The 56,179-nt window shown below is 74.5% G+C and carries 56 protein-coding genes and 1 pseudogene (1 of these 57 cut by a window edge); 24 read left to right on the plus strand and 33 right to left on the minus strand.

What is annotated here, in order from left to right; all coding sequences use genetic code 11:
* Positions 1–666 carry the 3' portion of a class I SAM-dependent methyltransferase gene (locus tag PH190_RS01125; RefSeq protein WP_274229664.1) on the plus strand. It extends 21 nt beyond the left edge of the window, so the window shows 666 of its 687 coding nt (coding positions 22–687); the start codon falls outside the window, past its left edge; it ends in the stop codon at positions 664–666.
* A gap of 10 nt (positions 667–676) precedes the next feature.
* Here the strand turns inward: PH190_RS01125 and PH190_RS01130 are convergent, their stop codons facing one another.
* Together PH190_RS01130 and PH190_RS01135 are read right to left on the minus strand one after the other, a co-directional pair.
* A complete protein-coding gene (locus PH190_RS01130; RefSeq protein ID WP_274229665.1) occupies positions 677–1,480 on the minus strand; it encodes a metallophosphoesterase family protein in 804 nt (267 codons plus the stop codon).
* A 3-nt stretch (positions 1,481–1,483) separates the two neighbouring features.
* Positions 1,484–2,734, minus strand: a complete 1,251-nt coding sequence (locus PH190_RS01135) for a carboxylate--amine ligase (protein ID WP_274229666.1) — start codon at positions 2,732–2,734, stop codon at positions 1,484–1,486.
* A 447-nt stretch (positions 2,735–3,181) separates the two neighbouring features.
* Here PH190_RS01135 and PH190_RS01140 point away from each other — a divergent pair, with 447 nt between their 5' ends.
* From PH190_RS01140 to PH190_RS01165, 6 genes are all read left to right on the plus strand, one after another.
* Positions 3,182–4,234 (plus strand): Gfo/Idh/MocA family protein, encoded by a 1,053-nt coding sequence (locus PH190_RS01140; protein ID WP_274229667.1) that lies wholly within the window; start codon positions 3,182–3,184, stop codon positions 4,232–4,234.
* Positions 4,231–5,328: a DegT/DnrJ/EryC1/StrS family aminotransferase gene (locus PH190_RS01145; RefSeq protein WP_274229668.1), complete on the plus strand. Its 1,098-nt coding sequence runs from the start codon at positions 4,231–4,233 to the stop codon at positions 5,326–5,328. Before PH190_RS01140 ends, PH190_RS01145 begins: the two co-directional genes overlap by 4 nt.
* A gap of 131 nt (positions 5,329–5,459) precedes the next feature.
* Positions 5,460–6,344, plus strand: a complete 885-nt coding sequence (locus PH190_RS01150) for a GumC domain-containing protein (RefSeq protein WP_274229669.1) — start codon at positions 5,460–5,462, stop codon at positions 6,342–6,344.
* Between the two features lie 107 nt (positions 6,345–6,451).
* Positions 6,452–7,945, plus strand: a complete 1,494-nt coding sequence (locus tag PH190_RS01155) for a lipid II flippase MurJ (RefSeq protein ID WP_274229670.1) — start codon at positions 6,452–6,454, stop codon at positions 7,943–7,945.
* A 1,437-nt stretch (positions 7,946–9,382) separates the two neighbouring features.
* Positions 9,383–9,991, plus strand: coding sequence for a sugar transferase (locus tag PH190_RS01160; RefSeq protein WP_274229671.1), 609 nt, complete (start codon positions 9,383–9,385; stop codon positions 9,989–9,991).
* Positions 9,988–11,046 carry a GNAT family N-acetyltransferase gene (locus PH190_RS01165; RefSeq protein ID WP_274229672.1) on the plus strand — a complete coding sequence of 353 codons (1,059 nt, stop codon included), beginning with the start codon at positions 9,988–9,990 and terminating at the stop codon, positions 11,044–11,046. Before PH190_RS01160 ends, PH190_RS01165 begins: the two co-directional genes overlap by 4 nt.
* A 136-nt stretch (positions 11,047–11,182) precedes the next feature.
* On the opposite strand, the gene PH190_RS01170 is transcribed toward PH190_RS01165, so the two are convergent.
* Positions 11,183–11,965: an FkbM family methyltransferase gene (locus PH190_RS01170; RefSeq protein WP_274229673.1), complete on the minus strand. Its 783-nt coding sequence runs from the start codon at positions 11,963–11,965 to the stop codon at positions 11,183–11,185.
* 26 nt (positions 11,966–11,991) lie between these two features.
* Complete coding sequence (locus PH190_RS01175; protein WP_274229674.1) at positions 11,992–12,726, minus strand: hypothetical protein; 735 nt, start codon at positions 12,724–12,726, stop codon at positions 11,992–11,994.
* Positions 12,727–12,921: 195 nt separating this feature from the next.
* Between PH190_RS01175 and PH190_RS01180 the strand changes: the two genes are divergently transcribed.
* Positions 12,922–14,067 carry a glycosyltransferase family 4 protein gene (locus PH190_RS01180; RefSeq protein ID WP_274229675.1) on the plus strand — a complete coding sequence of 382 codons (1,146 nt, stop codon included), beginning with the start codon at positions 12,922–12,924 and terminating at the stop codon, positions 14,065–14,067.
* Positions 14,064–15,578 carry a M28 family peptidase gene (locus tag PH190_RS01185; RefSeq protein WP_274229676.1) on the plus strand — a complete coding sequence of 505 codons (1,515 nt, stop codon included), beginning with the start codon at positions 14,064–14,066 and terminating at the stop codon, positions 15,576–15,578. Before PH190_RS01180 ends, PH190_RS01185 begins: the two co-directional genes overlap by 4 nt.
* Positions 15,579–15,679: 101 nt before the next feature.
* Here the strand turns inward: PH190_RS01185 and PH190_RS01190 are convergent, their stop codons facing one another.
* The 3 genes and pseudogenes from PH190_RS01190 to PH190_RS01200 form a co-directional block, all read right to left on the minus strand.
* Positions 15,680–15,940, minus strand: a complete 261-nt coding sequence (locus tag PH190_RS01190) for a sugar transferase (RefSeq protein ID WP_274229677.1) — start codon at positions 15,938–15,940, stop codon at positions 15,680–15,682.
* Between the two features lie 100 nt (positions 15,941–16,040).
* Positions 16,041–16,817: pseudogene (locus PH190_RS30695) on the minus strand (sugar transferase); the annotation flags it as partial.
* Between the two features lie 287 nt (positions 16,818–17,104).
* Complete coding sequence (locus PH190_RS01200) at positions 17,105–17,482, minus strand: hypothetical protein (RefSeq protein ID WP_274229679.1); 378 nt, start codon at positions 17,480–17,482, stop codon at positions 17,105–17,107.
* Between the two features lie 380 nt (positions 17,483–17,862).
* On the opposite strand from PH190_RS01200, the gene PH190_RS01205 reads away from it, so the two are divergent.
* Together PH190_RS01205 and PH190_RS01210 are read left to right on the plus strand one after the other, a co-directional pair.
* A complete protein-coding gene (locus tag PH190_RS01205) occupies positions 17,863–17,997 on the plus strand; it encodes a hypothetical protein (protein WP_274229680.1) in 135 nt (44 codons plus the stop codon).
* Positions 17,998–18,088: 91 nt separating this feature from the next.
* Positions 18,089–18,250: a hypothetical protein gene (locus PH190_RS01210; protein ID WP_274229681.1), complete on the plus strand. Its 162-nt coding sequence runs from the start codon at positions 18,089–18,091 to the stop codon at positions 18,248–18,250.
* Positions 18,251–18,292: 42 nt separating this feature from the next.
* On the opposite strand, the gene PH190_RS01215 is transcribed toward PH190_RS01210, so the two are convergent.
* Positions 18,293–18,889: a histidine phosphatase family protein gene (locus tag PH190_RS01215; RefSeq protein WP_274229682.1), complete on the minus strand. Its 597-nt coding sequence runs from the start codon at positions 18,887–18,889 to the stop codon at positions 18,293–18,295.
* Positions 18,890–19,090: 201 nt separating this feature from the next.
* Between PH190_RS01215 and PH190_RS01220 the strand changes: the two genes are divergently transcribed.
* Entirely contained in the window at positions 19,091–19,975 is an 885-nt protein-coding gene (locus tag PH190_RS01220) for an alpha/beta fold hydrolase (RefSeq protein WP_274229683.1), read from the plus strand.
* A 40-nt stretch (positions 19,976–20,015) separates the two neighbouring features.
* On the opposite strand, the gene PH190_RS01225 is transcribed toward PH190_RS01220, so the two are convergent.
* From PH190_RS01225 to PH190_RS01235, 3 genes are all read right to left on the minus strand, one after another.
* Positions 20,016–21,170, minus strand: coding sequence for a lysylphosphatidylglycerol synthase transmembrane domain-containing protein (locus PH190_RS01225; protein ID WP_274229684.1), 1,155 nt, complete (start codon positions 21,168–21,170; stop codon positions 20,016–20,018).
* A gap of 131 nt (positions 21,171–21,301) precedes the next feature.
* The gene (locus PH190_RS01230) at positions 21,302–22,129 is read right to left on the minus strand and encodes a methyltransferase domain-containing protein (RefSeq protein ID WP_420791560.1); all 828 of its coding nucleotides are present in this window, start codon (positions 22,127–22,129) and stop codon (positions 21,302–21,304) included.
* Complete coding sequence (locus PH190_RS01235) at positions 22,126–23,124, minus strand: glycosyltransferase family 4 protein (RefSeq protein ID WP_274229686.1); 999 nt, start codon at positions 23,122–23,124, stop codon at positions 22,126–22,128. The genes PH190_RS01230 and PH190_RS01235 overlap by 4 nt, the downstream gene beginning before the upstream one ends.
* 77 nt (positions 23,125–23,201) lie before the next feature.
* Here PH190_RS01235 and PH190_RS01240 point away from each other — a divergent pair, with 77 nt between their 5' ends.
* Positions 23,202–23,729, plus strand: a complete 528-nt coding sequence (locus tag PH190_RS01240; protein ID WP_274229687.1) for a DinB family protein — start codon at positions 23,202–23,204, stop codon at positions 23,727–23,729.
* Here the strand turns inward: PH190_RS01240 and PH190_RS01245 are convergent.
* Positions 23,726–25,987, minus strand: coding sequence for a transglycosylase domain-containing protein (locus PH190_RS01245; protein ID WP_274229688.1), 2,262 nt, complete (start codon positions 25,985–25,987; stop codon positions 23,726–23,728). The two genes, PH190_RS01240 and PH190_RS01245, sit on opposite strands and share 4 nt — an antisense overlap.
* A 176-nt stretch (positions 25,988–26,163) precedes the next feature.
* On the opposite strand from PH190_RS01245, the gene PH190_RS01250 reads away from it, so the two are divergent.
* Positions 26,164–26,706, plus strand: coding sequence for a L,D-transpeptidase (locus PH190_RS01250; protein ID WP_274229689.1), 543 nt, complete (start codon positions 26,164–26,166; stop codon positions 26,704–26,706).
* On the opposite strand, the gene PH190_RS01255 is transcribed toward PH190_RS01250, so the two are convergent.
* The 6 genes from PH190_RS01255 to PH190_RS01280 all read right to left on the minus strand — a co-directional run bounded on the left by PH190_RS01255 (position 26,699) and on the right by PH190_RS01280 (position 31,282).
* Positions 26,699–27,100, minus strand: a complete 402-nt coding sequence (locus PH190_RS01255) for a 6-pyruvoyl trahydropterin synthase family protein (RefSeq protein WP_274229690.1) — start codon at positions 27,098–27,100, stop codon at positions 26,699–26,701. The two genes, PH190_RS01250 and PH190_RS01255, sit on opposite strands and share 8 nt — an antisense overlap.
* Before the next feature lie 20 nt (positions 27,101–27,120).
* Positions 27,121–27,270: a hypothetical protein gene (locus PH190_RS01260; protein WP_274229691.1), complete on the minus strand. Its 150-nt coding sequence runs from the start codon at positions 27,268–27,270 to the stop codon at positions 27,121–27,123.
* A 131-nt stretch (positions 27,271–27,401) separates the two neighbouring features.
* A complete protein-coding gene (locus PH190_RS01265; protein ID WP_274229692.1) occupies positions 27,402–28,595 on the minus strand; it encodes an FAD-dependent monooxygenase in 1,194 nt (397 codons plus the stop codon).
* Entirely contained in the window at positions 28,592–29,854 is a 1,263-nt protein-coding gene (locus PH190_RS01270) for a GNAT family N-acetyltransferase (RefSeq protein WP_274229693.1), read from the minus strand. Before PH190_RS01270 ends, PH190_RS01265 begins: the two co-directional genes overlap by 4 nt.
* A 133-nt stretch (positions 29,855–29,987) precedes the next feature.
* Positions 29,988–30,224: an FmdB family zinc ribbon protein gene (locus PH190_RS01275; protein ID WP_274229694.1), complete on the minus strand. Its 237-nt coding sequence runs from the start codon at positions 30,222–30,224 to the stop codon at positions 29,988–29,990.
* A 92-nt stretch (positions 30,225–30,316) separates the two neighbouring features.
* Positions 30,317–31,282 (minus strand): zinc-dependent alcohol dehydrogenase, encoded by a 966-nt coding sequence (locus PH190_RS01280; protein WP_274229695.1) that lies wholly within the window; start codon positions 31,280–31,282, stop codon positions 30,317–30,319.
* Positions 31,283–31,334: 52 nt separating this feature from the next.
* On the opposite strand from PH190_RS01280, the gene PH190_RS01285 reads away from it, so the two are divergent.
* A complete protein-coding gene (locus tag PH190_RS01285) occupies positions 31,335–33,650 on the plus strand; it encodes a CDP-alcohol phosphatidyltransferase family protein (RefSeq protein WP_274229696.1) in 2,316 nt (771 codons plus the stop codon).
* Between the two features lie 10 nt (positions 33,651–33,660).
* On the opposite strand, the gene PH190_RS01290 is transcribed toward PH190_RS01285, so the two are convergent.
* From PH190_RS01290 to PH190_RS01300, 3 genes are all read right to left on the minus strand, one after another.
* The gene (locus PH190_RS01290; RefSeq protein ID WP_274229697.1) at positions 33,661–33,936 is read right to left on the minus strand and encodes a hypothetical protein; all 276 of its coding nucleotides are present in this window, start codon (positions 33,934–33,936) and stop codon (positions 33,661–33,663) included.
* Between the two features lie 33 nt (positions 33,937–33,969).
* Positions 33,970–34,659: a Clp protease N-terminal domain-containing protein gene (locus tag PH190_RS01295; protein ID WP_274229698.1), complete on the minus strand. Its 690-nt coding sequence runs from the start codon at positions 34,657–34,659 to the stop codon at positions 33,970–33,972.
* Between the two features lie 623 nt (positions 34,660–35,282).
* Entirely contained in the window at positions 35,283–35,948 is a 666-nt protein-coding gene (locus PH190_RS01300) for a hypothetical protein (protein ID WP_274229699.1), read from the minus strand.
* Between the two features lie 157 nt (positions 35,949–36,105).
* On the opposite strand from PH190_RS01300, the gene PH190_RS01305 reads away from it, so the two are divergent.
* Positions 36,106–36,492 (plus strand): hypothetical protein, encoded by a 387-nt coding sequence (locus PH190_RS01305; protein ID WP_274229700.1) that lies wholly within the window; start codon positions 36,106–36,108, stop codon positions 36,490–36,492.
* Between the two features lie 4 nt (positions 36,493–36,496).
* Here PH190_RS01305 and PH190_RS01310 read toward each other — a convergent pair whose 3' ends face one another.
* Complete coding sequence (locus tag PH190_RS01310) at positions 36,497–36,721, minus strand: hypothetical protein (protein WP_274229701.1); 225 nt, start codon at positions 36,719–36,721, stop codon at positions 36,497–36,499.
* A 617-nt stretch (positions 36,722–37,338) separates the two neighbouring features.
* On the opposite strand from PH190_RS01310, the gene PH190_RS01315 reads away from it, so the two are divergent.
* Together PH190_RS01315 and PH190_RS01320 are read left to right on the plus strand one after the other, a co-directional pair.
* Positions 37,339–38,835, plus strand: a complete 1,497-nt coding sequence (locus PH190_RS01315; protein WP_274229702.1) for a class F sortase — start codon at positions 37,339–37,341, stop codon at positions 38,833–38,835.
* A gap of 24 nt (positions 38,836–38,859) precedes the next feature.
* Entirely contained in the window at positions 38,860–39,369 is a 510-nt protein-coding gene (locus PH190_RS01320) for a mycothiol transferase (protein WP_274229703.1), read from the plus strand.
* 15 nt (positions 39,370–39,384) lie between these two features.
* Here PH190_RS01320 and PH190_RS01325 read toward each other — a convergent pair whose 3' ends face one another.
* On the minus strand, positions 39,385–39,747 hold the full coding sequence (locus tag PH190_RS01325; protein WP_274229704.1) for a VOC family protein: 363 nt from the start codon (positions 39,745–39,747) through the stop codon (positions 39,385–39,387).
* A gap of 258 nt (positions 39,748–40,005) precedes the next feature.
* Here PH190_RS01325 and PH190_RS01330 point away from each other — a divergent pair, with 258 nt between their 5' ends.
* Positions 40,006–40,650 carry a hypothetical protein gene (locus tag PH190_RS01330; RefSeq protein ID WP_274229705.1) on the plus strand — a complete coding sequence of 215 codons (645 nt, stop codon included), beginning with the start codon at positions 40,006–40,008 and terminating at the stop codon, positions 40,648–40,650.
* Positions 40,651–40,705: 55 nt separating this feature from the next.
* On the opposite strand, the gene PH190_RS01335 is transcribed toward PH190_RS01330, so the two are convergent.
* Complete coding sequence (locus PH190_RS01335; protein ID WP_274229706.1) at positions 40,706–40,867, minus strand: hypothetical protein; 162 nt, start codon at positions 40,865–40,867, stop codon at positions 40,706–40,708.
* Positions 40,868–41,069: 202 nt separating this feature from the next.
* On the opposite strand from PH190_RS01335, the gene PH190_RS01340 reads away from it, so the two are divergent.
* Positions 41,070–41,261, plus strand: a complete 192-nt coding sequence (locus PH190_RS01340) for a hypothetical protein (protein WP_274229707.1) — start codon at positions 41,070–41,072, stop codon at positions 41,259–41,261.
* Positions 41,262–41,264: 3 nt separating this feature from the next.
* Here PH190_RS01340 and PH190_RS01345 read toward each other — a convergent pair whose 3' ends face one another.
* On the minus strand, positions 41,265–43,286 hold the full coding sequence (locus tag PH190_RS01345; protein ID WP_274229708.1) for an acyltransferase family protein: 2,022 nt from the start codon (positions 43,284–43,286) through the stop codon (positions 41,265–41,267).
* Positions 43,287–43,404: 118 nt separating this feature from the next.
* Here PH190_RS01345 and PH190_RS01350 point away from each other — a divergent pair, with 118 nt between their 5' ends.
* Positions 43,405–44,907, plus strand: coding sequence for a phospholipase effector Tle1 domain-containing protein (locus PH190_RS01350; protein WP_274229709.1), 1,503 nt, complete (start codon positions 43,405–43,407; stop codon positions 44,905–44,907).
* A 120-nt stretch (positions 44,908–45,027) separates the two neighbouring features.
* On the opposite strand, the gene PH190_RS01355 is transcribed toward PH190_RS01350, so the two are convergent.
* On the minus strand, positions 45,028–45,942 hold the full coding sequence (locus PH190_RS01355) for a hypothetical protein (RefSeq protein ID WP_274229710.1): 915 nt from the start codon (positions 45,940–45,942) through the stop codon (positions 45,028–45,030).
* 601 nt (positions 45,943–46,543) lie between these two features.
* Here PH190_RS01355 and PH190_RS01360 point away from each other — a divergent pair.
* Positions 46,544–48,271 carry a heparin lyase I family protein gene (locus PH190_RS01360; protein WP_274229711.1) on the plus strand — a complete coding sequence of 576 codons (1,728 nt, stop codon included), beginning with the start codon at positions 46,544–46,546 and terminating at the stop codon, positions 48,269–48,271.
* Between the two features lie 62 nt (positions 48,272–48,333).
* Positions 48,334–49,263 carry an endonuclease/exonuclease/phosphatase family protein gene (locus tag PH190_RS01365; protein ID WP_274229712.1) on the plus strand — a complete coding sequence of 310 codons (930 nt, stop codon included), beginning with the start codon at positions 48,334–48,336 and terminating at the stop codon, positions 49,261–49,263.
* 60 nt (positions 49,264–49,323) lie between these two features.
* Here the strand turns inward: PH190_RS01365 and PH190_RS01370 are convergent, their stop codons facing one another.
* From PH190_RS01370 to PH190_RS01385, 4 genes are all read right to left on the minus strand, one after another.
* A complete protein-coding gene (locus tag PH190_RS01370) occupies positions 49,324–49,692 on the minus strand; it encodes a hypothetical protein (protein WP_274229713.1) in 369 nt (122 codons plus the stop codon).
* A 198-nt stretch (positions 49,693–49,890) separates the two neighbouring features.
* Positions 49,891–50,694, minus strand: a complete 804-nt coding sequence (locus PH190_RS01375) for a DUF1990 family protein (RefSeq protein WP_274229714.1) — start codon at positions 50,692–50,694, stop codon at positions 49,891–49,893.
* A gap of 46 nt (positions 50,695–50,740) precedes the next feature.
* Positions 50,741–51,214: an SRPBCC family protein gene (locus tag PH190_RS01380; protein WP_274229715.1), complete on the minus strand. Its 474-nt coding sequence runs from the start codon at positions 51,212–51,214 to the stop codon at positions 50,741–50,743.
* 104 nt (positions 51,215–51,318) lie between these two features.
* The gene (locus tag PH190_RS01385; RefSeq protein WP_274229716.1) at positions 51,319–52,686 is read right to left on the minus strand and encodes a UDP-glucose dehydrogenase family protein; all 1,368 of its coding nucleotides are present in this window, start codon (positions 52,684–52,686) and stop codon (positions 51,319–51,321) included.
* A gap of 137 nt (positions 52,687–52,823) precedes the next feature.
* On the opposite strand from PH190_RS01385, the gene PH190_RS01390 reads away from it, so the two are divergent.
* Positions 52,824–53,633 carry a class I SAM-dependent methyltransferase gene (locus PH190_RS01390; RefSeq protein ID WP_274229717.1) on the plus strand — a complete coding sequence of 270 codons (810 nt, stop codon included), beginning with the start codon at positions 52,824–52,826 and terminating at the stop codon, positions 53,631–53,633.
* Here PH190_RS01390 and PH190_RS01395 read toward each other — a convergent pair.
* Genes PH190_RS01395 through PH190_RS01405 form a run of 3 tightly spaced genes read right to left on the minus strand, consistent with a single transcriptional unit; the run spans position 53,621 to position 56,040 of the window.
* Positions 53,621–55,093 carry a PepSY-associated TM helix domain-containing protein gene (locus tag PH190_RS01395; RefSeq protein ID WP_274229718.1) on the minus strand — a complete coding sequence of 491 codons (1,473 nt, stop codon included), beginning with the start codon at positions 55,091–55,093 and terminating at the stop codon, positions 53,621–53,623. The two genes, PH190_RS01390 and PH190_RS01395, sit on opposite strands and share 13 nt — an antisense overlap.
* A gap of 27 nt (positions 55,094–55,120) precedes the next feature.
* On the minus strand, positions 55,121–55,795 hold the full coding sequence (locus PH190_RS01400) for a DUF5134 domain-containing protein (protein ID WP_274229719.1): 675 nt from the start codon (positions 55,793–55,795) through the stop codon (positions 55,121–55,123).
* Positions 55,792–56,040, minus strand: a complete 249-nt coding sequence (locus PH190_RS01405) for a hypothetical protein (RefSeq protein WP_274229720.1) — start codon at positions 56,038–56,040, stop codon at positions 55,792–55,794. The genes PH190_RS01400 and PH190_RS01405 overlap by 4 nt, the downstream gene beginning before the upstream one ends.
* Positions 56,041–56,179 lie beyond the last annotated feature (139 nt).

Below are 56,179 nucleotides of genomic sequence, written 5' to 3' on the forward strand. Positions count from 1 at the left end.
CAGATCGCCGAGACCCGCTGGGGTCGGTACCTGTCCGCGCGGGAGAAGGACGCCATCGTCACCGCGAGCCGCCTGGCCGGCCCTCCGGGTGATGCCCTCGACATCGGGGCTGAGGGCGGACGCTGGGCTCGTCTCCTCCGCGACCTCGGGTGGTCGGTGACGTGTACGGATGTCGACGAGGACGCGGTCGCCCTCTGCGCCGCCCGGCTTCCCGATGTTCGTTGCCTCAAGGTGTCCCCGGATCGCGAGGAGCTCCCGATCGGGGACCGCGCCGTCGGACTCGTCATCTGTATCGAGGTGATCGCGGTCGTGTCGACGGCCTGGTTCGCACCGGAGGTCGCTCGCGTCCTCGCACCAGGAGGCTCGTGCGTCACCGTCGTGTGGAACTGCCGGTCGGTCCGTGGCTGGGCGGCGAACCTGCTGGAGCGGTACCGGCACGGACGGCCGCACCCCTATTACACCGACGACTACGCGTCCTGGCGGCAGCGCCTCGTCGATCACGACTTCGACATCGTCAGCGAGCGGGGTATGGCGTGGTTTCCGTTCCGTCGCAGCAGCGATTCCCCCGCGATCCCGTGGGCGACCAAGCTTGAGGACGTGCTGCGGCTGCCACGCCTCGTGTCCTGGAGTCCTTGGGTCCTGGTGGTCGCCCGTCGCCGCGGATGACGACGAGCGCTCAGGGATTCGAGGCTGCCCGCCGCAGATCGCGCCACGCCGATCGGGAGCGGCGTCTGATCATCGGGATCACACCCGCCCGTTGGTGGACCGCATCGGACCGCAGGCCCCGCTCCCGGAGGGCCGTCCGGCAGGCGGCGTGATCGTACGGCAGCGCCAGAGGAAGGACCTCGCGGCGATCCGAGTCGTAGAGCATGCACCGGGCCCTCGGCGTCGACTCCCGGTCCCGCGACTGCCCCACCGCGCCCGGGTTCAGGAGGACGGGACCCCCATCCGGGAGCCGCAGGGTCCGCCCGGCCGCCAAGGACGAAAGCTCTCCTGTCGCACTACACACCATCTGCTGATGGGTGTGCCCCAGCACGAGCACCTCGGTCCCCGGCTTCTCGTCGGCTACCCGCCGCAGCTGCTCCTTCGCTTGGCCCGCGCTCCGTACATAAGGCAGAGGTCCCTCGAGGGACGCGTGGGTCATGAACAGATCGCCCAGGGTCACCTCGACGGGTAGCCGCCCGAGGTGGGTGCGGGCGTCGGCCCGGATTTCCGCACGGGTCCACCGCGTGCTCTCGCGGGCCATGCGGCCGCACCGCTCCTCGGTGAGCACGTCGAGAGCCATCAGCTCGTGGTTTCCCGTCACCGTGACTGCCTCGAGCTCAGCGACGATCTCGACGCACTCATTCGGGTGCGGGCCCCAGCCGACGATGTCGCCCACGCACAGCCATTGATCGACGCCCTCGGCGCGAAGGGCATCGATCGCCGAACGCAGAGCGAAGCGGTTGGCGTGGATGTCGGAGAGGATCCCGTAGCGCACGAGTCAGCCCTCGGTCGCGGGCGAAGCCCCGACCGGTGTCTTCGTTCGGGTCCGGGGGTGCGTCCGGACGAGGCCTGTCCGTCGGCGGGAAGCGTCCCGCATCCAGGTCAACGCGACGACGAAGAGGGGGAGCGGATCGCGTCGTGACCAGAACGCCGTGGCCTCGCTCCGGTAGGCCCATCGAAGCCAGTCCCCCGGCGGCACCCCCTCCCGCCGAAAGGCGACGAGGTCCTTGGGGTGCCACCAGGTCGCGGGGCTCGGGTGCGCGGCGACCGGTGGACGCTCCTGGCCGGTCAGGTCCGCGTACACGAGAGCGGGGAGGTTCACGCCCGCGCAGGCCCCGGCGTGGTGCCACAGGTTGAACCGGGCGTTGATCTCGAGGAGGAACAGACGCCCGTCGGGTGCTCGCTTGAAATCGAGCTTGGCGACGCCACGCAGGTCGAGGCGCCGGACGACGTCGAGGCCAGCGTGGGCGACGTCCGGTTCGTCGGTGATCTGCAGTGCGGAGGTGTGCCCGAACGGGCGGGGCGTCGTGCGCAGTTTCCGACCGGTGAACTCGCCCGCCACGTGACCGGTCTCGTCGACATAGACGTGGTAGCTCTCGAGCCTGCTCTCAGCGCCCCCGATGTACTGCTGGGCGATGCTCGAGGCCCCGAGCCTGCGCAGACGAGGCCACAGCGACAGCAGTTGGTGCGCCGACTCCACGTGGAACGCCTTCGAGTTGGTCGGGTCCACCGCCACCCACGCCAGGTCACGCTTGCGGGGTTTCACCACGACGGGGAACTCGAGAGCGTCGAGGTCCTCGAGTGCGAGATCCTCCTCGGGGTCGAGGACGCGACTCTTCGGGACCGGCAGCTCGTACCGGTCTGCCAGCGTCACGAATCGGGACTTGTCGACGAGGGCCTCGACCAGTTCCGGGCGCGGGACCACGAACTCGAATGCGCTCGACAGTTGCTCACGGTAGCGGGAGACGAAGAGCAGCGGCTCTTCCGAACAATAGATCAACACCGGGCGTTCGGGCTGCTCGAGACCCCAGCGCACGAAGCGCTCGGCCAGCGCACCGTCGTGCTCGTCCATCGGTCGCGTCCAGTCCCACTCGAAGACCCGCCGCGCCCAGCGCGAGAAGCCGGTGGCGTCCGTGCGCCTACCGACCACACCGCACGGGATGCCGGCGGACGCCAATGGACGGACCAGTTCGGTCCCGGGTTGTCCCATGATCAACGCGAGGGTCCCGGACGATCGATCGACGGCCACGACCGCTCCCCCTCGACTCGCCCTGGTTGGTCCTGGAATGTGCACCCGGTGGTGGCGTCCTTGGTGACGGTCCGCAAGCGTAGGCCATCGCCCGGAAGACGCAAGAACTCTGTTGGTGCGCCATGATCTCGTCACGCACACTGCCCGCAGACATCAATGGTCACCTCTGGTAGCCGTTGTCACGGGTCGCACTCGGTCCATGACGGTGTGCCGACACTGTCGGCATCTCGGGTCAATCCGGAATGGCAACTGGGTGCGAGTATCAACTCTTTCGGAGCAATGGTTTCCGGCGAACTGTCATCCGGGTTCGGACGTGTGGTCACGAACGGCACTTGACGTCACCCGAAAGCGTGTTCAAGCTATGACGTCGTCGCGTGATGTGACTGCCGGAGTCGCCGGCTGCAGCCCGCGCGCGATTCCTCGGCGTGCTCAGGCGAGGGGGGAACCGTGTTTGATCAGAAGAAGATCGCTGTCGTGGGTTACGGCTACTGGGGTGCCAAGCACGCACGAGTGCTCAGCTCGCTTCCCGGAGTCGCGCTGACGGTCATCGATGCCGACGAGACGTGCCTGGCCGAGGCCGAGAAGCAGTTCCCGGCAGCGCGGCTGGTGTCACGTCTCGACGCCGCGCTCGACGACCTCGACGGCGTGGTGGTGGCCACGCCCCCGGGCAGCCACGCCACGCTGGCGTCGCAAGCCCTCGCGGCCGGGATGCACACGCTCGTCGAGAAGCCGCTGACGACGTCGGTCGCCGATGCCGAATCCTTGATCGGGATCGCTCGGGAGAACAACGCCCTGCTGATGGTCGGGCACACGTTCGAGTACAACGCCGCGGTACGCAAGCTTCGAGAGATCGTTCGCTCCGGAGATCTCGGGAGGATTCTCTACATCCACAGTTCCCGTCTCGGGCTCGGCCGCTACCAGAAGGACTGCGACGTCGTGTGGGACCTTGCCCCGCACGACATCTCCATCATCTCGTACCTGCTCGACGAGATGCCGACCTCCGTCTCGGCGTGGGCCGACCGGAACGTGGGTCCACGTCATGCCGACGTCGCCTACGTCCGACTCGACTTCAGCGAGGCCGACACCCACGCCATCGTCCACGTGAGCTGGCTGGATCCCTGCAAGGTGCGGCGAGTGACCGTCGTCGGCGACCAGAAGATGGCGGTCTACGACGACCTCTCGGACAACGAGCGGATCCGCGTCTACGACATCGGTGTCGACATCGCGTTGATGGATGACTACACCTCGTCTCCCTCGATGCCGGTGTCGTACCGCACGGGGGACATCGTGTCCCCGTACCTCGCCTTCGAAGAACCCCTCAAGGTGCAGGACTCGCACTTCCTCGATTGCATTCGTGGCGTCGCGCGCCCGGAGAGTCCGGGCGAACGGGGCCTCGAGGTCGTCCGGGTCCTCAAGGCGGTCGACAGTGCTCATTCCGTCACCGGTCGGGTCTCGGTGGCGTCTCCGCTCCGCCTCGTCCCCGAGCAGGTTGCGCAGTGACCGGTTCGGTCCCCTTCCTCGACCTACCCGCGGTCACGGACCTCCTGCGTCGTGAGCTCGACCTCACCTGGAAGTCGGTGCTGGAGCACGGGATCTTCGTCGGCGGCCCCGAAGTGACGCGGTTCGAGACCGAGTTCGCCCAGTACTGCGACGTCGCACGATGCGTCGGCGTCGGGAACGGCACGGACGCGCTCGAGCTGATCCTTGCCGGGCTCGACATCGGCGCCGGCGACGAGGTCATCGTCCCGGCGAACACCTTCATCGCCAGCGTCGAGGCGGTCCGCGCCCGGGGCGCGCGGCCGCGTTTCGTCGACGTGCTGCCGACCACGCTGCTCATCGACCCCGACGCCGTCCTCGCGGCGATCGGTCCTCGCACGGCCGCGGTGCTGGCCGTCCACCTCTACGGGCAGATGGCCGACATGTCGCGGCTGCTGGCCCTGGCCGACCACCACGGGCTCGCTCTCGTCGAGGACGCCGCGCAGGCCCACGGCGCGCGCTTTGCCGGAGCCAAGCCGGGATCGGGCACGGCCGCGGCCTTCAGCTTTTACCCCGGGAAGAACCTCGGCGCGCTGGGCGACGGCGGCGCGGTGGTCACGAGGGACCCCGGGCTCGCCGACCGGATTCGCCGGCTCGCCAATCACGGCCGGTCGGCGACCGACCGCCACGTCCACACCGAGGCGGGCCGCAACAGCCGGCTCGACTCGCTGCAGGCGGGCTTGCTGTCCGCCAAGCTCGTCCGGCTGGACCGGGACAACGAACGCCGCGCGGCGGCGATGCACCGCTACCGCGCCGGCTTGCCGTCGACCGCCGTCCCCGTCGACGTCGACCCTCGCGCTCACCATGTGCACCACCTCGCGGTGGTCCGCGTGCCCGACCGCGATCGGGTCGTCCGGGAGCTCGACCGCGCCGAGATCGGTTGGGGCGTCCACTACCCCGTTCCATGCCACCGCCAGCCGCCGTTCGCCGACCCCGAGGCCGACGTACCGGTCGTCGAGCGCGCAGCGTCGGAGATCCTTTCTCTGCCGATGTCGCCCACGTTGACCGATGACGACGTCGACCTGGTGTGCGACGTCGTGAAGAGAGCGCAGCGATGAACCGGAAGAAGTCGAGCAACGGAGTCGCGGGTCCCACCGCCGCGATCTCGACCCGGTCCGAGCCCACCACCTCGCCGCCGCACGCGGCCGCATCCGCCCGCGCACCGGCCGGGGCGAGTCCGACGACCGCGATGTCGAGCTCGGTGGAGGCCGAGCCGACCACCGAGCAGGAGGCGCGTTCGGCGCCACCGTCCACGCCGCGGCCGGACCCGTCCCTCGACGCGGAGCGGCCGGACGACGAGGGCAGGGAACGACCCCGCGGGCACTGGTTCGACACGATCGCTGCGTGGCCGCACCGACGCCTCATCGCCGCCGCGGTCGTCGCCGTCGTCGTCGGCGGGCTCCTCGGGTACTGCGGCGCCCTGCTGTGGCCGAAGCAGTACGCAGCCCGGGCGGACCTCCTCTTCGCCATCACCCGGGAGCAGCCGACCGAGTTCCTCCGCGAGGACCGCACCCTCACCACCCAGGTCGTGCTGATGACCAGCCGGACCGTCCTCGCGCCGGTCGCCGCGCGCAACGGGCTGGAGGTGGACGAGCTCTCGGACGACGTGACGGCTCAGGTCGTTCCCGGTAGCGAGGTCCTCGAGGTGGAGGTCCGCGACCGGTCGCCGGACCGGGCCCTGTCGTTGACCCAGCAGATCGTGGCGAGCTACACCGCTGTCGCGGACGTCCAGCCCGCGAATCCGGTCCGGGACTACCTCGAGGCCGAGCTGGCCGGTGTACGGGACCGGCTGGCGGTGGCCAGGGGGGCGAGCCCGACCTCGCCACTCGCGAGCGAGGTCCCCAGCCTGGCCGAGCGCGAGCGGGGGCTGACCACTCAGCTCGACAGCATCGCCATCCAGCAGCTCACCACGCCTCGGCCCCAGGTCGTCGTCCCGCCCTACGTCCAGGGGGACGCCATCGGGCCCAGCTCGTCGGTGGGAGCCGTCGCCGGGGGGCTCGTGGCACTGGTGGGAGTCGCCGCCCTGCTCCTCATCACGACGACGAGGCGGCGCGCTCGCGGCGTCGACCCGTGACCGACATCGTCGCCGCGACCGGGCGACCGTCCGGAGCCCTCCGCAACTCGGTCGTCGTCGGCCTGAGCACGACCGTCAGGACCGGCTCGGGGCTGGTGCGCATCGTCGTGGCGGGCGCGGTGCTGGGGCCGACGTTCTTCGCCAACTTCTTCCAGGCCACCAACGTCATCCCGAACATCGTCTACGAGGTCCTCGCCGGCCCCGTCCTCGCGCTGGTGGTGGTCCCCGCCGTCGTGCGCGCCTTCGAGAGCGTCGGGCCCGAGCGCGCGCGAGAACTGGTGCGGGCCCTGAGCGGCTTCCTCCTGATGGCCTCGGGCATCGCTGCCGCGTTGCTCGTCGCGCTCTCACCGTGGATCGCGGACCTGCTCACCCGGGGTGTTCCCGAGGGCGCCGTGCGCGAGCGCGCTGCCCACCTGACGATGTTGCTCGTCCTGTTCGTCGCGCCGCAGATCGTGCTCTACACGATCGCCTTCCTCGGAGCGGCCGCTCAGCAGGCGCGGAGCAGGTTCGCACTCTCGACCCTGGCACCGACCGTCGAGAACGTCGGTCTCACCGCGACCCTCGTGACCGCAGCCGTGGTCTACGGGCGAGGCCTCGAGGTCGATGCCGTCCCGGTCGGCATGGTGGTGCTGCTCGGGGTGGGTAGCACGTTGTCGGTGGCTCTCCACGCCGCGGTACAGGTGGTCGGGGCAGCCCGGGTCGGGCTCCTGACGCTGCCGTCGCTGCAGTGGACCCACGATCCGGAGGCGCGCGCGCTGGTCCGCTACCTGGTGCGGTCCGTGCGCGTCGCTGCCTTCCCGGCCATCGGCGTCCTCGGCCTGCTCGCCCTGGCGGTCACCGTCCCAGGCGGCGTGCTGGTCCTCCAGATGGCGATCTATGTCTACAACTTCCCGGTGTCCGTAGGCGCCCGAGCGGTCTCGATCGCCGTACTGCCGGGACTGTCGGACGCAGCGCGCCGGCTCGACCGGGCGGCGTTCGCGGCGTCCACACGTCAGGCCATCGTCTACGGTCTGGTGGCCGGCTTCGCTGCCCTGTCGCTCCTCGTCGGACTCGGCGATCCCGTGGCCTTCCTGCTGGCACAGGGGGAGCTACGGGGCACCGACCTCGTCGGTGTCCTGGCGCTGTGTGTGGCGATCGTCGGGGTGGCCCAGCTCGTCGGTGGTCTGCACGAGGTGGCCCGCCAGGCGCTGTTCGCCCGCAGCGACCTCGACGGTCCACGCCGGGCCAGCGCCGCCGCACTCGTAGCGACCGCCGTGACGGGGCTGATCGCGATCGCGATGCCCTCACCGGAGAGCCGTATGGCCGTACTGTGCCTCGCGCTGCTGGCTCGGGACCTGACCGGCGCCGCGATGCTCGTCCGACGCCTGGGCCGGGCCGTACGACCCGAGACGATCCTCGATCGCCGCCGCCTCGCCGCCGCCGCGCTCGCGGTGACGCCGGCGCTCCCGATCGGCCTGCTGGGTACCGCCGTCATCGAGACCGTCGCCCCGGGGCGGATCTTCACAGCGTTGCTGCTCGCGGGGTTCGGTGCGCTCGTCCTCGTCGCGTACGGGGGCACCTTTCTCCTCGCCGGTCGCGCGCGGGTGCGGTGGACGCGATGACGAGGGGCTCGAAGAGGGAGGGGCGGATCTGGCTCGGCGTGTCGGTCCTGGGGTGTGCCATCACCTTCGCGGCCGGCGCGCTGGCGGTCGGGAGCGTCTTCCGGGCCATGATCGTGATCGGGGGGACGATCGCTCTCGGGGTGATCGCGCTGACGGCGTGGCGGCCTGTGTGGGGGGTCTACCTCTACCTCGCGACCCTGCCCTTCCTCGCCGGCATCGACCGCGGCTATCTCCTCCCGCTCGTCCGGGGGAACGAAGGCATCCTGGTCCTCGTCCTGCTCGGGACGGGCCTGGGCGGCTACCTACGGTTGCTGACCGGTGAACGCCCTCGCTGGTCTTCTCATCCGTTGCACGCCCCGTTGTACGGCTTTCTCCTCGCCTCCACGATCTGGCCCCTGGCATGGATGGCCCTGCGCGGCACCCTTCCCGGGGGTGGGGATGTCTCCGCCGTACTGCCGGTGGCCAAACTGGTCGCCCTCTTCGTCCTCGTCCGACTCGCGGTCACCACCCCCGACCAGGTCATGCGGTGCCTCCGCGTGGTGGTGTGGGGCGCGGCCGCCCTCGGTGTAATCGCTCTGGGACAGACCCTGAAGGTCGGCCCGGTGCTCTCGGTGCTGGCGACCTACTGGTCGAGCGGCATCACGGGCGCGGAGCGCGGGACCGCGACCCTCGCGTCCTCCATCGCCACCGGTGACTACGTCGTGGTCGGCCTGCTCGTGCTGCTCTTCGGAGCGGTCCGCGGGCTGTTCCGTCGCAGGGAGACCGTCGCGCTCGCCGTACCGCTGGTGCTCGGCGTCCTGGCCGCGGGCCAGTTCTCGACCTGGCTCGCTGTCGCGCTCGGGCTCGTCCTGGGCGCGTGGAGGTCCACGGTGTTGCGCGCCTGGTTGATCCGGGCTCTCCCTCTCGTGTGCGTGGCCGGCCTCGTCGTCGGTTCGCCCGCGATGGCCGCCCGTTTCCAGGAGATCGGCGGCGACGGTCCGGCCGGCGGGTCTGCCATGCCGGCCAGCTGGGTCGTGCGGATCGACAACCTGGCCACCTTCTACCTGCCGCGGCTCGACGGACTCGGCTTCGTCTTCGGCGTCGAGCCGAGCTCAGTCCTGGTTCCGCCGGAGACGTGGCGCGACGTCATCTACCTCGAGAGCGGCTATCTCCAGCTCCTGTGGGTCGGTGGGCTACCGCTCCTCGTGACGTTCGCCTGGCTCACGATCGCCGTTCTCCGTTCGGCTCGCGTGGCCGAGGACGACCCGGGACCGCGGGGTGCCGCCGCGTCCGCCCTCTGGATCGCCTGGGTCCTGATCCTCGTCCTCACCATCCTCGACGCGCACCTCACGCTGCGCGGTATGGGGGACCTCGTCTTCACGTTGTGCGCACTGGTCGTGGGGGAAGCAGATGAAGCAGCTCGAACTCGGGAACCACGAACCGTCCCGGTGGGAGGGGATGGCAGGTCGAACCGTCGATGTCCTCCTGGCCTCGACGGCCCTGGTCCTCCTGGCGGTACCACTCCTCCTGATCGTCGTCCTGATCAGGTTGACCAGCCCGGGCCCGGCCGTGTTCCGGCAGCGACGGGTGGGGAGGGATCGGCGCCCTTTCACGATGTACAAGTTCCGGACCATGCGGGTGGGGGCCGACGACAGGGCTCAACGTGACCTGGTCGCTCGAGAGCTCGCGGGCGAGAACACGCTCGTCAACGGCACGTGCAAGATCAGTGGTGACCCTCGGGTGACGCGTGTCGGCGAGCTCCTCCGTCGGACGAGTCTCGACGAGCTCCCACAGCTGGTGAACGTCCTCCGCGGCGACATGGCGCTGGTCGGACCGCGACCATGCCTGGTCTGGGAGGCGGAGATGTTCCCGCCGGCCTGTGCCCCCCGCTTCACGGTCCGCCCCGGCCTGACCGGCCTGTGGCAGGTCAGCGGCCGGAGCACGATCGGCACGGCCGAGATGTTGGCGCTCGACGTCGTCTATGTCCGGGCTCGCGGCCTCCGGACCGACGTGCGCATCCTCATCCGCACCGTTCCCTCGATGCTGACCCGGGACGGGGCTCGATGAGTGTCGAGCAGATCACCTCTTCACGGGTACGGACCGTCGACCCGAGAACGGATCGCGCGTGGCACGAGCTGGCCCGGTCCGCGGAGGGAAACCTGTTCACGTCGCCCCCGTGGATCGGCGCGGTGTGCGACACGTACGGCTTCACTCCGCAGGCCAGGGTCGGCCGTGACACGGCTGGGCGACCCGGCGGTTTCGCATGGGTGGTCGTCGATGACCTCCGGGGACGCAGGATCACCAGCCTGCCCTTCAGCGATCGATCGGACCCGATCGCGGGAGACCCGGACCTGTGGCACGCGTTGTCCGACGGTGTGGTCGGGACCGATCTCCCCACCACGATCCGGGCCCTGGCACCATCCCCGGTCGCGGGCGACGCTCGGCTCGAACCCGTCGGCGAGGCGGCATGGCACGCGACCTCGATCGACCGCACTGCCGAGGACATGTTCGGGCAGGTCAACCGACACGCCCGCCGCAACGTCGCCATCGCCCGACGTCGTCAGGTGCGGGTCGAGGCGGACACCACCCTCGACGGCGTCCGGGCGTTCCATGCACTGCACGTCCGGCTCCGTCGTCAGAAGTACCGGCTCCTGGCACAGCCCAGGGAGTTCTTCGACGCGGTCTGGGCACGATTCGCTCCGTCCGGCGACATCACGACCCTGCTCGCTCGTCACGAGGGTCGGCTGATCGCGGGCGCGCTGATGCTGCGTTGGAACGACGTCCTCTACTACAAGTTCGGTGCCTCGGATCCGGAGCACCTCTCTGCGCGACCGAACGACGCGGTGTTCTGGGCGGCGATCGAGCAGGCGGTGTCGGAGGGCGCCGGCCTGATCGACTGGGGGCTCAGCGACCTGGACCAGCCCGGACTCGTGGCCTACAAAGACAAGTGGGCCTCACAGCAGCGTCGCATCGTCACCTACCACAGCCGGGGGGGTCGCGGGGCAGCCACCAGTGAGGTGGACACCTTGTTGCGCCGCCTGACCGACCTGCTGACCGGCGACGACGTGCCGATGGACCTCAGCAGGCGTGCCGGAGACCTGCTCTACCGCTACTTCTGCTGACACGACCCGCGCATCTCCAGCTACCGAGGACGCGGCGAGCGGTGGGCATCGCGCCTCCGCGGTGCCGCGGTGTCGGCGACAGCGCGACAGCGCGACAGCGCGACAGCGCGACAGCGCGACAGCGAACGTTCCCGGGTCAGAGCCGCCGGTGCGAGCCCGGAAGAAAGAGGAAATCGCTCACGTACCCCGCCGGTGGAGAGTACGGAATGAAATCGCCGCCGAGGAAGCGGCGCTGGTGGGACTCCACGTCGAATTCCGTGAGAGGACGCACGGCGCGGTCCTGGACGAAGTAACCCTGGTACCCGAGTGCGGTGAAGCGGGCGAACAGGTCCTCGACCGGCCTGTGCCGATGACGGTCCTCGATCTCCACGGCCACGGCGGGTCGGTGCTCCTCGACGACCGACCAGCTACCCTCGAGCGCAGGGTCCTCGTGACCCTCCACGTCGCACTTGAGCACGGACACCCGGCGGTCCTCGTCGGCCAGGAGCGAGTCCACCCGACGCAGCGCGACCGTGAACGCCGACTCGTCGTCGCACGCCCGGAGTTCGACGCTGGCGAGGGCGTCGATCACCTGACCTCCGTGACTGGGAACGTGCAGGACCGCCTCCGCCTCGCGGTCCGAGGCCGCGAACGGGTGCACGACGATGTTCCGCCGGCGGCGTGAGAGGGCTGTCAGCGCCGCGACGTTCCCAGGAAACGGCTCGACAGCGTGCACCTGACCGCCGGGGCCGACCAGAGCGGCCATGAGCCAGGTGTAGACGCCCCGATTCGCCCCGAGGTCGATGACCGCCGAGTTCGTCGTGACGTTCTCGGTGAGGAACCCGAGGAGGGGGTCGCCCTGCCACCTCTTCTTGACGAGACGGACCGAGGCACTGACGACCGGGTCGATGCGGTCGACGAGTCGTTCGAGACGATTCACGGCCCCCCCAGGGTGGCGACTGACGGCTACAGCTCCGTCCACGGCTTGTCGTGCAGGTTGCGGCTGACCTCGGTCATGTACCGCTGCGCCAGCGGGGTCATCCACTCGCCGGAGTAGTGCCAGCCCAGGCATCCCCACAGGTCACCCGCCTGGTAGGGCGGTCGCAGGTAGAGGACCCGCCCCTCGTAGCAGCCACGGATGACGGCCAACCCGTAGTCGACGTTGAACGCGGTGCTCTCCGCGGAGAGGGGATACGAGCCCGGGCGGTAGATGTGCTTGATCTGCAGAAGACCGAAGCTCGTCGGACACGGTGCCGTGTACGACCCGACGCAGAGGCGCTGCTCGTCGACGACGTCCGCCGCCTTGTCCTGGAACCACGAGCTCTCCGTCCAGGCCACCGCCCGGACCACCTCGGGGTCGAACCCCCACTTGCAGGCTCCCCAGGCCATGATCTCCTCGGTCGTCCCCGTGAACTGGCCGTCGATGCGCGGGACGATGGTGCGGTTGACGACCGGATCCCAGTAGTCCGGCCACGGTGGGAGGACGAGCCCCTCGGGCACCGTGGCGTTGGCGCCGGCGTTGGTGGAACGCACCTCGCGCCCGCTCCGCACGATGCGCTGAGTGCAGGCTTCCCCCGAGGGCAGCGCCACGCCCACCGGTGAGGCAGGAGGAGCCGGGGCGGGCGAGGGCAGCGCCACGCGTTCGGGCGGCTCGCTGGTGCAACCGAGGACCAGCCACAAGCTCGCCAGCAGGATCGACACGAATGCTCTCCGTGCATGCACCACGCCGATCACACCGGCTGCACCCCCCGAACGACGTGGTCGCTTCGACTCATTCGATCGACGGAATCGAACAACTGTCGGTGAGCAGATAGTAGGTTCGTCACGGTGCGGCGGCTAGGGGTTCGGCCTCCGCGAGACCATGCGGGGGAAGCCATGAGGCCACGGGCCGCAGTCGTGCGTTGTCACTACTTCCGCGACACGCGAGTACGCCGCGAGGTCGACGCCCTCCTCGACCTCGAGTTCGAGGTCGAGGTGTTCTGCCTTCGAGATGCCGGTGAGTCCTCCCGGGAGCAGCGGGGCGCACTCCTCATCCGCCGGCTCCCGCTCCGGCACCGGGCGGGGGCGGGCGCGGCACGCCTGCTGGCGGAGTACGCGTCCTTCTTCGTCCTGGCGATGATCCTGATCTCCTGGCGCGCCGCCCGTCGACCCTTCGAGCTCGTCCAGGTCAATTCCGTGCCCGATGCGCTCGTGTTCGTCACTGTCCTCGCCAGGGCGAGAGGAGCCCGCGTCCTGCTGGACCTCCAAGAGCCGATGCCGGAGTTCTTCGCGACCAAGTTCGAGGTCACGATGTCCCATCCCGCCGTACGGCTCGTCGCCGGTCTCGAGCAAGCCGCCATCCGCTTCGCAGCCCACGTCATCACCCCGACCGAGCCGATGCGTCGGGAGTTCGTCCGGCGCGGGGCCGACCCACACAAGATCAGCGTGGTCATGGACGGAGCTGACGAGCAGGTGTTCGTGCCTTCGTCCGCCCACGGCGAGGCCTACTCCCGCTTCGTGATCGTCAGCCACGGCACCATCGAGCCGCAGTACGGCCTCGACACCCTGATCCGGGCCGCTGCGCAACTGCGCGACGAGCTCCCCGACTTCGAGGTCCGGATCATCGGTGACGGTTCTCAGCGCGAGGAGCTCCGCGCCCTCGCCGCCTCGCTCGGTCTCGAACGATGGGTGCACTTCAGCGACGGCTTCGTGCCCGAGGACGAACTCATCCGCTTGCTCAGCTCGGCGAGTCTCGGTGTCGTCGCCATGAAGCGTGATCGTTTCCGTGACCTCACGATCGCCGGCAAGATGTTCGACTTCGTCGCGCTCGGCATTCCGATGGTCGTTTCGAGGACCCGGTCGGTCGAGGAGATCTTCGGCTCGGACTGTTACGAAGGATTCGTCCCCGACCAGCCCGAGGATCTCGCGAGGGCCATCCGCCGCCTGCACGACGATCGGCTACGCGCGAAAGCCCTGACGGAGAACGCGCACGAGCGTGTCCGGCCCATTGCCTGGCCAGTACAGCGCCGTCGTTACCAGGAGATCGCCCGAGGTGACCGGTGATCGCCATCAACCCCGTCGTCGACGTGGCCCGCCCGAGGTCGGCGCCCTCAGCCACCGCAGCGCTCGCCGCGTTCGCCGCCGTGCTCCTGCTCGTCAGCGGCTGCGCCGGTGGCGTCACGACCCAGCCTCCCCTCCCCCCGATGCCGGGCGACCCGGACCTGCCGCGCCGGCTCGTCGAGACCGTGACCGCCGACGGGGCCTTCACCCACCTGCAGGCCTTGCAGAACATCGCCGCCCGCAACGGCGGTCAACGCGCCTCGGGGAGCCCAGGGCACGAGCAGAGCGTCGACTACGTCGCGGACACGTTGCGCCGAGCGGGATACGTCGTCGAGACGCCGACCTTTTCCTTCTACACGTTCACTGCCGAGGCGCAGACCTTGACGGTCGACGGCCGCACCGTTCCTGCCCCGCGTGCCCTGCGCTACTCACCACCGACACCACCTGGCGGGATCACGGCACCGCTCGTTGCCCTGCCGTCGGACACGGCCCTCGGTTGCGAAGCCGGCGATTACGCGGGGAGCCCGGTGAGCGGGGCGATCGTGCTGGTGCGCCTGGGCTCGTGCACCCCCACCCGGAAGCAGCAGGTGGCAGCAGAGGCCGGAGCGGTCGCCATGATCGTGGCGAACTCCGAGGACATCGCGCTCAACACCTCGCTCGACTCCCCGGTCGAGGCGCGGATCCCCGTCGCCGGAGTCTCGAGTCGACAGGGCAGCTCGTTGGAGACTCGCCAGGAACAATCCGCGAACCTCACCCTCGTGACCCGATCCGAGAGCAGGACGAGCCGCAGCGTTGTCGCCCAGACGGTCACGGGTCGACCGGACGAGGTCATCCTGTCCGGCGCCCACCTGGACAGCGTCCCCGAGGGTCCGGGCCTCAACGATGACGGTTCGGGGTCGGCAGCCCAGCTCGAACTCGCACTGCGACTCGGGGCTGCACCCCCTGTCACCAACATGATCCGGTTCGCCTGGTGGGGTGGCCATGAGGCGGGCCTCTGGGGCTCGTCGGCCTATGTGCAGGGTCTGTCGTTCGATGCCCGCCGCGACATCGCCGCCGTCCTCAACACGGACATGATCGGCTCGCTCAATGCGGCCTACTTCGTCTACGACGGCGACGACTCCGACGGTGTCGGCGCCCCGGCGGGGCCTCCGGGCTCCGCCGCGATCGAGCGGACCCTGGAAGAGGGACTGACGAGGTCGGGAGTCCGGGCTCGCGGTCTCGATCTCGAGAACCGATTCGATCACGCTGCGTTCACCGCGATCGGCATCCCCGCGGGCGGGCTGTTCACCGGGGCGGAGGGGATCAAGACACCGGAGGAGGCCGCCCTATGGGGAGGTCGAGCGGGCGAACCGTACGACCCCTGTTATCACGAGCGCTGCGACGGTCTCACCAATGTTGACCGGGTGGCGCTCGCCCGCATGCTCGATGCACTGGCCTGGACCATCGCGACCTATGGAGTCGGGCTGGGCGGACCGAACGGCCTGCCCTCCCGGGAACAACGGGCCACCCTCTAGCGGGCTCGTCGGTGTTCCGCAGAGCCGACTGCAGCACGCAGGGTCTTCGTGAACGCCGGCGTGCGGCACGGCTGGCACGCCCCGTGCGCCGGCCCCCGCGCTCAACGGCCGCGGGCGAAGAGGACCTCGGAGATCGTGCGGAGCAGGACCTTGGCGTCCAGCCAGAGCGACCAGTTCTCGATGTAGAAGTTGTCGAACCGCGCGCGGTCGGAGATCGGTGTGTCCGCGCCGCGCAGGCCGCTGACCTGCGCCAGGCCCGTCAGGCCCGCGGGGACGCGGTGGCGGTGACCGTAGCGCGGCAGCTCGGAGGAGAACTTCTCCACGAAGTGGGGGCGCTCCGGGCGCGGGCCGACCAGGGTCATGTCCCGCGCAGGATGTTCCACAGCTGCGGGAGCTCGTCGAGCGAGTCGGGCGCAGTACGCGACCCATCGGCCCCACGCGCTGGTCGTCGACGACCGACCACTGCGTCGCCAACTCACGCTCGTCGGACGGGCGCATCGAGCGGAACTTCAGGCACTCGAACAGGAGCCCGTCACGTCCCACGCGGGCCTGCTTGAAGATCACGCCGGGCCCGCCCTCGAGGCGCACGGCCAGCGCGATCACGGCCACGATCGGCGCGAGCAGCAGGAGCACGACGGCGCTGACGACGACGTCGAACACGCGCTTGAGCGCCCAGCTGATGCCGTCGAGCGGGGGCGTGCGGATGCGCATGATCGGCACGGAGCCGATGTGGTCGCCGGTGCCGGTCTGGGTCACGAAGGCGGGCAGCCGGGGCACGATCAGCAGGTCGCAGCCGGCGCACTCGGGGCTGCGGACGCGGTCGAGCAGCTCGACCTCGTCGAACTCGCCGCCGGCGACCAGCACGACGTCGATGCCGTTCTCGGCGACCACGCGCTCGAGATCGGCCAGGGCCCCGACGTGCGGGGCGAACGCGGCGGCGGCGCAGTCGCGGCCGTCGTCGAGGAAGCCGGCGACCGCGAGCCGGTAACGCGGGTGACGCTGGAGGAGCTCGATGACGTCGGCGGCGAGCGAGCCCCCGCCGACCACGAGCGTGCGGTGCGCGACCACCCCGCGCCGGCGCGCCGCGAGGATGAACCGCGTCGTCGCCATCCGGAGCACCACCAGCCCGAGGCCGGGCAGGACGATCAGCAGGAGCGTCTCGACGCCCTCGCCCTCGTGGCGCAGCGCGAACACCGACGCGACCAGCGCCGCAGCCACGAGCAGCCGGCCGATGACCATCGGCAGCTCGTCGAGGACCGCGAGGTGCAGGCGCGCCCGGTAACTACCCCGCCCCACAGCAGCGCGATCGCGATGACCGCCATCGCGAGCACGGCGTGGACACGCTGCAGCTCGCGGACGTCCGCCCGCTGCGTGCGAAGGTGGTGCAGCCGGGCGGACCCGCTGTCCGGCTCCGCGGAGAGCCGGAAGCGGGAGAGGGGCTCCGGGGTGCCTGACGAAGTCGCCCACCGTCGTCAGCCGCACGGCGCCGAAGTGCGCTGAGCAGCCGATCCGGGAGGACTCACAGCTCACGGTGCGCTCGAGCCGACCAACGACGCCTGCCTATCGCGAAGATCGCCGGGATCATGGGCGTGCAGTCGGTCCGCCGGGAGTACGACCGGGCGTGGATCGCGGACGTGTCCCGCCTGCAGGCACTGAACTCGAACAGCACCCACGATGAGCTCGACGCTTCGTCCCAGCCTGCGGTACTTCGCCAGCACCTCACTGGCGTTGTTGGCCACGGTTCTGTCCGGGTGATGGCGCCTGACGACTTCGAGGATCTCGCTGGTGCGCTCGTGCTCGGGGCGCCAGAGCTGGTCGAGGATCTCGACGGAGACCGGTGCTCCTCCGTGATCGATCCCTGCCACCACCGCCTCGCGCCCCTCGGTGTCGAGCAGGACGCGCAAGGTATCCACCGCGCTCGGCGAGCCGGTTGACCGTCACACCGTCCGCGGCCCGTCGCATCTGCCGCACCGCGAGCTCGGCCCCCTCGCCCAGGACCTGCTCCAGGTGCACGAGCACGGCGAGAACCGCCGCGAGCGGCTGGCGCTCGCCGTCGGGGCGACGGCCTCCCCGAACTCGGCGGCCGCTCCTTACCCCACGCGCCGCCGCCCATTACGTCGCGTCCGCGGCCCAGGCCTCGGGGCCGACCTGCCTGACGAGGGCGAGGAGCCACCGGACCGCGGGGCCCTCACGCTCTCCGCGACGTCCTCTGTCCGGTTCGTAACTCCCGCCGCCCGTCGCGCGACAGACGGGCAGGACGTGCTCGGGAACACGGAGGCCGGCGATGACCATGATCCTGACGGCGGTGGCGGGGGCGACGGCAGGAGCCGCGGCGTGGCTCCTCGCGCCCTGGGCGAGCATGGCCGTGCACGGGACGGTCGACCAGCGGCACTGGGCCGGTGACCGCCCGGTCGGGTGAGGATCCGCGGAGATCGCTAACGGTCGAGCCCCAGGGCGCGAGAAGAGATCGACAGCCGGCATGGGGGCCGGCCGCACCTCGGGGGGTTCCCATGGCCAAGCACGCGACGCCGCACACGGCGGCCGGCGTCCGGACCGCGAGCACGATCATCCGCCCGGTCGCCCTCAGCGCGGCGGCCTACCTCGACCGGCTGCGCACCGCGACCACGACCGTCACGCCCGCCTCGATGGCGGCCGGGCGGCACTCACGCTGACCCCGCTCCCGTCGGCCGGCGCGGCGCCGACGGGTGCGGGGGTCACGCCGGCAGGACCGTCCCCGCGTGCAGGGGGCCCTCGTCGTTGACGGCGAGGAGCACCGGGACGGTGCCTCCGGTGTCGATGCGGCAGACCGCGGCGTCGACGAGGTACATGCGCCACGCGATGTCGATCCCGACGCCGAGCGCCCAGCTGATCGCCGCCTTGATCGGCGACACGTGGCTGACGACGACCACCTCGCCGACCGCGGCCTCGGCCGCGAGCTCGGTGCACGCGCGGGCCACGCGCTCGCGCACCGCCACCAGCGACTCGCCCCCGGCGGGGACGTGCTCCGGGTCCTCCTGCCAGGCGCGCCACGCGTCGCCGTCGAGCGCGGTCATCGGCTGGCCGTCGAGGTCGCCGTAGTCCATCTCGGTCCAGCGGGCGTCGATCTCCACCGGCACGTCGGCGCCGAGGAGCGTCGCGGTCTCCTGCGCGCGGGCCAGGGGGCTCGACAGCAGGCGGGTGGGCCGGGGAAGACCCGCGGCGAGCGCCCGGGCCTGGCGACGCCCCACGTCGGTGAGCGGTGGGTCCGACCGGCCGCACATCACCCCGCGGGCGTTGGCCTCACTCTGACCATGGCGGACGAGGGTGAGCACGTACTCCACGGTAGTGCCGGGAGCCCGGGCACCCGGTGCGCATTCGGGCGACCGCGCGCCTCCACGAGCAGGACCGGTCGCCAACGGTGATCGATCGAGTGTGGGGCACGCCACTGCTGCCGTAGGGTCAGGTCACGGGCGTGCCGGACGCCGCGCCCACGACGGCCCTCCTCGGCCTCGTCCACCGGAGGAGGTCCTCGCGTGTCCCTCTTCCCCGGGTTCGACGTCGTCGACGTGACCGTCGGCGGCACCACCGTGCACGGCCGCGTCGGGGGCTCCGGGCCGCCGGTGCTGCTCCTGCACGGCATCCCCGAGACCCACCTCCTGTGGCGTCATGTCGCGCCCGCGCTCGCGGTCGACCACACCGTCGTCGTCACCGACCTGCGCGGCTACGGCGCCAGCGGCGTCGGGACCTCCGGCGACCACTCCATGCGCGCCCTCGCCGCCGAGCAGCTCGCCGTGGTGCGGGCCCTGGGCCACGAGCGCTTCGCCGTCGCCGGCCACGACCGCGGCGCCCGCTGCGCCTACCGGATGGCCCTCGACCACCCCGACCACGTCCGCCGCCTCGCCGTCCTCGACGTCGTCCCGACCGCCGAGGCCTTCGCCCGCGCCGACCGCGAGTTCGCGCTGGGCTACTGGGTCTGGTCGCTGCTCGCCGCGCCGACGCCGGTGCCCGAACAGCTCGTGCTCGGGGCGCCGGCGACGTTCGTCGACCACCTGCTCGACAGCTGGTCCGACGACCCGTCCGTCTTCACCCCGTGGCTGCGCGAGCGCTACACCGCGACCTTCCGCGACCCCGACCGCGTGCACGCGATCTGCGAGCAGTACCGCGCCGCCGCGACCGCGGACGTCGCGCACGACGAGGCCGACCGCGGCGCCCACCGCCTCCGCTGCCCCGTCCTCGCGCTGTGGAGCGCGACCGGCGCCGTGCACCGCTGGTACGACCCGCTCGCCGTGTGGCGGCAGTGGGCCGACGACGTCCGCGGCGGCCCGCTCGACGCGGGGCACTTCCTGCCCGAGGAGGCGCCGGACGCCGTCGTCGAGGCGTTGCGGGGGTTCTTCGGCGACGGGCGGGCGGTGTCGTGAGCGTCGCGACGGCGGACGCCCGGCTCCGGACCGGAGCACCTCACCCCGCGGGCGTCGGCCGCACCCCGACCCGCGCGGACGAGGGGCTCCACGGTCGTGCCGGGAGCCCGGCCGGGCGACCGAGCGCGTCCGCGAGCAGGACGACCGCGCCGGGCAGGCACGCGATCAGCGCCAGCACGCCGTAGACGACGGCCGTCGCGAGCCCCTGGGCGGCGTCGAGGCCGACCGCGGCGAACGCGACGGCGGCGGCCGCCTCGCGCGGGCCCCAGCCGCCGACGGTCAGCGGCACCGCCATCGCGAGCAGCGCGACGGTGACCAGCGGCAGCAGCTGCCCCAGCGACACGCCGACCCCGGCGACGCGGGCGGCGAGCACGAACAGCGCGAGCAGCCCGCCGAGCGCGACGAGCGAGCACAGCAGCACCGGCGGGCCGGTCCGCACCCGAGCGAGCCCCTCGCGGACGTCCCGGCCGGCGCTCGCCAGCGCGACCCGGACCCGGGCGGCACGCCGCGCGTGGCGAACCCACAGGCCCGCGACCAGCACGGCGACGCCCAGCCCGCCGGCGACCACGCCGAGACCCGGACCGACGAGCGCGTGCAGCAGGGCCGGGCTCGCGACCAGCACGACGACGCCGACCGCGACCACGACCACCTGGCCCGCGACCCGCTCGATGACGACGGCCCGCGCGCCGCGGGCATCGCCGGGCCGGTGGTGGCGGACGGCGCGGTGGACGTCGCCGAGGACCCCGGCGGGCAGGAGGGAGTTGAGGAGGGTCGCGCGGTAGGCGTCGGCGGTGGCCGTGCGCAGGGACAGGTCGAGACCCACGCCGCGGGCGACGACGCACCAGCGCGCGGCGCCGGCGACGGTGGTGACGGCGCCGAGGGCGAGGGCGGCGAGGACGGTCGGCGCCGTGATCGCCCCGAGCGCCTCGACGACACCGCCCGCGCCGACGCGGATCGCGAGCAGGGCCGGCAGGCCGAGGCCGACCAGCAGGCGCAGCAGGAGGCCCAGGGGGACGCGGCGGGCGGGGGCGGTCATGGCGGGTCCGGTGGTCTCGGGACCGGAGGGGTCGGGGTGGGCGGAGCCGCCAGTGTTGCCGCTGCCGTCGCGCGGGGTGAGGGTGTTCGCTCTCTTGCCCGCACGGGCCTCGGTGTGCTGGGCGGGGCGGTCGTCGACGCTGCGTCGCGGGACGGGCACGGCGGGTGGGGCGGACAGGGCAGGCGCGGGGAGCGGCACAGAGGGTCCAGGGGAGCTGGGGAGCGGGGAGCGTGCGGTGGGGCGTCGGGGGCCGGTGGGGGCCGGCCGAGGCGGGGCTCGAGGGGAGGGCTCTAGGGGAGGGCGAGGAGGTCGAGGTGGCCGACGGTCACCCGCAGCCGGCCCTGCTCGGCGGCCTCGAGGCGGCGGGCGAGGTAGGCGTCGGCGTGGCGCGCGAGGTCGGGGTCCTGCGCGACGGCCGCGGCCACCCAGCCCTGCAGCCAGGCGACGACGAGGTCGACGTCGTCGAGCCCGAGGTGCCACGGGCTCGCGCGGGAGCGGATGTGCGCGCCGTGGCGGGCGAAGGCCTCCTCGGCCACGGTCGGGGCCCGCGGGCCGAGGAGGGCGCGTCCGTCGACGGTGCGCTGCTGGTGGGCGTCGAACGCGGCGGCGATGGCCACGTCGCGGGGCTCGGCGGGCTCGAGGCGGACCTGCCCGGTGACCGACAGCGTCAGCAGGGCCGCCACGCCGGCGCCGACGCACGCCGCGGCGACGGCGTCGATCTCGTCGGCGGTGAGCAGGTCGAGCAGCGCGGAGGCGGTGACGAGGTCGACGCCGGCGAGGTCGGCGGCGGTCAGCGTCGTCACGTCGAGCTCGCGGACCTCCGAGGTGATCGGCGACCCGTCGCGCGCCCGCGGCGGCAGCGAGTCGGCGACGTGGGCGAGCAGGCCGGCGTCACGGTCGGCCAGCACCCAGTGCTGCGGCCCGGGCAGGCGGGGCGCGAGCCAGCGCGCCATCGACCCGGTGCCGGCGCCGAGGTCGAGGATGCGGCCGGGCGCGGGGTGTCCGGCGCGCAGCTCCTCGACGAGGTCGACCGCGCGCGCCTCGGCGTCGGCGTTCTCGCGCAGGGCGAGCCAGTCGGCGGCGGCCGGCGCGCCCGGGAGGGCGTGGTCCGGGGTCAGGCCGGCGGGCTCGCGAGCAGGTCCGCCAGCGCCTGCTCCACCCGTCGCGACGTCTGTGTCCACGTGGTCAGCCTGCATCGTGGGGATCTCGCTGAGACACGTAACCCGTCCCGGTGCTGATGATCGGCGAACCAGCGGTGCAGCGTTGCGACGAGTGCGGGTACGTCCTCAGGAGGCGTTAAGACTCCGCCGTTCGCCAGCGTGTCCGGCAGCCCGCCGACGGCGCTCGCCACGACGGGGATGCCCCGCGCGCGGGCCTCGCTCACCACCATGCCGTACGTCTCGACCCGCGAGGGCGCGACGAGCAGGTCGGCGGCGTGCCAGATCGCGTCCAGCTCGGCGGCGGTCCGCGGGCCGAGCAGGTGCACCCGGTCGGCGAGACCCTGGCGCGCGATCGCCGCGCGGAGGTCGGCGACGAAGGCCGGGTCGCGGCCGGTCGGGCCGACGAGGTCGAGCGTCCACGGGCGCTCGCGCAGCGCGGCGAGGGCGTCGACGAGCAGGTCCTGGCCCTTGGTCGGCGTCACGGCGCCGAGGCAGAGCAGCCGGTGCGCGCCGTCGGTGCCCGCCGCGTGGGGCGCCGGGTCGACACCGGGGACCGCGACGACGGCCTCGACGCCCTGCTCGGACAGTCGCCGCGCGGTCCAGGGGCTGGTGGCGACGACGGCGCGGGCGGCGCGCAGGACGGCGTGCTCGCCGGCGGAGAGGTCGGGGTGCTCCTCGTCCAGGGGCAGGTGCACGAGGACCGCGAGCCGGCGGGCGTGCGGGACGACGACGTCCGGGACCCCGCCCGCGACCAGCCCGTCGACCAGCACCGCGCCCGCGCCGGCCAGCGCGCCGGCGAGCGCCCGCCGCGCGGCGTCGTCGGGCCGCGGCCAGGCCCCGGCGAGCTGCGCGTCGTGCACCGTCCGGCCCCGCGCGCGCAGCCCGTCGATGATCCGCGCGTCGTACACGTCCCCGCCGCTGACCAGCGCGGGGTCGGCGACCGGCCGCACCATCGTGAGCGGTATTCCCGGTCCTGACCGGGAATTCCGCTCACGTGGGGGCACGGGTCCAGCATGCCTAGGGTGCGGACATGGTCGATGCCCTGCCGCCCCTGGCGTCCGAGGACCACGCCTGCGCGCCGTGCGGCATGCGCTACGCCGACGTCTCGATCGACGAGGCGTGCGCCCACGTCGCGGCGGTGCCGGCCGCTCTCCGGGAGGCCGTCCACGAGCTGGAGCCCTCGCTCCGGCACGGCCGGCCGACCGACGACGTGTGGTCGGTGGCCGAGTACGTCTGCCACCTGCGCGACGTCGCCGTCGCCTTCACCATCCGGCTCCACCGCGCCCGCACCGAGGACCGCCCCGCCCTCGAGCCCGTGTACAACGACCTGCGGGCCCGCCGCTTCCGCTACGACCGGCACGACGTGCCCGCGGTCCTGGCCGAACTGGAGATCGTGACCCCGGGCCTGCTCGACGAGGTCGCCCGCTTCCGCGACGGCGACTGGGACCGGACGGTCACCCGCCTCCCGCACGAGGAGCGCACCGCCCGCTGGCTGCTGCGCCAGGCCGCGCACGAGGGCGTGCACCACGTCGCCGACGTGCGCCGGCGGCTCACCTAGCCCGGCGGTCCTGGCGGGGCGGTCACGCGGCCGGTCGAGGCGGTGACCGTGACGGTCTGGCCCTCGACGCCCCCGCCCAGCGGGTCCTCACCGACGACCGTCCCGGCGGGGGCGCGGCTGTCGACGGTCGCGGTGTCCACCACGAAACCGGCGGCACGCAGGGCCGCGGCCGCCTGGTCGGCGGGCTCGCCGATCACGGCGGGGATGGTGGTCAGCCGGCCGCCGGTGACGAACCGCGGGTCGGGAGCCGGGAGCGGCTGGACGGGGCTCGCGCCCAGGATCGGCGTCATCGCCCGGTACCAGGTCTGCGCCGGGGTCGTGCCGCCGAACAGGTTGCCCGTCCCGCACGAGGTCGGCGGGCTGCCCGTGCAGATCGGGCGGGGCGAGGAGGAGTCGTCGAACGTGATGGCCGCCGCCGCGATCGACGGCGTCGCCGCGACGAAGGCTCCGGACTCCGAGGTCTGCGTGGTGCCGGTCTTGGCGGCGGTGGGCCGGTGCCAGCCGGCCGCGGCCGCGGCGGCCGCGGAGGTGCCGCCGGGCTGGTCGTCCTTCGCCAGCCCGGTCATCTCGGTGTCGGCCAAGGGCCCGGGCACGGCCTGCTCGCACGCGGCGCCGTTCACCGGCACCGGCCGGCCGGCCGCGTCGGTGACCGAGGTGATCGGACTGGGCGGGCACCACGTGCCGTGGCTCGCCAGCGTGGCCCCGACGTTGGCGAGCTCCAGCGAGCTCGTCGGCGCCACCCCGAGCGTGAACGACGCCTGGTTCTGCGCCTTCACGGTGTCGGCGATCGACGGTTGGCCCGGGCCGGGCGGCTCGGCGAGCGAGCGCATCCCCAGCCGCACGGCCATGTCCACCACGGGCGCGATGCCGGTCGTCTCCTCGAGCTTGACGAACGCCGTGTTCGGCGACTGCGCCAGCGCGTCCTGCAGGCTCATCTGCGGCGGGTAGTCGCCGTCGTTCGAGACCACGAAGCCCGGGGTCAGCGGCGAGGCGTAGCCGCTGGCAGGCACCGGGATGACGGTGTCGATCCCGCCACCCTGGGCGAGGTAGGCCGACGAGGTGAAGATCTTGTAGACGGACCCGGCGCCCAGGTTCTCCGGCGTGCCGGGCAGGTCGTAGGTGGTCTGCAGCTGCGAGGCGTCGAGCCCGTAGCCCCGGTTGGCGACCATCGCGGTCACCGGGTGCGCGGTCGCGCCCGGCGCGACGATCGAGAGCACGTCGGCGACGTGCGACCGGGCCGGCGGCACCTCGGCGTCGACGGCGGCCTTCGCCTGCTCCGTCGCCGCGCGGTCCATGGTCGTCCGGACGGTGTAGCCCCCGCGGCGCAGCTCCTCGGCCGAGATGCCGCTGCGGGCGAGGTCCTCGAGGACGTAGGCGCAGAAGAACCCGGCGTCGCCGGCGCCGAGGCAGCCCTCGGTCAGCCCGTGCAGCGCCGGGTCGACACCGAGCGGCGCCGCGGTGGCGCGGGCGGCCTGATCGGGGGTGATGTCGCCCTGCTCGGCCATCTGCGTGATCACGACGTTGCGCCGGTCGAGCGCGGCGGCGGGGTGGCGCACGGGGTCGTCCTGGGCCGGGCTCTGCACCATGCCGGCCAGCAGCGCGGCCTGGGGCACGGTCAGCCGGTCGGCGGTCGTGTCGAAGTACGTGCGCGCCGCGGCCTGCACGCCGAACGCCTGGTTCCCGAACGACACCACGTTGAGGTAGCGGGTGAGGATCTCGTCCTTGGGCACGGTCCGGTCGAGCCGCTCGGCCACCTCGGCCTCGCGGACCTTCCGGCCCAGGTTCGGCGCGGTGGCGCGCAGCTGCTCGGCGGGCGTCCGAGCCGCCACGTACTCGTCATCGTTCTTGACGTACTGCTCGGTCAGGGTCGAGGCGCCCTGCGTCGCGCCGCCGCTGGAGTTGTTCACCAGCGCCCGCACCACGCCGCGCGCGTCGAGCCCGGACTCGACGAAGAAGCGCCGGTCCTCGATCGCCACGATGGCCGCCTTCATCGCCGTCGAGATCCGGTCCGACGCGACGACCTGGCGGTCCTGGTCGTAGAGGTAGGCGATCGGCGCGCCGGCGTCGTCGGTGATCGTGGTGACCGACGGCATGTCCCCCGACAGCACACCGGGCTGCGTCGCCTCCACCCCACCCATGGCTCGCGCCGCGAGCTGCCCGAGGCCCCCGACGAGGGGGAACACCAGGCCGGCGACGACGACGCCGCCGATCACCGCGATCGCCAGGAGCCGCACCCCGAGCGTCACCGATCTCCGCACGAGCGGCCATGGTCCCCCGCGCCACCTGAGCAGGGTGTGAACAAAGATCACGCAAAGTCACACCAAGAGCGCGCCACCTCGCCGCCCCCGTCCGGGCGACGACGCGGTTGCGTGCGACCGTGGCCGGGAACGCCGACCGCACCCCGTCGACACCCCGAACCGACGAGGAGGCACCCATGGTGGGCCGACACCACCGCTCCCCCGCTCCCCGCCACGCCGTGAGCCACACCGTGCGCCACACCGCGAGCCACACCGCCCGGCGCGCGCTCGCCCCGCTCGCCGCCGCCTCGGTCGCCGTGCTCGCCGCGGCGCCCCTGGCGTCGGCAGCACCGGCCGCACCCGCGGCGCCCCAGCAGCCCGCCGACCAGCCACCCTGCAGCGACGCCGCCGACGTGTGCGTCGACCTCGGCGAGCAGCGGGCCTGGCTCACCGACGACGGCCGCGCCACGTCCGGCCCGATGGCGATCACCTCGGGCTCCGACGAGGACCCGACGCCGACCGGCGAGTTCACGGTGCAGCGCAAGGAGCGCCACCACGTGAGCCGCGAGTTCGGCCGCGCGCCGATGCCCTACTCGGTGTTCTTCGACGACGAGGGCCGGGCGTTGCACAGCGGCAGCCGGGCGGGCAGCTCGCACGGCTGTGTCCGGCTCGACAAGGACGACGCGCAGGACGTCTTCGCCGCGCTCGAGCCCGGCGACCGGGTCGAGATCGTCAGGTGAGCGTCAGCTCGTAGCTCGCCGACGCCACGTGCGACTCGTGCAGGGTCACCGTGATGCCGGCCAGCCCGCCCGCGTGCGGGCCGAGCCGCCCGTCGCCGACCCGTGTGGCCAGCCGCTGCGCGATCACCTGCGCCAGGTACTCCGTCGTCGTGTTCACCCCGGCGAGCTCGGGATGGTCGTCGAGGTTGGTGTAGGTGAGGTCGGCCAGGGCGTCGTGCAGCTGCTCGGTGGCGAGTCCGATGTCGACGACGATGTTGTCGGCGTCGAGCTCGGCCCGCCGGAACGTCGCGTCGACGACGAACGTCGCGCCGTGCAGGGCCTGCGCCGGTCCGAAGACCGCGCCCCGGAAGCTGTGGGCGATCATGATGTGGTCGCGGACGGTGACGGCGAACATGCCGACCATCCTGACGCCCGTCAGATCAGGACCACCAGCAGGGCGACGGCGAGGCCGAGGCCGAGCACGACGAGGAACAGCTGGACGTCGGCGAGCAGTCGGCCGCGCCAGGAGGTGCCCCGGTCCCGCGCGACCGGCGGGACGACGGAGGACGGGGTGGTCACGGACACGGCGCTCTCCCGAGCTCATCACGAACGGTCACGTCAACGTACGCCAGTAGACAGCACGACCGCCCGCTCAGCCCAGGCCCGGGTCGCCAAGGTGACACGGTGTGAGGAGCGCGGGGTCGCGTCCGCCGTCCTCAGCTGCCCCGTCGCACCAGGGCCGAGCGGCGCAGGGCCGAGGCCTGCGACCACACGCGGCGGGCGGCGCCGCTGCGCTCGGCCACCTCGCGCGCCTTGACGTACACCGTCGGCGGCAGGTGGGCGAGCAGCGAGGAGCAGCGGCGGTGCAGCAGCGTCGCGAAGCTGTCGACGTCGGTGTCGATGTAGCGCTCGAGGTCCTCGAGCCACCGCGCGCTGTTGCGGGCGTCGCGCCGGCTCGGGGCCAGGGCGGCCTGCCGGTCGGCCTGGTACCGCTCGAGGGCGGCCGGGACGTCCGCCGGCCCCTCGAGCGCCCGCGCGAGCGCGATCGCGTCCCCCAGCGCCAGCGTCGTACCCGAGCCGATCGCGAAGTGGGTGGTGTGCGCGGCATCGCCCGCCAGCACCGTGCGCCCCGACCACCACCGCTCGCAGTGCAGGGTGCGGAACTCCAGCCACGGCAGCGGCGCGTCGGGCTCGGTGGGCAGCCCGACGAGCGGGTGCCCGTCGAGGTGCCGGGCGAAGAGGCGTTCGAGCAGCTCCCGGCTCTCCTCGGCGCCCATCCGGTCGAGGCCCAGCGCGCGCCAGGTCTGCGGCGAGCACTCCACGATGAAGGTGCTGTGGTCGGCGTCGTAGCCGTACGCGTGGCACCACAACCAGCCGGCCGACGAGCGGACGAAGGCGAAGAGGAACGACGTGTAGACCTTGGTCGTCGCCAGCCAGACGTACTTGTTGGTGCCGACGTCGACGGTGGGCCCGAGGTCGTCGGCGAGCGCGCGGCGGTGGGCACTGCCGACGCCGTCGGCGGCGATCACCAGGTCGGCTTCGGCCTCGCCCGGCGCGACGTCGTGCTCGAACACCGTGTGCACGCCGAGCTCCTGCGCCCGGGCGGTGAGGAGGTCGAGCAGCCGCTGCCGCGAGATGCTGTAGCCGCCGCTGGGTCGCGCGACCCGGCCGCGCCCCTCGACGTCGACGTCCTGGCCGTCCCAGGCGAACGCGGCGTCGGCGATCTGGGCGGCGCTCACCGGGTCGCTCTCGCGCAGCGACGCGAGCAGCGGCTCCCAGAACACGACACCCCAGCCGTGGGTGACCCCGGCGGGGTTGCGCTCGACGACCGTGACGTCGTGGCCCTGCTGGGCGAGCAGGACGGCCGCGTACAGACCGGCCGGTCCCCCGCCGACAGCGGTGATCCTCACTGAGCACTCCTCGAGCGGCCCGCGCGCAGCCGCTCCACCTGTCGGGCCAGGGCCGGCCGGCGCCGGCGCACCTCGTCGCGGGCCGCGTCGACCGCCGCGAACAGGGGCGGGACCCGTCGCGCGGCATGGCCGAGACCGACCACCGTCGTCCCGATCTCCACGCGGTCACCGTAGACGTCGGCGTCCGCGCGGCTCGGGTCGGACGACGTGTCGATCCACGCCAGCTCCGGCTGCTCGTGGAACCACGCGAGGAGGTCGACGTCGAGCAGGGTGCCGGGCGAACAGCGCGCGAACTCCTCGTCGAAGGCGCGCTTGAGCCCGAACACGCCGGGGCCGGCCGTGATCGCGAGGCTCCGGGCGAGGATGCGCGTGTCGGTCCCGAGCGCGAACGCCAGCAGCCGGCCGTCCTCGGCGAACGCCGCCGCCATCTCTCGGAGGAAGCGGTCGTGGCCCGGCCGCACGGCCATGGCCGTCCCGGCGCGGCCCTTCCACCCGCTCGCCTCCAGCGCGAGGAAGCGCGAGACGGCGTCGCCGGACGCGGTCCGGCCGTGCTCCGCGGTGCCGACCTCGCCGCCGAGCTCGCGCCCGAGGACCCGCCGCTTGCGCTTGAGCTCGCCGCGCTTCTTGCTGGTGGTCCACTCCGCGAGGTACGTCGGCGACGGCCGCCGGTGGGCGAAGGAGCGGGCGCCGAGCGACGTGTGCCGTGCGGGCCGCGTGGCGACGGCGCGCTGCAGCGCCCGCCCGACGGGTCCCTCGACGGGGACCTTCGGCAGCTCCAGCCACGGCCGCGCCCGCAGGACGGGCAGCTCGCCGAGGACGGCCTCCCACAGCGCGTCGAGGTCGACGTCCGGGTCGACGAGGGGGGTGCCGAGGAAGCAGTACGGGTGCAACCAGGTCCGCAGGCCCGTCAGCCCGAGCCGGCCCAGCGACACGCCGGGCGGCACCGGGGCGAGCGCGTGCGGCGTCGCCTCGATCACGGGGAGCAGGAACACGAGGCGCCCGTCGTGCTCGGCGGTGACCAGGCGCAGGGACGGCGGCGCGCCGAGGTGCCGCGCGGCCGGGAGCACCATCTGCGGCGCGAGGAACGGGTTGGGCTCCAGCGCCCGGCGCTCCAGGTCGTGCCACCGCGCGAGGAAGCCGGGATCCCGCTCGGCGGCCCGGACGGCGGTCAGGGCGACCGAGCCGAGGCGCAGGCGCCGTGGGACGAAGGAGACACCCGACGCGGCCGTGTGGTCGACCGGCCGGCCTGTGACCAGCATCGGGCGAAAGTACAACCCTGCGTGGACGACGTTCGAGAGGGTGCTCCCTCGAACGGAGCAGGGTTCTCGGTCTCTTTCCGACAACGCTTGCCCGGAACCGGGGAACGCGGCCCCTTCCGGCGACGGAGAGTGGCTACCCGCAGCAACCCCCGCCGCAGCAGCCCCCGCCCCCGCCGGCGGGGGCCATGGACGGGGCCACGGCCGGAGGTGTGGCCGTGCGCGCCCGGCCGCCGAGGCCGACCGTCGTCAGCAGCTTGACCGTGTCGTCGTGGCCGGACGGGCAGTCGGCGGGGTCGCTCGCGGCGCTCATCGGCCGGTCGACCTCGAACGTCGACGCGCAGGTCCGGCAGCGGAACTCGTAGCGCGGCATGGTCGGGAGCCTAGGCCGGTGCGCTTCGCGCTCGTGAGCAGAAAAGAGTGCTGGGGCACTCTTTTCTGCTCACCTGCGCGGAGCGCACCTGCTCAGTAGTCCACCCGGACCGCGAGGCCGGGGCGCTCGCCGGCGGCGAGCTGGGGCATCACGGTCGGGAGGTCCTCGAAGGCGCAGGTGTCGGTGATCAGCGCCTCGAAGCGCGGGTCGGCGAGCAGGCGCAGGGCCAGGCGGAGGCGGTCGGTGGTCGACCACCGGGCGCGGCGGGCGGGGGCGACGCGGCCGACCTGCGACGCCCGGATGGCCAGGCGCCGCGAGTGGAACGCCTCGCCCAGCGGCACCCGGGGGGCGTTCTCGCCGAACCACGACATCTCGACGACCTCGCCCTCGTCGCCGAGCAGCTCCAGGGACCGGGCGAGCCCGGCCTCGGTGGTGCTCGCGTGCAGGACGAGGTCGCACTCCCCCGTCGCCGCGTCGGGCGTCGCGAAGCCGACGCCCAGCGCCTCGGCCACCGCGCGGCGGGACGTGTCGACGTCGACGAGCTCCACCCGCACGCCCGGGAACGTCGCCAGCACCCCGGCGACGGCCGACCCGACCATCCCGGCACCGACCACCGCGACCCGGTCCCCGACGCGCGGCGCGGCGTCCCACAGCGCGTTCACCGCGGTCTCGACCGTGCCGGCGAGCACCGCCCGCGCGGGCGGGACGTCGGCGGGCACCTCGACGACCGAGGCCGCGGGCACCACCACCCGCTCCTGGTGCGGGGCGAGCGCGAACACCGTGCGCCCGGCGCCCGGACCCGCCTCGACCTCGCCGACCGCGAGGTAGCCGTACACCACGGGGCCCGGGAAGTCGCCGACCTGGAACGGGGCGCGCATCAGCTCGTACTGGCTCTCGGGCACCTGCCCGCGGAACACCAGCGACTCGGTGCCCCGGCTCACCGCGCTGTGCCGGGTGCGCAACACCACGTCGTCGGGACCGGGGTCGGGGAGCGGGATGTCCGCGATGTCCGCCTGCCCGGGCGCCGCGACCCGGAACGCCCGTGTCGTGCCCGCCATGGCGCGACCCTCCTCGCACTCGCGTGATCTCCCGGCGGCCATGCTGGCACGTGTGCGCCTCCCGCCCCCGGTCCTGACCGCCGAGCTCCTCGGCGGCGCGGTCGCGGTCGCGGGCCTGCTCGGGGTGCTCGCGGCGGGCGTCGGCCTCGGGTCGATCGGGCTCGTCACCGGGGCGACGGCGGCCGCGGCGCTGGTCGCCGTGCTCGCCGCCGCACCGGTCGACGGGCTGGGGCCGGCCGGGCGGGTCACGCTGCTGCGCGGGGTGCTCGCGGTCGGGGTCACCGCCCTCGTCGCCGACCCCGTCTCGACCCCCGCGCTCGTCGGGCTCGCGGCCGTGGCGCTGGTGCTCGACGGCGTCGACGGAGCGGTCGCCCGGCGCCGGGACGTGGCCTCGACGTTCGGCGCCCGCTTCGACATGGAGCTCGACGCCGCGCTGCTCATGGTGCTGTCGGTGCACGTCGCGGGCCTGCTGGGGTCGTGGGTGCTGCTCGTCGGGCTCGCGCGCTACCTCTTCGTCGCCGCGGGCGTGGTGCTGCCCTGGCTGCGCGGGGAGCTGACGCCCCGGTTCTCGGGCAAGGTCGTCGCCGCCGCGCAGGGCGTCGTGCTGGTCGTGGCGTCGTCGCAGCTGCTGCCGGCGGTCGTCGCGAGCGTCCTCGTCGCGGTCGCCCTCGCCGCGCTGCTGTGGTCGTTCGGGCGCGACGTGGTGCGGCTGTGGCGCAGCGCCGACACCCACCCGGTACGCGTGCGCCGAGGTCTCGCCGGCGTGGTGACGCTGCTCGCCGGCGTGCTCGTGCTGCTCGCGTTCGTGACGCCCGGCGACATCGCCCGGCTGGTGACGCCGGCGTTCGTCCGCGTGCCGGTCGAGCTGCTCGTCGCGCTCGTCGTCGCGGTCGTGCTGCCCGCCCCGGTCCGGCGGGTGCTCGCGTGGGTCGCGGGCGTGGTGCTCGGGCTCGTGCTGGTGCTGGTGCTGTTCGACCTCGGCTTCTCGGTCTCGCTCGCCCGCCCGTTCGACCCGGCGCGCGACGCGGTGCTGCTCACCAACGCCTACGACTTCGTCGCCGGCACCTCGGGCCCGGTGCTCGCCGTCGTCGTCGCCGTGGTCGTCGCGCTGCTCACGATCGCGCTGCTCGCCGCGATGGGCGGTGCCGTCGCCCGGCTCGCGCGGATCGCGGCCGCGCACCGCGCCGCGACCCTGCGCCTGGTCGCCGTGCTCGCCGTGGCGTGGCTCACGGCGTGGACGCTCTCGGCGCAGCTCCTGCCCGGCGTGCCCGTCGCTTCGCGCGACACCTCGATCCGCACCGTCGACCGCACGCTCGCGATCGGCGAGGGCGTGCGCGACCAGCGGGCCTTCGAGATCGAGGCCGCGACCGACGCCTACCGCGACGTGCCCGGCGACCGGCTGCTCACCGCGCTGCGCGGGCGCGACGTCGCGGTCGTCGTCGTCGAGAGCTACGGGCTGTCGGCCCTCGACGACCCGGCGATGGCGGCTCCGGTGCGGGCCGTCCTCGACGACGGCGAGCGACGCCTCGGCGCCGCCGGCTACGGCGCGCGGACCGGGGTGCTGACCTCGCCGATCGCGGGCGGGGGCAGCTGGCTCGCCCACGCCACCCTGCTCTCCGGGCTGCGGATCGACGGCCAGCAACGGCACGGGCAGCTCGTCACGTCGGACCGGCTGACGCTCCCGCGCGCCTTCCGCGAGGCCGGGTGGCGCACGGTCGCCGTCGCCCCGGGCACGTCCGGGCCCTGGCCGGAGGGTGCGTTCTACGGCTACGACCGCGCCTACGGCGGCGCCGACCTCGGCTACCGCGGCCCGCCGTTCTCCTGGTCGCCGATGCCCGACCAGTACGCGCTCGCCGCCTTCGACCGCCTCGAGCGCGGGCCGGGCGCCCCGCCGACCATGGCCGAGATCGCGCTGACCTCCAGCCACGGTCCCTGGTCGCCGGTGCCGCGGACCGTGCCGTGGGACGCCGTCGGCGACGGGTCGGTGTTCGCGCCGCCCGACGGCCCGGAGCTGCCGTTCCAGGCGATCTTCACCCAGGACCCGGCGAAGGTCCGCGACGACTACCGCCGGTCGATCGAGTACTCGCTCGCGACGGTGTGGGGGTGGACCGAGCGCCAGGCCGCGGTGCACCCCGGCCGCGCGCCGGTGATCGTCCTGCTCGGCGACCACCAGCCGTCACCGGTCGTGACCGGCCCCGACGCCGGGCGCGGCGTCCCGATCTCGATCGTCAGCAGCGACCCGTCCGTGCTCGCCGCCGTCGGCGACTGGGGCTGGGCGGACGGGCTCACGCCCGCCCCCGGCGGGCCGGTGTGGCCGATGGAGGCCTTCCGCGACCGGTTCCTCGCCGCCTACGGGCCGCGGCCGTGAGCATGTGGGGTCAGGCGATCTCCTCGCTGCTGAACCCGCCCGACGCGTAGGTGATGGTCACGCCCTTCTCCGCCGTCGCGAGCAGGCGCATGAGGGCGTCCCGGCAGCGGGACGCGTCCTCGACCTCGCGCAGCCGTCCGGTGACGTCGATGTTGTCGTGCCGGTGCGTCTCGACGGTGACCATGAAGCCGCCGTCGGGGTTGTGCGGCATCGTCTTGACCGCGACCACCTCGGAGGCGCGGTACCAGTCGCCGTCCTCGGCCCGGATCCAGCTCGGCTTCGCCATGCGCCGGATTCTGACCGCCGGGACGGCCCGGCGTCACGCGATCTCGGGGGTGGCCTCCGGCGCAGGGCGGCGCCACGCCGACGAGAGCAGCCCGCTGGGGTCGCGGGGTACCGGGCGCGCCGGGGTGTCGCCGGCACCGGCCCCGTCGGCGGCTCCGGCGGCCTCGGCGGCCGCGGCGAGGGTCGTGACGGCTGCCGCGAGGTCGGACGAGTCGACGCCCAGCGCCGCGAGCATCTCCGCCACCTGGCCCCAGGGCCGCGCGGCGAGTGCGGTGAGCAGGGCGCCGGCGGTGACCTCCGCGCCGGTGTCCCCCGCGGCCGCGGCCTCGGAGAGCACCTCGGCGACGGTCGGGCCGGCGACGGGCCCGGCGCCCCGTCCTGGACCGCTGTGACCGTGCACCACCGGCTCCGACACCGACGAGAGCTCGACGAGCGCCATCGCGGCGTCCGCGGTCGAGGCCGTGACCCCGGTCGCGGCGAGCAGCCCCGCCTCCGGACCGCCGGCCCGGACCAGGCCGAGCAGGAGGTGCCCGGTGCCGAACACGGCGTGGCCGCGCTCGTCGGCCTCCTGCCAGGCGAGCGCGACGACCCGCTCGGTGTCCTCGGCCACCGAGCGGCGCGTCCGTGGCGCGGGCGTGCGCCCGCGCGGGAAGGGTGTGGGCTTGGCCGGGACCTCGCGGCGGACACCGGCCAGCGCGTCGTGGATGGGTGTGGTCGTCCCCATGGCGAACTTCTAGCGGGTCGCGGTGCGCTCCACGAGCAGGTCGGCGCAGTGCCGCGCACGTCCGGGTCCGGCGCGGCACCCCCGGTCGTCGAGGGACGGTCCGGTCGGGACCGGCGCCGGGAGGGCGGGACGGGCGTGGGTGACGCGCTCGACGAACGGTGACGGTCGGCGACCATCGGCGACGCGCCGGACCCGTTCGGTGGAACCGGACCCGACACGCCGGACACGACCGTCGGCACCTCGTCCCGCGGCTGGCTCCGCTGGGTGCCCGGGTGGCGCAGCGAGGGTGACGTTCGCTGCCTGGTGCGCCGCCGGGGCGTCCCTCGCTCCGCATTGGCGCCGGGCGCCTGGGTGCCCGGGTGGCGCAGCGAGGGTGACGTTCGCTGCCTGGTGCGCAGCCGGGGCGTCCCTCGCTGCACGGCGCGCCGGGCCCCAGGGTGCCGGGGGTGGCGCAGCGAAGGTGACGTTCGCTGCGTGGTGCGCAGCCGGGGCGTCCCTCGCTCCGCGGCGCGCTGGGCCTCAGGGCTCGTCGACGGCGTGCACCGCGTGGTCGCCACGGGAGCAAGGGTGACCACCGCTGCGTGGTGCGCAGCCAGGGTGACCTTCGCTGCGCGATGCGAACCTCAGCCCTCGTCGACGGCGTGCACCGCGTGGTCGAAGTAGCGCAGCACGCCCCGGGCGCCGTGGGCGGCGAAGCCGGGGTCGACGGTCGGCGACGCGCCGTCGGCGGGCTCGTGGGGCTCGTCGGGCACCTCGGCGAGGAGGCCGCGCAGGTGGCGGTCGACGAGCGCGTCGAACGCCTGCCAGCGCCCGACCGCGGCCTCGAGGTCGCGGGGCTCCGCGCCGGGGGCGAACGCCGCCTCGGCGGCGGCGACGGCGTCGGCGAGGGCGGCGCGACGCTCGGGACTCCCGAGCCCGGCGTCGAGCACGAGCCGCGCCGCCCACAGGACGTCCTCGACGTGGTTCCCGAGCCAGCGCCGACGCCGGTGCACCGCGCCGAGCCCCGGCCACCGCTTGCGGGCGGCCTGCCGCGACCGGCCGGTGACCCCGCCGAGGTCGGCGAGGCTCGCGCCGAGCCACACCGCCGTCTCGGCCCGGCGTGCGGCGACGGCGGCCGCGGCGTCGCGCGCCTCCGCCTCGACCGCGAGGGCCGCGCCGAGACCCGCCAGCGCCCGGTGCCGCGCCGCGCGCTCGCCGTCCCGGTCGTCGAGCTTGGCGCCGGGGTCGGCGACCGCCGTCCCGGCGACGCGGCCGGCGACGGCCTGCTCCAGTGACAACTCCAGGTTCACGCGGCCAGCATGCCGAGCCTGTCAACCACGGGTTCACAGAAACTATTGCCCAGTGTCACCGTACCCGCCACAAGATCGACGCGTTAACCTCCAGGAGTGAGTCGTGGGGGCGGCTCGTGCACGCAGCGCAATTCTGGATCGATCACCGGGGGGCACCATGAGCAGCATCGTCACCGTCGAGCGTCCACCGGACGTCGTACGGGGCCTGCGCGGCCTGCTGGGCCTCGCCGCCCTGCCGTCGCTGCGGGGCATGACGCCGACCGAGGCCCGCGCCGCCCAGGTGCTGGGCATGGTGTGGGACCCGGCGGACGTCGTGGAGCTCGCCATCGAGTGGGTCGGCACGGGCTTCGACGCGCCGTCGCTGGTCGACCTCGCCGGCCGTGACTGGGACGACCCGGACCTGCCCGTGCTCTGGGACCTCGTCCTCGACGACCTCGGCGCGCGCCACCCGGCCCCGAGCACCGCCCGGCGCCACGTGGCGACCTTCCTCGCCCGCCGCCGCGCGGCCCTCCGGCGCATCCCGGCGCCGCGCCCCGCGCGCTGAGGGCTCAACCCACGAACCCGGTGCGCGGCCCCTCGTCGTGCACCCGGGTCATCACGACCGCGTCGGTGCGCACCGTGGTGCCGTCGCCGAGGTCGAGCACGGGGTGGGACTCGCGGGCCTCGAGGTGGGCCACGATGCGCGCTTGCAGGGCGGCGGCCCTGTCGTCGTCGAGGCCGGTGGCGGTGTGCTCGTGGCCGCTGCGCAGGGCCACGTACAGGCTGGAGCTCATGGCCCCAGCGTGATCCCTGCGGGAGCGGACCGGGGCGGTGTTCGCCCAGAGCAGGACGGCCCGTGACGATCACGAGGAACCCGGGACCGGTCGTCCCGAGTAGTGCTCCGAACGGATCAGTGACCCGTTAGGGTGAGCGGGTGCCCCGTGGGGAGTGGACCGACGCGCTCCGCGCCCGGCGGTGGCTGCTCGCCGCCGCCCGCGTCGACGGGCCCCACGCGGTGCTGCACCCCGGCGACGACGCCCCGCTGTGCTCACCCGCCTCGACGCCGACGTGGTCCGCGACCGTGACGAGCCCGCCGTCCACGCCCTGCGCCGCCACCGCGCCGACGAGGACGCGCTGGCCCGCATCCGCGAGGTCGGGGTGCGGGCGGCGATCGTCGCGGTCGACACCCGCCGCGCCCTCCCCGGCCGCCTCGCCGACACCGTCTCGGTGCTCGAGGGACGCGCGGTGCAGGTCCGGGGCGTCGTGGTCTGGCGCGGCCGGTTCCCGCGGGCGCAGACTCCCCCGATCTCCGACGCCCGCGCCCCCGACGCCGGCGGCACCCCCGACCCGGCCCGCGCCGCCGGATGGACGCGCCCCCTCCCCCCGTTCTTCAGCCGTCGAGGAGCTCCCCGTGCCTGCACCGCAGGACCCGCCGACCGCGATCGTCCCGCCCCCGCAGACCCCCGGGACGCCGCCGGCCGCCGAGCGCCGCCGGTGGCGCCGGCCCCTGGTCTGGATCGCGCTCGCCGCCGTGGTGCTCGTCGCGCTCACCGTGTCGGTGACCGTCGGCGTGCGCACCGCCACCGCCGACACCTCGACCGGGATGCTGCGCATCGCCCACCTCTCACCGGTGACGCCGTCGGTGGACATGTACGTCTCCGGGCCCGACCTGGACGAGACGCTGGTCGCGCCGGGCGTCGGCTACCGGGGCACCTCGCCCTACCTCACCGAGCCCGCCGGCACCTACACGCTGACCGCGCGCCCGGCGGGTGCCCCCGCGACCAGCCCGCCCGCGGTGCAGGTGTCGGTCGAGGTGTCCGCCGGGACCGCGCAGACCGCGGCCTTCGTCGACTCGCCGACCTCGGGTGCCCCCGAGCTGCAGGTCCTCGACGACCAGACCGCGCCGGCCGCGCCCGGCTCCGCCCAGGTCCGTGTCGTGCAGGGTGCCAACGGCGTCGGCGCGCTCGACGTCGACCTCACCGGCGGCCCGCCGCTGGCCCGCGACCTCTTCTACGGCTCGACCACCCCCTACGCCACGGTGCCCGCGCGGGAGTGGGAGGTCGACATCCGCTCGCGGCTGGGGTCGACGAACCAGACCTCCGTGACGCTGCCCGACAGCGGGGTGACCACGCTGTTCGTCGCCCGCGAGCCCGACGGCCAGATCCTCGTGGCGGCCGTCCCCGACGCCGCGACCGTCGCCGGCGTGCCCGGGCCCGGCACCGAGCCGACGGCGTCCCCGGCGACCCCCACCCCGCGGCCCACACCCGACCCCGAGGCCCCGCTGCCCACCCCGCCCCGCGTCCCGCCGGTGCCCCGCGGCGGCACCGAGGCCGGGCTCGGCGGGCTCGCGACCCCGACCCTGCTCTCGGCCGTCGGTGACTGGCTCTCCGGGCTCTTCTCCGACGACCCCGAGGTCCCGCCGGCACCGCGGATGCCGCTGGCCGCGGCGCTCGCGGCGCCCGAGGGCCTGCGGCCGACCGGCATGTCGATCCCGGCGGTCGGGCTGGCCGCGGTGAACCTCGCCGACCTGCGCATCGACTACCGCGGCGCCCTGCAGGTGCCCACCGACTTCGGCCAGGTCGGCTGGTACACCGCGAGCGCGGTGCCCGGCGACCCCGGCCCCGCGGTGTTCACCGGCCACGTCGACACCCGCCGCGGCCCGGCCGTGTTCGCCCAGCTCGACCGGCTGCGCCCCGGCGACGTCATCGAGGTACCGCGCTCCGACGGCGAGACGGCGCGCTACGCCGTCGACAGCGTCGAGTACTTCCCGAAGGACACCCTGCCCTCCGACCGCGTCTACGGGCCCGCGACCACGCCCCAGCTGCGGCTGCTGACGTGCGGCGGACCGTTCGACGAGGGCACGCTGTCGTACCAGGACAACGTCGTCGTCTTCGCCTCGGCGCGCTAGCCGGGCGGGTCAGGAGAGATCACCGTGGACGCCATCGACGTGCTCGTCGACGCCTTCGGGCGGGCGCAGGACGACGCGCACCGCGCGGTCGACGGTCTGGGTGCCGAGGAGCTGTCGTGGCGCCCGGACGACGACGCCAACCCCATCGCCTGGCTGGTCTGGCACCTCACGCGGGTGCAGGACGACCACGTCGCCGACCTCGCCGGCAGCGAGCAGGTGTGGACCGCCGGCGGGTGGGCGCGCCGCTTCGACCTGCCGCTCGACGACGCCTCGATCGGCTTCGGGCACACCTCCGAGCAGGTCGCGTCGGTGCGCGTCGACGACCCGGCCCTGCTCACCGGCTACCTCGACGCCGTGCACGAGCGCACCGTCACCTACCTGCGGACGCTGTCCGAGGCCGACCTCGACGAGGTCATCGACGACGCCTGGGACCCGCCGGTCACCCGCGGGGTGCGGCTGATCAGCGTCGTCGACGACGACATCCAGCACGCCGGGCAGGCCGCCTACCTCGCCGGGCTGGTGCGCCGCCGCTGACGACCCGGCACGAGGCTACCGCGGGCACAGGCAGAACGGGTGCCCGACGGGGTCGAGGAGCACCCGCCACCGCCCACCGGGCTGGTGCTCGGGCACCGTGGCGCCCAGCTCCTGGGCCCGGGCGACGGCGGCGTCGAGGTCGTCGACGGCGAGGTCGAGGTGGTAGCGCTTGACGCCCTCGGGGTCGGGCCACGGCGGCGCCGACCAGCCCGGCACGCGGCCGAAGCCGATCGGCGCGCCCTCGCCCGCGATCATCGCGTACTCGTCCTCGGCGTGGACGGTCGACCAGCCCAGGAGCGCGCCGTAGAAGGCCGCCTGGGCGCGGGGGTCGGGGCCGTCGAGGTTGATCATCGCGAGCGTCGTCGCCGCTGCTGTCATCGCGGTCTCCGGGTCTCGGCGGGAGCGGACGCAACGAACGCTAGGACCCGTTCCTGTCAGGGTGTGTCAGGCACGACCACGGGATCAGCGGCCGATCGGCCCCCGGAGTTCCTCCTCCTCGTCCCGTTTCTCCGTCACCCGACGTGGTGAACCCCGGTCTCGGGACGGCCTGAGTGCTAACGACGAGGGCGGCTCCTGCGACACCGCTCACACAGCGTCCACACGGCCGCTGACGACTAGGCCGTTCGGGGGTTGATCATGGGGCAGCACCACCGGCGCGAGGACCACGCGTCGTCGCGGCCCGCCGTGGCGCTCCTCGCCCCCGCGCGTCACACCGTCCCGCCGGACGCCCCGCCCGCCGGCCTCGGCTACCCACCGCCGACCGCGTACCGGCCCGACCCGGTGACCGGCATCCCGACCCCGCCGCACGCCGTCCCCGCCGCGCCCGCGGTCCGGGCGCCGCGCCGCCGCCGCGCCGCCACCCGGGCGCCGCTGACGGTGGCCGTCGCGGGCGTCGCGGTGGCCCTGGTCGGCATGGGCGCCCAGCTCCCCGGCCTCGTCGACGCCGTGCGCACCTCCACGGCCAGCGCGCCGGGCACGAGCGCGCCCACCCCCGCCGCGCCGGCCGTCGCCGGCCAGTGCGCACACGTGGTCGCCGACGCCATCGACGACACGATCACCACGCTCGGGCGCACCCCCAGCGGGCAGTGGGCGGGCGTGATCACCGGCCGCGAGGACGCCCTCGCCGCGACCTACGGCGAGGGCTCCGCCGAGCAGCGGGCCTACGCCGCGGGCGTCGACGACGTCGTCGCCTGGCTGCGCACCGACCCGGTCGCCGCCGAGGACTGGAACCTCGTCACGGACCGCGTCGCCGGCACGATCGCGAGCACCTGCTCGTCCTGACCCACGTGCGTGATCTTCTGAGCTACAGCTCAGAAGATCACGCACGTAGGGATGGCTAGTGCGAGATCAGCGACTCGGTGCGGACGGCCGAGATGTGGCGGTCGCGCTGGGTGCGGCGAGCCCGGTCGGCGGCCTGGTTCTGGGCCACGCTGACGCCCAGCAGGGCGCCGCAAACGAAGATCACGCCGACGATCACCACGGCCACGATGACGAACATTCCCGAGCTCTCCTTCTCCACCGAGCGCCGGGGACGCCCCGCGCTCGTGGATCCAGACGGGTGGACGCGTCGGCGGTTGCCGGTCACGCTGCGTCGTCCACGTCACGGGCCCGGGGGCGCCTCCGGACGCAACCTCGGCGCCGTCACGTGCTCGTGACACGGCGACCGCGTCGGGGCGCCGGATCGGGGGTACGGGTCGGTGATGGACAGCGAGCAGACGCCGGACGAGACCGACCTCCAGCACGTCGACCGCGAGGAGGGCATGACCCGCCCCGAGCCGACCGACGACGCCGCTCCCGACGCCGACCCCGACGAGGTCGACCCGGCCTTCGACGTCGACCTCGAGCCCGACCAGCAGGGCCTCGCCGAGTCCGCCGACGAGCCGTCGGGGTAGCCCCTACCAGCCCAGCAGCGCCGGCAGCCGCTCGGCGACCGCCGGCGACATCGTGCGCGCGTACGACGCCGACAGGTGGTTGTCGTCGAGGTAGACCAGCACGTTCCCGACCTCCGGCGGGCAGGCGGTCGGCGTGCAGATCTCGTCGCTGAGGTCGAGGAACGCGACGCCCGCGGGCACGTCGTCGCGCAGCGCGTACGGCGGGTCGGCGGCGAGCAGCTCGGCGCGCGGGATGTCGCACTCCGGCGCGCCGCGACCGTAGGCCTCGAAGCACTCGGACGGGCGGTGGTCGAACCGCGGGTTGTCGCGGACGGCGACGACCGGGATGCCGCGGTCGTCGAGCTCCCGCCAGCCGGCGACGAAGCCGTCGGGGGTCTGCTCGGTCAGCCCGGCGCGCACGTCGCGCGTGGCGCTGACGAGGACCGCGTCGGGCGGGTCGGCGGCGAGGTGCTCGATCGCGGCGGCGTTGCGGTCGAGGCACATCGCGTCGCCCGGGTCGGTCTCCGACGTCGTCCCGAACGGGCAGCGGGCGCGCACGAGCGTCCGGACCTCCCACCCGCGCTCCCGGGCCACCGGCTCGAGCGCGGGCAGCAGCTGCTGCATGTGCGAGTCGCCGAGCAGCACGATCCGCCGCTGCGGCTCCCCGTCGGCGCGGACCGGGACGCACTCCTCCAGCGCCGGCGACTCGCCGACCGGCCCGCACCCGTCGCGGTAGTCGGCCCAGTCGTCCTGCACCCGCGCGGTGGACGGCTGGACGGCCGGGACGATCTCGGCGGCCGGGGCCGCGTCGGCCGCCAGCGCCGCCGCGCCCGGGTGTGCGGGGTCGCCGACGGCGAGCGGCGCGGCGGCGTCGGTGGCGGCCACCGCCGCCCACACGCCGAGCGCGACCAGCGCCGGGGCCAGGAACGCCGCGATCGCGAGGCCCGCGCGCCCGGCGGCCCGCGGCAGGGTCACCGTCCGCAGGGGCGCCTCGACGAGGTGGTGGGTGGCGACCGCGAGCCCGACCGAGACCGCGACGACCACCAGCCCGCCGACCACGCCCGGCGTCGGCGACGCGGAGAGCCCGAGCGCCAGGACCAGCACCGGCCAGTGCCACAGGTAGAGCGGGTAGCTGATCCGGCCGAGGTACTGCGCGGTCGGCGTCGTCAGCAGGCGCTCGCCGGCGCCCGCCCGTCCGGCGACGATCACCGCGGCGGCCGAGAGCACCGGCCACAGCGCCAGGTAGCCCGGGAACCCGGCGCCGACGTCGAGCACCGCGCCGCAGCTCACGAGCCCGACGACCCCGGCCCACCCGAGCACCGCGCGGGCGCGCGCACCGAGCCGCACCCCGTCGAATACGAGCGCCAGCACCCCACCGAGCGCGAACTCCCAGAGCCGGGTGCGCAGGTCGAAGTACGCGAACGCCTGGTCGGACGCCGTCGCGACCACCGAGTGCACGAACGACACCACGACCGTCGCGGAGAACGCGGTGAGCAGGGCGGCGCGGACGTCCAGGGCCCGCGACCGCGCCCACCACGCCACCAGCAGCACGAGCAGCGGGGCGAGCAGCGTGAACTGCGCCTGGATCGACAGCGACCAGAAGTGCTGGGCGATGCTCGCGGTGCCGTGGTCGGCGTAGTAGTCGACGGCGTCGGTGGCGAGCCGCCAGTTCTCGACGAAGAACACCGAGGCGAGGAGCTCGCGCAGATTGCGTGCCCACGTCGACGGCGGGAGCAGCGCGGCGGCCGCGACGGCGCTCGTGACGAGGACCAGGCCGGCGGTCGGCACGAGGCGCCAGAACAGCCGCGTCCAGGTGCCCGTGACGTCGACGCGCTCGCCGCGGATGGCGGTGCGCGCCGTCATCCCGAGCACGAAGAAGCCCGAGAGCAGGAAGAACACGTCGACGCCGCCGGAGACACGCCCGACCCACACGTGGTAGACGACGACCAGGAGGGCGGCGAGACCGCGCAGTCCCTCGATCTCCGGACGGCGCGCGCTGCGGGTCCGGGTGCCCGACGCGGCGGTCGTCGTCCCGCTGTCCACCACCGCTGCCGGTCCTCCCGTCGATCGTCCTCACCCGGTGCCCCAGGGTCCCGCACGGGGTGCGCCGCGCCGACGCCGGGCCGTCGCCCGTCCGTGGGCATGATCGCGGGACACTGATCGGGTGAGCGTGACGCGGCGCCTCGTCGTCTGCTGCGACGGCACCTGGAACACCGCCACCGACCGGACGAACGTGGGCCGTCTCTTCGACCGCCTCGCCGCCACCGAGGACCAGGTCCCACGCTACTTCGAGGGCCTCGGGGCGGACGGCGACCCGATCGGCCGCGTGATCGACGGCGCGTTCGGTGCGGGGCTCCCGGAGGCGGTCCGCGAGGTCTACCGCTGGCTCGCCGAGACCTTCCGTCCCGGCGACGAGCTGGTGTTCCTCGGGTTCTCGCGCGGCGCGTTCACGGTGCGCAGCACGGTCGGGATGCTCGCGCAGTGCGGCCTCGTGGCGTTCACCACGGGGCAGGACGACGCGGAGCGCACGGCGATCGTGGAGCGCGTGTTCGCCGAGGGCTACCGGGCCAAGGGCGACCTCACCGGCGCCGGCCTGACCTTCCACCCCGGCTTCGCCCCCGACGACCCGGCGCCGATCGCGTTCCTCGGCGTCTGGGACACGGTCGGCGCGCTGGGCGTCCCGCGCACGTTCGGCCTGCTCTCGGGCCTCGTCGGCCGCGAGATCGCCGCCTTCCACGACCTCGAGCTCGCCCCCGACGTCCGCCACGCCCGGCAGGCGCTCGCCGCCGACGAGCGTCGCGGCCCGTACGTGCCCTCGGTGTGGCCGACCCCGCCGCCGGGGCGGCACGCGTCGTTCGCGCAGGTGTGGTTCCCGGGCGGGCACGGCGACGTCGGCGGCGGGAAGCCGGCGACCGGGCTGTCGGACGGCGCGCTGCGCTGGATGATCGACCAGCTCGACGCGACGGTCGCCCCGCGCTGGGACGCGGGCGCGCCACCCCTGCCGGTCGGGGACCCCTGCGCGCCGCTGGACGACGGCGTCGACGGCGTGTGGCGCCTGCTCAGCCCGCGCCCGCGCGCGGTGCCGCGCATCGCGCCCGGCGCGCCGGACGTCAGCGCCTCGGCGGTGGCGCGCCGGGCGTGCGACCTCGACCCGCCCTACCGCCCCGGGCGCGTGCTCGCGGTCGGCGAGGCCGCCGAGGTGGCCGTCGACGCCGACGAGCCGTGGGTCGAGACCGGCCTCTACCTCGAGCCCGGCCGCTACGCGCTCACGGTCGTGGGCCGCTGGACCGACCACGGCGCCGCGTCGCCGGGCACCGGCGCCTCGCCCTGGCCGGTCGTGTCGTGGCCATCGTACACGGTCGGGACGGTGCTCGACGGCGTCCGCCGGCTCGTCGAGCGCGTGACGGGCAACCCGCGCAGCGACGTCGTCGGCAGCCGCCGGGTGCCCGAGGCGGCGTGGCTCGAGCTCGTCGCGGCGGTGGCCGACGACCTCGTCGACCTCGACGGCACGGTCCGCGAGGGCACGACCCTGCCGATCGGCCCCACCGGGCAGCGCGAGCTGGCGACGGCGCGCGGCGGCTACCTCTACGCCTTCGCCAACGACGCCTGGACCGGCTACGGCTCGAACGGGGGCGCCGTCGCCCTCCAGGTGGCCCGCGTCAGCTGAGCGCTGTCGTCCTCCAGGTGCCGGGGCGGGCACCGCTCCGCGGCGGCCCCGGCCCGTCGGGGGATTCGGGCCGGGGCCGCGCGGCGCCGGGGAGCGGGGTCCGTGGGGGCGTGGCGGGTGCTAGCGCACCTTCACGCGGTGGGAGCGGCGTGAGGCGGTGTTCGCCTCGAGCTGGCGGCGCCAGAGCTCCCAGGTGTCCGGGTCGAGGTTCTGGCCCGCGGGCGGGGTGTGCGGGGCCCGCGGGGTGGGCAGTGCCGGCTGGCGGCCCGTGATCCCGGCCGGGAGCGCCGGCAGGTCGCCGGTCAGCGGCTCCCACGGCCACGACTGGCGCACGGAGCGGGAGCGGTGGAAACCGAGGCCCATGATCAAGCCGAAGATCAGGTGGCCGATGAGCGAGAGCGTGATGGTCACCCAGGTCAGCGGGAACATCATCGTCTGACCGCGCGGGGCGATCGCGACCGTGCCCATGAGGCCCGCCCACACCGGGAAGACCGAGAACGCGATCGACGCCGCGACCACCGCCCGGCGCGACCAGCGCTGCAGGCCGAACGCGCAGGCCAGCGCGAAGAACGTGATCCCGATGCCGCCGCCGTCGCCGACGTAGCGCCAGAGGTAGCCGACCACCGCGCCGGCGGTCAGGTCGTCCGGGTTCCCGGTGATCCAGGTGCCCATGGTGGGGATGAAGTCCGCCCACCAGCCGAAGACGTGCACGGTGGTGAGGCGGAAGCCGTCGTAGATCGCGCACCCGACGATGCCCCAGATCATGCCGTCCGCGACGACGCGGTCCCCGGTGTGCGGGGCCAGGACCGTCAGGGCGACGACGGCCGTGGCGAGCGGGATGACGAGGATGCCGGCCGACATCTGCATCGTGATGAGCCCGAAGACGTGGGCGGAGATCGCGAGCAGCGGCAGCGCGGCCAGCAGCAGGTGGAGACCGATCCGCAGGAGTCCGGCGCCGTCACGGCCCGCGGGGACACTCGTGGCGCGCGGAGAGGACCCCGTGGCGGGGCGCTCCGGCGTGGTCGTCGTACGCATCGGCGGGAACGCTAGGGATGCGCACGGCCACGCACCGCGAACCTGAGAAACCCTGAGGGCGTCACCGCCCACGCGCCGACGGGACGCGACGACCGGCCGTCCGGCTCCCCCGATCGGACGAGCCCCGCCGGTGGCCGGGCACACGGTCCCCTCATCTCCGGTGTCCCGGACGCCCGCGCGGCGACGACCCGCACGGGGCGCGCGCCGAACGGCCCACGACGCTGACCCCCGCCGGCGGTACCCGCCGCCCATCGGACCGGTCGTCGACGCCGTGCCGACACCGTCCTGTGATCGCGCCGCGACACAGCCCGGACGAACGGCGCGGTCGCGGCGATCGCGCAGGTGGGACGCACCGCGACCGGTCGGTTCCGCTGCGTCACGCGGTCGGCCGTGTCGCGCGAGGGGGTCGGACGCTGCGTGGCGGCGAGGAACGGGCAGGATGGAGCAGCCATCCGCCGCGAGGGGCACGCCGTTCGGCCCAAGGACACGCTCGGAAGCACGCCAGGATCACGGTCGGGTGACACGCTGTCCGTGGACGAGCACGATCTGCACGGCCGCGCGACGGGTCACCCCGTCCGGACCGACCCGGGAGACGCCCTCGATGACCGACGTGGCCAGCCACGCCGACACCTCGCCCGGCGACGGGCGGCGTCCGGTCCGCAGCCATCGTGCCCGACGCGGTCTCCGCGTGCCCGGCGCGACCCCCGACACGGCGACCCCCGAGACGGCCACCCACCACGGGGCCGAGAGCGCCCGGGCCCGGCACCGCCGCGCCCCCGGCACGGCGCCCTTCGCCGTCCCGACGAGCACCGCCGGCACCAGGGGCCCCAGCCGTCACCGGGCCACGGACGCGACCGGCGGCTTCGACCGCGACGCGTTCACCAGGGCGCTCGCCGACGCCCCGACCGGCCCGATCGCCACGGGGCCGGCCTCGGCCCGAGTCCCCGCCCCGGCCTCGGGACCGACTCCGACGTCGGGACCGACTCCGACGTCGGGACCGACTCCGACGTCGGGACCGACCACGGCCTCGGGACCGATCCCCGCGACCCCGGCGCCCGACACGGCCGCGACCGCCGCCGTCGTCACCGGGCCCAGCACGGGCCGTCACGCCGCGCCCGAGCCCGGCGAGGTCCCAGCGGCTCCGGCGCGGCCCACCGAGGCCCCCACCACCCACGTCGCGGCCCCGACCTCGCGCCACGCCCGCCGCACGCCGGCGACCGGCGCCACCAAGGCCACCGCCACCAAGGCCACCGCCACCAAGGCCACCGCCACCAAGGCCACCACCGTCACCTCGGCCGCCACCGGCGCCGCATCGGTCACGCGCATCCCCGGGCCGGACGCCGGCGCCCCCACGCACGCGGCGGAGGACACCGCCCCCGACCACCGCGCCACCCGCAAGCGCCGCACGGGCGTGCCCCTGCGCGCGACGATCGGGCTCGTGGGGGCCGGTGGGGTCGCGGCGCTGGTCGCGCTGACCACCCCCGGCGCGCCCCTGCCCACGACGCTCGACGAGCCCGCCCCCGCGGCCGCGTCGCCGGCCGGGCTCTTCGCCCGGGTGCTGCCCCCGGCGCCCGTCGCGGTGCCGCCCTCGCTCCTGCCCGTCGCGCCGCCCGCGGTGACCACGGCGCCGACGCCCGAGGGACCCGCCCCCGTCGTCGGCGCGCTGTTCGACGCCGCGGCCGGCGCGTTCGAGGACCTCTTCGACAACAGCGCCGACGACGGACTCGTCGAGGACGGGCCCAAGCCGCGGATCGTCGCGAACCCCGACGACCCGAACCGCGAGGCCTGGCAGTTCTCGCTCGGGCCGGGCGGGAAGCGCAGCGAGGTCCTGCCGCAGGGCCCGGGTACGGAGCCGGTGGTCGGCCAGGAGCAGTTCATCCGGTACACCGCCCAGCTCTCCGACGACTTCCCCACCGACACGGGCAGCTGGCAGGTCATCCTGCAGTGGCACCACACCTCGCCGAACGGCTCGCCGCCGATGGCCCTGCAGGTCAGTCGGGGCCAGCTCTACATGGTCAGCAACGGTGACGACATGCAGGCCATCGGTCCGGTGTCGCCGGGTCAGCGGATCGACCTGACCATGAACATCGTCTGGTCCATGGACCCCGACGAGGGCCGCGTGACCGTCTGGCGCGACGGGCAGCCGACCGGCGTCACGAACTGGCAGCCGAACGACGGCACGATGAGCACGCGCGAGGCGTACATGAAGATGGGGATGTACCGGGACCCGGGCATCCGCGCGGGCGGCTCGATCATCGTCACCGACCTCAAGGTCGGGCGTGACGCGCAGGGCATCGGCGGCATCGGCCCCCGCCGCCCGACCGACTGACGCCGGCGCGAGGCGGGCGGGCCCTGACCCGCGCGCTGGTCCCCGTCGCGCTCGCCGCGCTGGTGCTCCTGCCCGACCGCGTGCGCCTGGACCACCACCTGCCGTTCGCGGTGTTCGCGGCGCTGCGTCCGGCGCTGACGGTGCTGGTCGCGGCCCTGCTGGTCCTGCTCGCGCTCCGCCGGTGGTGGCGGCCGGGCGTGCGACGCCCCGGCGGCGCGGTGGCGCTCGCCGGCGTGGCGGTCGTCGTGGCCCTCGCGGCCGGGATCGTCGTGCCGCGCGCCGTCGCCGCGCCCGAGCCCCCGGCCGGGGGCATCCCGCTGACCGTGCTCGCGCTCAACGCGTTCCAGGGCTTCGCCGACGTCGACGCCGTCGCCGCCCTGGTCCGGCGCGAGCGCCCCGACCTCGTCGTCCTGACCGAGGCCGGCGAGCGCTTCCGCGCCCGGATCGCCGCGCTCGTGCCGGAGTACCGGTCGTGGACGAACGTGCCGGCGCGGGCCCTCGACGTCCGCGGGATCACCGTGCTCGCCGCGCCCCGGGCCGGCGACGTCGCGTTCCGCACGATCTCCGACCCGCCCGGCTCCCCCACCGACACCCGCTACCCGTGGGCCGAGGTCACCGGCGGGATCCTCGGGCCGGTGCGGCTCGGTGCGGTGCACGTCGTGTCGATCACCCCGCGCTGGATCGGCTACTGGCCCGGAGAGCTCGCGCTGCTGGCGCGCTGGTGCGCCGGCGCGGGGCCGGCCCTCGTCGTCGGCGACCTCAACGCGACCCCCGACCACTCCGCCTTCCGCACCGGCACCGCGGGCTGCGCGGACGCCGCGACCGAGCGCGGGGCGTCGCTCACCGGCACGTGGCCCGCCGGCGCGCCCCGGGCGCTGGGCGCCCAGATCGACCACGTGCTCACCCGCCACGGTCCCCGTGCCCGCGACGTCGCGGTGCTCGACGTGCCGGGCACTGACCACCGCGCCCTGCTGGTCCGGCTGGTGCGCTGACGCGCTCGTGAGCAGAAAGAAGTGCTGGAGCACTTCTTTCTGCTCACCTGCCGCAGGCACCTAGGAGGCGTGGCGCTCCGGGGCGGGCAGCGCGTGGGCGTGGCGGGGGCGCACGGGGCGCCCGCGCAGGTCGTGGTGGCCGCCGACGAGGCCGCACCAGGAGCAGGTCGGTCCCGGGATGCGGGTGACGGGCGCGGGGACGGCGGCGAGGCGCTCGCCCGTGGCGGGGGCGGTCGGCGCCGCCGGGTCGGCCGGCCCGGCCCGGCGGGCGCGGACCCCGCGCCAGACCCGTCGCAGCGCGAGGCGCAGCACGGCGAGGAGCACGAGCGCGGCGAGGGCGACCACCGCGAGCCACTTGGCGAGCAGGAGGGCGCACAACGCGATGAGCAGACCGACGACCATCGTCGTCACCCGCGCGTCGTCGTCCACGCGGGAGAGGGTAAGCCCGTCGAGGGACCGCACGGTGTCACGGACACCCCGCGTGTCCTGCCGACCTCGCCCGTCACACGACCCGGGCGGGCGCGGCCACGGACGGGGTCCGGAACGCGAAGAGCCCCGCGGGCCACCGGGTCGGGGGTCCGGTGGCCGCGCGGGGCACCCGGGATGTCGTCCGGACCCGGTCGGTCGTTACACGGTCTCCGGGAAATCCTCGGCCGCGGTCCCCACCCGGGGGATCTGGTCGGGCCAGGCGACGGTGCGTGTCCGCACGGTCACCCCGCCGGGGGTGCGGCCGCCCGCGAGCGCCGCGGACCGGACGCAGAACTCGACCCACAGCAGGTACTGGATCTGCTTGGCGAGGCCGAGGCGGCTGTAGAGGACGTCGGCGACCGGGTCACCGGCGCGCGCCCAGGTCGTGATGCCGAACTCGAGCCCGTCGTCGAGGTCGCGGGCGCCGAACTCGATCTGGCCCGCCTCGAGGTGCCCGACGAGCGTGCCGAGCCGGAACGAGGTGGCGTCGCGGCGCAGCACCCGCACCGGTCCGTCCCACGGCCCGGGCATCCGCACGACGAGCTCCTCCCCGACCGTCATCGCCCCGCTCGCCGCGACGTAGTCGAAGCGGGCGACGCCGGGGACCACGGCGCGGTTCATGTCCCGCCCGAGCGCGTCGATCAGCTCGGCGGCGCTGCGCCGGGCGCCGATGACGTGCACCCGGAACTCGCGGTGCAGCGCCGGGCCGTAGCCCTGCTCGAGTGGCTGGTCGCGCTCGGTGGCGTCGGTGAGGGCGGGCGGGAGGTCGCGGTGGTCGCCGGCCTCGTCGATGACGTGCACGGCGGCGTCGGGGCGCACGCAGCGCCACAGCACGCCCGCGACCCCGCGCGGCAGGCGCGTGAGCATCATCGCCTCGCGGAGCACCTGGCGCGGCCCGGGGATCCAGGCCGAGGTGCCGAGGGCGAGGTCGGGGGACGCCGTGTGCGCAGCGGGGGACGCCATGGGCACCGCGTACCCCGGGACGGCGCGGTCCTCTCCGAGATGTGCCTCAGGACGCCGAGGAGGCCCGGGCGGGTGACGCGTCGGTGCGCCCGCCGCGGCGGGTCTCGCAGTGGGCCTTGAGGTCGGCCGCGAGGGTCTGCAGGTGCCCGGCCACCGTGCGGGCGGTCAGGCGGGCCATCGGCGAGCCGAGCCAGCCGGCCCGCTCGTGGGTGACGACGAGCCGGCAGCGCGCGTCGCCCGCCGGGGTGAGCGTGAAGCGCACCTGCGCGTGCCCGCCGACGCCCTCGCTGCGCAGCGCGAACCGGTGCCGGCGCGCCTGGTACTCGGCGACGCGCCAGGTCCGCTCGGGCAGCCGGGGGGCGCGCAGCCGCAGGACACCGTCGTAGGCGAGCGCGCCGCCGCCGAGCAGGGCCGCCTCGCGCACGGCCGTCGTCCACCGCGGCCAGCGGGTGACGTCGGTGACGACGGCCCAGACGTGGTCCGGGCAGGACTCGATGTCGACCGCGATCTCGCAGCGCATGGCTCGCCTCTCCGATGAGACTCCCCGACGCCCGCGTGCACGGCCGCCCCGACGTCCACCCACGGTAAGCGGGGCCTCGCCGGAGGGCCAGGCCCGGGTGGGTCTCAGGCGGCGCCGGTCTCGCGGCGGCCCAGCCCGATGCCGGTGAGGCCGGCGCGGCGCAGGGTGGCCGAGTCGAGCAGGTTGCGGGTGTCGACCACGATCGGCTGCTTCATCACCCCGGCCATCGCGGTCCAGTCCAGGGTCCGGAACACCGGCCACTCGGTGAGCACCACCACCGCCTCGGCGCCCTGCGCGGCCTCGAGCGGATCGGCCACCAGCGGCACCCCGTCCACCTCGCTGCGCGCCGGCTTGTCCGGGTTGCCCGGGTCACCGACCAGCGCCGGGTCGTAGCCGACCAGGTCCGCCCCGGCCTGGCGCAGCAGCGCCGCGATCGCCAGCGCCGGCGAGTCACGCAGGTCGTCGGTGCCGGCCTTGAACGTCAGCCCCAGCAGACCCAGCCGCACCCGCGTCAACGACCCGGTCCGCCGGCCCGTCACCGCCTGGCGCACCTTGTCCACGATCCGGCTCTGCTGACGGGTGTTGGTGTCGATCGTCGCGCGCAGCAACCGGAACTCGAAGTCCGCCGCGTCGGCCACCTGCAGCAGCGCGTGGGTGTCCTTGGGCAGGCACGACCCGCCCCACCCCGGACCCGGCGACAGGAACGCCTGCCCGATCCGCCGGTCGTACCCGATCGCCTCGGTCACGTCCCCGATGTCCGCGCCCACCCGCTCGCACAGCTCGGCCATCGCGTTGACGTAGGACAGCTTCATCGCCAGGAAGCAGTTCGCCGCGTACTTCATCAGCTCCGACGACGACGCGTCGGTCAGCACCGTCGGCGCCCCCAGCCGCGCGTACAGCGCCGCCACCCGCTCCGCGGCCTCCGCGGTGTCGCACCCCACCACGATCCGGTCCGGGTTGAGGAAGTCGTGCACCGCCGAGCCCTCACGCAGGAACTCCGGGTTCGACACCACCGCCACGTCCGCGCGGTCGAGCAGCTCCGCGGTCCGCGACGCCGTCCCCACCGGCACCGTCGACTTGTTCACCACCACCGTGCCCGGCGCCAGCAGCTCACGGGTCTCCTCGACCACCGCCTCCACCGCGCGCAGATCGGCCACCCCGCCCACCCCCATCGGCGTGGGCAGGCACAGGAACACCACCTCGGCGTGAGAACCGGCGTCCCCGCCGTCGGCGAACCCGGACACGGCACTCGACGCGCCCACCACGAACGACAGCCGGCCCGCGGTCACCTGCTCGGCCACCAGCTCCGACAGGCCCGGCTCCAGGATGTCCACCACACCCCGTCGCAGCCGCTCCACCTTCGCGGTGTCGATGTCCGCGCACACCACCTGGTGGCCCAACGACGCCAGACACGCCCCCGTCGTCAGACCGACGTAACCGGTCCCCACCACCGCCACCCGACGCGTGAACACGGCGCTCCCCCTGTAGTCCTCGGGTCGAGAAGTCTCGTCGTCGCCGGACACGTTGCCAGATGACGCTGCGCGCCCGTCCGCGTGGTCAGGCGCGTCACCCCGGGGCGGCGGTCCGGGATCGCTGGGACGCTCGCGGCATGGCGCCCGAACCGGTCGACCTCCGCGGGTCGGAGGCCACCCTGCTCATGACGCTCTACCTCCGCGACCGCGACGCCCGCTCCGCCCACCCGGTGCTCGGGGACCGCTTCGCGGGCGACGTGCTCGCCCGCGTGCAGCACGACCCCTACCGGCTCGGGCGCTTCTCCTCGGACACCGTCACCATCTGCGCCCGCGCGCGCCGCCTCGACGAGTGGACGGTGGCGTTCCTCGGCGAGCACCCGGACGGGCAGGTGCTGCACCTGGGCTGCGGGCTCGACAGCCGCCCGCTGCGGGTGACGCGGCCGGCCGGGTCGCGGTGGATCGACGTCGACCTGCCCGACGTCGCCGGCCTGCGCCGGCGCGTCTACGACCTGCCCGACGGCGTGGAGGTGATCGGGGCCTCCGCGGCCGACCCGTCCTGGTGGGACCGCGTCGACCCCGACCGCCCGACGCTGGCGCTGGCCGAGGGCCTGTTCATGTACCTCGAGCCGGACGACGTCCACGGGGTCGTCGACCGCCTGCTCGACCGGTGCGCCTCCGGCGTGCTCGCCTTCGACGCGGTCGCGGGGTGGACGCTGCCGGTCGCCAACGTCACGCCGGGGTTCCGCGAGCTCGGGGCCCGCTTCGCGTGGGGCTTCGACGGCGCCGACTTCCGCCGTCGGCACCCCCTTCTGCGCGAGCTCGACGACGAGACGATCACCGCGCTGGGCGCCGAGGTCACCTCCGGGGCCTGGCACGCGCTGTACCGGGCGTTCGACCTCCTGCCCGGCGTCCGCGACGCGATGCGCCTGCACCGCTACGTCTTCTGAGGCTCCCGGCTCCCGGTGGGCGCGCCCGTCCGCCGCCGGTCGAGGAGGGTCTCGAGCAGCAGGAACGCGAGCAGGCTCGCGCCGAGCAGCGGGACCAGCAGGCCGACCACGACGGTCACCGCGACGACGCCCGCGAGCAGCCCGCGCGGCAGCGAGCGCAGGACGCCGTCGGCCGGCACGTGGCCCGGGCGGCGTCCCGGCCCGCGCCGGAACCACAGCACCCAGCCCCACACGACCACGCACGCCAGCCCGAGCGCGAGCACGCCCAGGACCACCTGGTTGGCGACCCCGAACAGGTAGCCCATGTGCGCGTCGATCCCGTACGTGGCGAGCCGGGCGGCCAGCGGCCAGTCGGCGAACCGCACGACGTCGGTGACCTGCCCGGTCGCCGGGTCGAGGGCGATGGCGTCGTGCTCCTCGGGCCAGGTGCGGTCGATCTGCGTGACGGTGGTCGCCGACCCCGGCCCGTCGCCCGGCGAGATCTCGATCAGCCCGTCGAGGCCCGCGTCGGCGGCGACCCGGGCGGCGAGGTCGAACGACCCGGGCGGTGCGTCGGCGGTCGGTGCGGTGGTCGGTGCGGTGGTCGGTGCGGCGGTCGGTGCGGGCTCGGCGTGGTGGCTGTGCGCCCCCACCTCGTGGCCCGCGGCCGTCGCGCCGGGCAGGGCATTGGCGGGCTCCGGGGTCGCCCAGGACAGCTGGGCGCGCAGGGCGCCGACGTTCTCGCCGGCGTAGGTCGACCACGTCAGCCCGGTGGCCGAGAGGAACAGCAGCCCGAGCGCGGCCCACAGCCCGACGACGGCGTGCCACGACAGCAGCCGCGCCCGCCGTCCGCCGGCGACGCGCGGAACGAGCAGGGCGCTCGCCCGCTCGCGGCGGCGGCGCCGGACGAGCCCGACCCAGAGCGCCAGCCCGGCGAGCACGAGCACCCACAGCCAGGACGCGGCGAGCTCGGTGTAGAGCCGGCCGGCGTCGCCGAGGTGCAGGTTGCGGTGCAGCTGGTCGACCCACGCGCGCAGCGGCATCGCCTGCCCGGATCCGTAGGTCTCGAGCACGCCGCGCAGGTCGCCGGTGTGCGGGTCGACGAACGCGGTGCGGGAGGACGACTCGGGCAGCGCGGGGTCGTTCGCGATGACCTGGGTGGTGTCGATCGGCGTCGGGCCGGGGCGCACGGAGCGCAGCGCGGTGCCCGGCATGGCGTCCATCCCGACGCGGACCTGGTCGGCCAGCGGCACCCGCGCGTCGGACGCGGGCACCGTCAGCTCGTGGCGGTAGACCACCGGCTCGAGCGAGGGCATGAGGGTGTAGACGAACCCGGTCAGGGCCGCGACCAGCAGGAACGGCCCGACGAGCACCCCGCCCCAGAAGTGCACGCGCAGCACGAGCGGGCGCAGCAGCGCCCAGGTGCCGGGCCGCGCCGGTGCGGGGGCACGGGTCGGGGCGGGCTGGTCGTCGATGGTCACGGCGGCCTTCCGGGGAGGGGGCCGGGGTCAGTGCAGCAGGAGCATGAGGGCCATCCCCGCCCCGGTGACGGCCTGGCAACCGAGCTGGACGGCGGGGGCGTCGACCACCCGCCCGACGCGGGCCATCGGACCCGCCGGGCCGCCGCCCCCGACGGCGACCACCGCCGGCGACGAGCGCACCAGCACCGCCACGGTCAGCGCCGTGTGCACGAGCAGGTAGAGGGCCAGGGCGACCCCGACGGCCTGGAGCGCGAGCGGGGTCGCGCCCGCCGCCGCGCCCCCGTGGCCCGCGTGCCCGGCGTGACCGCCGGCCGCCGCGCCGCCGCTCGGGACCATGAGCGCGTACATGACGACCATCGCCGCGTTCGACAGCAGCAGGTGGGTGGGGTGCGCGGCGCAGCGGTCTGCGCCGATCGCCGAGCCGAGCGCCCGGCCCCGCGCGCGCAGCGCCACGAGCCGCACGCCCCAGGCCAGGCCCACGACCCCGAACGCCACGGCGCCCGCCGCCGGCGGCACGACGTCCATCGTCGCCGGCAGCACCATGAGCACCATCCCGACGCTCATGACCACGTGGTTGGCCTCGGCGGCCGCGGTGGCGCGCTCGTGGCGGGCGCGGCGGCGCCACAGGCTCACGACGCACAGCGCGGCGGCCGCGGCGAAGACGGCGGCGAGCAGGCCGGTCAGCGGGGCGGGGATGCTCACCGGGCGTCCGCCAGCAGGCCGTCGAGGACGCCGTGGCGGGCGTCGTCGACGATGACGGCGAGCTGTACCAGGCTCATGCGGATCGCGGCGCCGAAGTCGTCGGTGATCACCACGCGGCGGTCGTCGTCAGCGGCCGGGTCGAGGTAGAGCTCGGGGCAGCCGCACGAGCACTGGCCGCAGAAGGTCGCGACGTGCTGCAGGCCGCTCGTCGGCAGCGGGCCGGTGTCCGTCGTGGGGTCCGTCATGGCGGTCCTCTCGGTGGCTGTCTGGGCGGCTGTCTGTGCGGCTGCCTCGGCGGCTGTCCCGGCGGCCGGGATGGCGGTGAGCAGCGGCGACGGTACGACCATCTGTTTCGGCCGCACACCGCTCGCCCCGCCGCCGGAG

Origin of the sequence: Actinomycetospora straminea (assembly GCF_028737255.1) — a bacterium.
GTDB lineage: Bacteria > Actinomycetota > Actinomycetes > Mycobacteriales > Pseudonocardiaceae > Actinomycetospora > Actinomycetospora straminea.

Excerpts from the sequence above, each read along its gene's own strand:
- PH190_RS01190 (WP_274229677.1), bottom strand. The coding sequence starts at position 15,940 with ATGACCCTGGTCGGCCCGCGCCCGGAGCGCCCCCACTTCGTGGAGAAG.
- PH190_RS01280 (WP_274229695.1), bottom strand. The coding sequence starts at position 31,282 with ATGGCGGGCACGACACGGGCGTTCCGGGTCGCGGCGCCCGGGCAGGCG.
- PH190_RS01250 (WP_274229689.1), top strand. The coding sequence starts at position 26,164 with ATGGTGGGCCGACACCACCGCTCCCCCGCTCCCCGCCACGCCGTGAGC.
- PH190_RS01165 (WP_274229672.1), top strand. The coding sequence starts at position 9,988 with ATGAGTGTCGAGCAGATCACCTCTTCACGGGTACGGACCGTCGACCCG.
- PH190_RS01330 (WP_274229705.1), top strand. The coding sequence starts at position 40,006 with ATGGGGCAGCACCACCGGCGCGAGGACCACGCGTCGTCGCGGCCCGCC.
- PH190_RS01310 (WP_274229701.1), bottom strand. The coding sequence starts at position 36,721 with ATGAGCTCCAGCCTGTACGTGGCCCTGCGCAGCGGCCACGAGCACACC.
- PH190_RS01205 (WP_274229680.1), top strand. The coding sequence starts at position 17,863 with ATGACCATGATCCTGACGGCGGTGGCGGGGGCGACGGCAGGAGCCGCG.
- PH190_RS01270 (WP_274229693.1), bottom strand. The coding sequence starts at position 29,854 with ATGCTGGTCACAGGCCGGCCGGTCGACCACACGGCCGCGTCGGGTGTC.
- PH190_RS01380 (WP_274229715.1), bottom strand. The coding sequence starts at position 51,214 with ATGCGCTGCGAGATCGCGGTCGACATCGAGTCCTGCCCGGACCACGTC.
- PH190_RS01275 (WP_274229694.1), bottom strand. The coding sequence starts at position 30,224 with ATGCCGCGCTACGAGTTCCGCTGCCGGACCTGCGCGTCGACGTTCGAG.
- PH190_RS01150 (WP_274229669.1), top strand. The coding sequence starts at position 5,460 with ATGTCGAGCTCGGTGGAGGCCGAGCCGACCACCGAGCAGGAGGCGCGT.
- PH190_RS01240 (WP_274229687.1), top strand. The coding sequence starts at position 23,202 with ATGGTCGATGCCCTGCCGCCCCTGGCGTCCGAGGACCACGCCTGCGCG.
- PH190_RS01305 (WP_274229700.1), top strand. The coding sequence starts at position 36,106 with ATGAGCAGCATCGTCACCGTCGAGCGTCCACCGGACGTCGTACGGGGC.
- PH190_RS01290 (WP_274229697.1), bottom strand. The coding sequence starts at position 33,936 with ATGGCGAAGCCGAGCTGGATCCGGGCCGAGGACGGCGACTGGTACCGC.
- PH190_RS01210 (WP_274229681.1), top strand. The coding sequence starts at position 18,089 with ATGGCCAAGCACGCGACGCCGCACACGGCGGCCGGCGTCCGGACCGCG.
- PH190_RS01355 (WP_274229710.1), bottom strand. The coding sequence starts at position 45,942 with ATGCGTACGACGACCACGCCGGAGCGCCCCGCCACGGGGTCCTCTCCG.
- PH190_RS01390 (WP_274229717.1), top strand. The coding sequence starts at position 52,824 with ATGGCGCCCGAACCGGTCGACCTCCGCGGGTCGGAGGCCACCCTGCTC.
- PH190_RS01375 (WP_274229714.1), bottom strand. The coding sequence starts at position 50,694 with ATGGCGTCCCCCGCTGCGCACACGGCGTCCCCCGACCTCGCCCTCGGC.
- PH190_RS01160 (WP_274229671.1), top strand. The coding sequence starts at position 9,383 with ATGGCAGGTCGAACCGTCGATGTCCTCCTGGCCTCGACGGCCCTGGTC.
- PH190_RS01235 (WP_274229686.1), bottom strand. The coding sequence starts at position 23,124 with ATGGTGCGGCCGGTCGCCGACCCCGCGCTGGTCAGCGGCGGGGACGTG.
- PH190_RS01405 (WP_274229720.1), bottom strand. The coding sequence starts at position 56,040 with ATGACGGACCCCACGACGGACACCGGCCCGCTGCCGACGAGCGGCCTG.
- PH190_RS01340 (WP_274229707.1), top strand. The coding sequence starts at position 41,070 with ATGGACAGCGAGCAGACGCCGGACGAGACCGACCTCCAGCACGTCGAC.
- PH190_RS01255 (WP_274229690.1), bottom strand. The coding sequence starts at position 27,100 with ATGTTCGCCGTCACCGTCCGCGACCACATCATGATCGCCCACAGCTTC.
- PH190_RS01325 (WP_274229704.1), bottom strand. The coding sequence starts at position 39,747 with ATGACAGCAGCGGCGACGACGCTCGCGATGATCAACCTCGACGGCCCC.
- PH190_RS01295 (WP_274229698.1), bottom strand. The coding sequence starts at position 34,659 with ATGGGGACGACCACACCCATCCACGACGCGCTGGCCGGTGTCCGCCGC.
- PH190_RS01360 (WP_274229711.1), top strand. The coding sequence starts at position 46,544 with ATGACCGACGTGGCCAGCCACGCCGACACCTCGCCCGGCGACGGGCGG.
- PH190_RS01335 (WP_274229706.1), bottom strand. The coding sequence starts at position 40,867 with ATGTTCGTCATCGTGGCCGTGGTGATCGTCGGCGTGATCTTCGTTTGC.